Raw genomic sequence first — 57,671 nt, forward strand, 5'->3', positions numbered from 1 at the left:
CAACTTTTGTTCATAACCTGTGAGAGATCATGCGCTAGACACAGATTTTTTACTCTTACTCAAAGTAAAAACATCAGGACGCTTATATAAAAACTTTAAAATACTGACATTCTTTGTGATCTCATATGCGAGCAAGCACAGAGGAAAGGCAAGTAGTGTACCTATAAATGTTATTATTAAAGGATCGGTGAATCCAATCTTAGTGAGTAGAGGCCTGCAAGCTGCCGCAGGAACAAAGTGCATAACATAAACGTACAAGCTCCTTTGGCCAGTATAATTCAAAACAAAAAACACTGGTTTCATATACTTACTTATCAAAAAAACAGTTGACATAACAAGAAGTATCCCAATCGGCGCCATTGAGTAGTATACATACCAATCTGATGGTTGTAGACCCGTGTTAAATACGACGAGAGAACAGGACAAGTACAAGAAAGAGCAAGCAAGAAATAAAAAATTATATTTACTGCTCACTAAGAATCTAATTACAGAAGAAAAATGGAGGCCAACCAAGAAAAAGGGGAAAAGCTTTATAGCTCTGAACAGAACAACTTTCCCTTCAGCTGTATCACTAATATAAATAGCGAGCGCAAGAGCTAAGAATATTTGAAAATAAACATTTAAGTGTTTGATAAATCTAGAGGTGACAAATGCAAAAAAAAGTGCATAAAGAAACCAAGGTGAAAAAACAGGCTCCCAAAAAATATAAATCAAATCAAAGTAGTTAACTGCATTATTGGCATAATCGCTAAATGCAGCACGCGTAAAGACATTTACAGTACTCCAAACAACATAGAAATACAAAAAGTGGAGTACCTTAGAATCTACAAACTCAGTCAAACAGCTATCCAAAGATTTCTTAGCAAATAGTCCTGCGACCAAGAAGAATAGTGGCATTCTAATAGGAACCAGCAAGTTATAGACTGAGACTGTAAAATCATCAAATCCAATAGCACTATCCACTCCAGAAAAAACATGATGAAAAACGACCATTATAATCGTCAAACCTTTTACTGCATCTATCCATTTCTCGCGTTTATATCCTTGCATTAGATCACCTAATATTTACATTATGAAAATTAGTTGCAGATAAAGCATGTGTAAAAAATTCAATTAAAGCAGATTTTGGAATCTTATTAATGACGCTAACCGCACATCTTTGCTAGCAGGCAAGAAATTAAGGTTCGCATTTGCCGGAATAAAGGTAATTTCACCGAATAGCACTTTATTATCAACAAGGTAAAAATCTACCCGGCAAAATGGAAAGTCAGGTGCTAGTAGCTCAGCGTAATAAAGCATGTCAGATAATTTTTCAGGCTTACTCACAGCCTTTCCGGCCGGATACTCTTTTCTGGAAAGGTTTAAAAGATTCCAGTCTGTATCGTAATAGGTATGCTGCTGGTCGAACCCAGAGCGCTCCGATATAACCTGTATCATGTGAGGTTTTCCATGAAAGCAATAGACCTTGTAGTCTAACAATGCCTTTTCAGCGCCAAATTCAACGAACTCCTCAGCAATCACCTGGTTCTTTATTGGCTTGTACTGCTGCTCACGAGTAATCAGATAGAAGTCAATTTTCAGCCATTTAGCGATCATTTTTCGTAATTGCGCTTCTGAAAATTTTGTTTTATCAGTCACAACCAGGTTGTAACCGGAAGCATTATTTAGTTTAAGGACAAAGCGACTCGGTAAGCTGTTTAAAGAAAATTCTTCGGCACAATCATAAACGGCTAAGGTTGGAATCAAAATCGACTCAAGTTGCTTTGATCGAACATAGTCTTTAACCGCGACTTTATCGACATACTTTGAATAGTGTTCTAAACCACCAAAAAGCTTTAACCAATACAATTTCTCTGAAAAACTAACTGGATTGTCTAGATTGATAGCGCGTCTGTTTTTTATAAAGAAAAGAGCCTTGCAAAAGGTAACATCACCGACAAACCTGGTGAGCTTTGACACTACAACCTTTAATGATTGCACAACACTTGTTTTATCCATTATATACTCGACCAAATATTCCCTGTTATGGGCGAAAACCAAGCTTTGCTAAAAAATCAGAGAATTTTCGATATTGCTTCTGATTTAAAGACACCTGAAAGAAGTACATCACTGCTGTTTTTGGTGTAAAGCCCCCATTAAACAGAGATTTGAAATAACAGGATAGGCCTTTAAATTTCTTTCCTTGTTGTGCATAGCCTTTAGCAACCGAACGTCCCAAAACAGCATAATAGGCCCGCTTGGTAAGCAGTGGTTTTGTTCTATCTAACCAGGCAATTCGTTTAACGGGATCAATAACACTAGACAGTCTGCTATCCGACCAATGGTCTTGCCAGATAGCACCAGGCTTCTCCAGCATAGTTATTTTTGCACCAGCAGCCACCAGCCTGATGGCAAAATCCATATCATCACCATAGCCAATAAGCTCATCGTACATCACTGACTTGGCCAGTTCTGACGGAACAATCAATGTACTTGTTTGAACAAAGCCTTTATTGCAAAGTAGGTACTCACTAAAAACTTCGCTCTCTTTAGGGCCCCGACTAGGCTTTAGAAAGGAGACTTCATTTCCCCGATCTACCTGCACCTGGGTAAAGGTACAACGACTGTTACCACTTTCCAGCACAGGCAAAGCTTGTGCTAAATGCTCAGGTAAAAAAACATCGTCTGAATCTAAAAAGGCAATGTAGCTGCCTTTAGCTGCTTTAATACCAGTATTTCTAGCATTGGTAGCACCGCCATTCTGCTGCTTAATATAATGCAGCCGGGGCTCAACTTTCTTTACCTCATCCAGCACTGCATCGGTATTATCGGTTGAGCCATCATCAACAACAATAATTTCAAAGCGTTGTTCCGTTTGCTTTAAAACTGAATCTATTGCTTGCCGAATAGAATGGGCGCGGTTATACGCAGGTATTACTACGCTGAAAAGTGGAGTAACGGACATTTTTATTCCTTCTCTGTCCAAAGATGGGCGCAAGTTTCTTGGTAATTGGTTGCCAAATCAACCAGAGCTGGCACAACTGGTTTAGGCTGCATGTTTCTATCATACAATAAGGGATGATCTGTTCGTCCTTTCACCGGCCAGTCATTCCGCCAACTTCGTGCGTCTGTAACTCCCCAAAAAGTAACACGGCTAACAGCATCACGATGCTTTAAGAATATACAAAACAAATCGACATAACGGTCTGTAAGCTGCTGCATAGCCTCATCTGGTAACCCTTCAGAGTATGGGTTTAGCTCTTGAACTCTTGCAGGATTGATTTCTGCATCTTCGCCCCTTTCTTCTGGGCCGGGAAAAGGTAATACCGATACATCCAGCTCAGTAATCATGACTTTCAAGCCTAATTCAGAAAAACGTGCAATAGCATTATCTAAACGCTCAAGATCCGGATAAGTTAAACTGTAGTGTCCTTGTATCCCAACACCATGAATTGGAACTCCCTTTTCTTGCAAGCGTTGAATCATTTCGACTACAGCATCTTGTTTTGATTTATCCACAAGCCCATAATCGTTGTAGTATAATTCCACATCAGGATCTGCTTGATGTGCAAATTCGAATGCTTTCTCAATATAATCCTTACCAATCAAGTTTAACCATGGACTAGGCCGAAAATTTCCATCGTAATAAAATGCCTCATTAACAACATCCCATCCATGAACTTTGCCTCTATATCGAGCTACCATAGTAGCAATGTGCTTTCTCATAACTTCCAGATAGAAATCTCGAGCCATATCGTCGTTCATAACTCTATCTGTGAATAGCCAGCTCGGGTTAGCTTTATGCCAGACTAAAGTATGACCGATAAGCCGAAAATTATTCTTGTTAGCTATGCCAGCAAAATCGTCCATATAGGAAAAGTCGTATACTCCAGGACTAGTTTCAACTTGAGACCACTTCATGGCAAATTCATGTGTCATGCTATTAAAATTTTCTAAAACAGATTGCATTACAATGTCATCCGCTGTGTCTGTTTTAGACAAAGCCACTCCAACATAAAAATACTTTTCATATGTTGTATATAGATTACTGCTATCGCTACTTAACAGTGGAAAGCTGCAAAAATAAAAGGAGCTACTTAGAAATAAAAAAAATACAGCAGCGAAAATCCTCGACATTATTACCAACTCCTCTTTTGCTTTAACTCACTGCCTTTAAGATAAAGAGTAAAGTAGAAAATAAGTATAAGAAACCATCTTCCATCTGTTGCATTTAAAAAATCAGTTTCAAGCATGTTATGTAGCGTAAAGAATAAAAATGATGAAAAAAACAAAAACATAAACGGATGCACTGAGGAGTTACTCAAGCTAACCGCTTTAAAGAAAGGCATAATAACAAATGTCGCCAGACAGAGTGTTAGACCGATAATTCCGAGTGAAATAAGAACTTCTAAATAACCGTTGTGAGCATGTGTCAAAGTGAATACCCAATCAACCCAACCAAAAGCATATTCAGCCACCAACATATCTTCGCCTACACTCCAAACAGATCCATAGCCAATCCCAAACCAAAAATGATCTTGTATGGCCCTTAAGATTATATCCCAAATGGTAGCACGACCAGTAAACGCCTCTGGATTATCTAATATAGAAACAAAACTATCAATAATAGGCTCTCGTAGTATAAACAGAAGTGATAGAATGCAGATATATATTATGCCAACTATATTTGAAAATGACTTCAGGTGCAGAGTCTTGTATAGCAAATACCCAAACATTAATGATGGCATTAGAAGTGCTATGCTTGTTTTTGACTTAGTGAAAACCAAAAATATAAAGGCTAAAAAAACAAGAACCAACCACACATAAGATCTCTTATGATAGTACTGATATAAAAATAATGATATCGCCACCATTAGTGCTGGACCAGCATGATTTTTATGGATAAAGATACCTTTCCAGTTACCCTCCAGGCCTGTATCAAAAAGCTCTGCACCAGTATGAACAGCACCTGGAAGTACAGGCATCGCAATCAAGCTAATAATAACAAGAGTTGCTAGAACTCTTGTTATGCATATTATAGTTTGATCTAATGTCATGCAGCTAATCAGCATGAAAATGGTGCTAACAGTAATCAGTAAAAGTGCCACTCGCCGCACAGAAATAGCAGGATGGTCTGCCCAGAAAATGGATAAGAAACACCATCCCATAAAGAGTAGTAGCAAAGGAATCTTTTGAAGCTCAGAAACATTTTGTTTTTTTAGGAAAATAGCAAGCGCTCCCCCAAAGAAAAAAATAAAGATAATCTGTCTTGCGAAACTTCCTCCTCCCGTATCACTCAATTCAATATCGAGACCTGAACTGGTAGAAAATGGCGATAGTCCAGTAAAAGAAAAGGCCAGTAGTAACCCTAAAAGCAGGGATGCTGCGTTTTGATAATTGAATTTTGGAATACGTATAATCATAACAAAAGCTAACTACCATGCACTTTATTATAAACAACTTTCTGCTTACCTAGGAGAGCACTTAACTTACCTAGTTGCCGTGTAAACTTTAACCTAGCTTTCATACTTTTATGTGGTACAAGCCAGTAAATTAATACGAGACATAACGATAAAATCAAAGCAAAAAACAATTTCGAAAACTCTTTGACCCAAGTTAAGAAACCCGGTTGCTGTTTTTTGATAATTAGCATATCACCTGCACCAATACGATATGCCCTTTCAATTGCCCATTTCTTGTTGAGACGGCTTGCAGTGAAAAGCTCATGAGCTTGTGCCTGATGCGCAAACGCAAAACTTGCCCCAAGCCGCTTAATACGGGTAAAGAACTCTTTATCGCCACCACCTACCAGTGAATAAAAGGGATCAAACCGCTCTGTTGGAAAGTTTTCAATAATGGAACGAGACAGCAGCACATTGGTTGTTCCCTGAATCAGCTCAGTTTTGCCTGAAACCCCAGGATTACTTTCATAGTATATATGCAAGCCCTTGGCCCAATCCGGTCTTTCGGTCTCAAACTCAGGCGATACACTACCACCCACTACCTCTGCACCTGTTGCCAGTTGCACTTTGACTAATTCTGCTATCCATTGCGGCTCCACCCATTCATCATCATCAATCATGGCCAGATGGGTCGCGTTAAGCTGCTCAAAGCCATACTGCATCAAGGCATTACGAACCTGCGAAATACCACGCTCGTTCACTGGTATTGCATGCAACTCCCAAGGATAGCCCTCGGTCTTCATCTGCTCTGCAACCTGCAACCCTTGCCCGCCATCACCTTCGTTGTCTGCAACCAGGACAATGGGCGTAAAATCACAACTTTGCTTAGCAATGGAATCCAATAGGCGGTGAAGACCAACTGGCCTTTTGTAGGTTGGTATACCTATCACGACTTTCAGTGATTCCATACGATCATTTCACTCCACGATAAAGACGAGTCAACAGATAAAAAGCCATCAGTTCGCCAATTAATATACCTACTAACGAAAATGATGGTTCGAATAGTCGCATAGAAATAAACACCAACGGAATGGTTAGCAACGATGTTTTTAATGTTACAAAGCTAAGAGCCTTAAACTGATCTGCTGCTTGTAAAAAAACATTATAGGTGCTACTCAAAGAGCGACTTCCACGAATCAATGCATATAACATAGTTGCCCAGAGTAATGCATGAACACTTTGGCTATCTTTCCAATAAAAGTCGACAAAAAATATCAGAACAATCGCTGCACCAATGCAGTTCAAGGACCAAAATCCGACATTAACCAGTCTGTAGCGGAACAAAGAAAATTTAGCTTCTGTAACAAGACCATTAGACAACAACTGTCTTATTCGAGGACGCTCTATTTGGGACAGACTGGTTAGTACTACCATAACCGGGCGAAAAAGTAGTCCAGCTGCTGCAATTGGCGCAAAAGCTGCTGGCCCAAAAAAGAAGGTGACCATGTAAGAGTGAGAGTTGAGTGTACCTTCAGTAGTTAATACACCAACTAATGCATGCTTACCCTGCTTGTTCCAACCTTCCCTAAACCCTTTAAAACCGGCACGAAATGCCGAAGTGAACTGGGGCTTTAAATATCGACTGCCAAGCAATGGCGTAGCCAGTAAAGCAGCTGCAGCAGTTAAAATACCAAAGCTTTCTAAGCTAACGTTTTGAGTAAAGAATAGAGCGCAAGCGCCAACTAAACTGAGTGCAGAATAGCAAGCATCAGAGATAACTACTTTACTGTGTTGGTGGCTGTTGTTGCAGTAAGAGCGACCAAACCAGCGTAATGTGGTGATAAAAGCGCTAAAAGCATAGATACTGCTTAACCAAGGTGCTTTGGTAAAGCTATAGACTATAGATGCCTGAATGACAGCAAATACAAGGCAAAGCAAAACGTTTGCCAGCATAAAGCTATGCACCTTTGCTTTTGCATCGTCATTATCAGAACCTTCTAGCTCACTTAGTGCAATTAGCAATGGCGAACCAAGCATGGCATTAGAGAAACCGTTTGCCAGTGCTTGTGTAATTAATAGAAAAGCAAAAAGACCATAAGCCTCAACAGAAGCTTGCTGCATCAGACACAGCGCAAGTACCAAGCTTGTCAGTGCCATCCCTGCTGAGCCACCAATGGCAGCGATAGCACGTTTAAAAGGCAGTTTAGTTGACATCTGCTGCCACGTTCTTTTGTGCTCGGCCATGCTTCAGCACACAATAAATCGCATGCGGATTGGTCACCGCGTAGCGCCAAAACAGCTTTTTCGGATCATTTGCCATCCGAAACAGCCACTCCATCCCTGCTTTTTGCATCCACATCGGGGCTCTGGGGTATTCGCCGGTAATGTAGTTGTAACAGCCACCGCACGAAATAATCACCGGCACATTCAGGCGCTGCTTGTTGCGAATACAGAAAATTTGCTCTTTCGGTTTGCCAAGGCCCACCCAGAGTACATCGGGCTTTGCTGCATTGATGGCATCGCAAATGGCGGTTTCTTCCGCTTCATTGAAGTAGCCATGCTGCACCCCTACCACCTGAAAATTCGGGTAGCTCTGTGCTAAGACATCGGCTGCTTTGGTAACCGAGCTTTCCTTGCCACCCAGCAAAAAATGCTTGAGCGTTCCTTCGTAAAAGTTAGGAATATCGTGGATCATATCCGTAGTGGCAGTGCGCTCTGGAATGGCGTTGCCTTTGTTAAACCAGCGGGAAAAACTCACCACGCTCTGGCCATCGGCATGCACCAGATCCGCTTGATCCATCTGTGTTTTTGCCTCGGCATCGGAGTTGTAGATGGAAATAGCATGGCCATTGTTGCTGAAAATAACAAAGGGTTGCGCTTTGTTCTGCTCGCTGTAGTGGGCGCAGATATTACCGACCAGCCTGGCCAGGTCCTTGCGCCCAAGCCGGGCAGTCTCTATTCCGCCTACATTGACGGTATCGAAGATTGGTTCAAACATGCTTGTAATACCCTGTGGTATAGGCTTGGTACCAGGCCACAAAGTGGCCGATTCCTTCAGCTAGCGGGGTTTTCGGTGAAAAGCCGGTCGCACTGCTAAGTGCAGCCACATCGGCGTAGGTCTGATACACATCGCCCGGCTGCATGGGTAAATAGGTTTTATCTGCGGTGGTATTCAGCGCTTGCTCAATGGTTTGAATAAAGCTTTCCAGTTGCACCGGCTGATGGTTGCCAATATTGTACAAGCGGTAAGGCACCGGTTGCTCTGCACTGCTTGTAGGAACCGCATCGGCCGTGCGGACAACCCCTTCAACGATATCGTCGATGTAGGTGAAGTCGCGCATCAGATCACCATGATTAAACACCTTAATCGGCTTGCCCTGGCTGATGGCTTCGGTAAAAAGCCATGGCGCCATATCGGGCCGGCCCCAGGGGCCATACACTGTGAAAAAGCGCAGCCCTGTGGTTGGCAACTGATACAAATGGCTGTAGGTATGCGCCATCAGCTCATTGGCTTTTTTACTGGCAGCATACAATGAAATGGGCGTATCCACCGGGTCGGTTTCGCTAAAGGGCACTTTGTGCTGGTTGCCATACACCGAGCTGGAGCTGGCATACACCAAATGCTCGACCTTGTGATGGCGGCATCCTTCCAAAATAGTCATCATGCCAACCAGGTTGGAATCCACGTAGGCCATTGGGTTTTGCAGGCTGTAGCGCACCCCGGCTTGTGCAGCCAGATGCACCACACGCTGAAACTGCTCACAGGCAAACAGCGCCGCCATGCCGTCGCGGTCGGCTAAATCCAGCTGCACAAAGCGAAACTGATTGTATGGCTGCAATTGCGCCAACCGGGCCTGCTTTAAAGCCGGATCGTAGTAATCATTCAGGTTATCCAGCCCCACTACTTCATGGCCCTGCTCCAGCAAGGCTTTTGCCGTATGCATGCCGATAAAGCCTGCGGCACCGGTTACCAGAACCTTCATATCAGACACTCACCTTTTTGACCGTTTCACCACGCCCGATGGCGTAATAGATAAAGCCTTTTTTGCTAAGGCGTTGCGGTTCAAACATATTGCGGCCATCAAACAACACCGCTTGCTTTAATTGCTGCTTAATCACATCAAAATCCGGTGCCCGGAACTGTTTCCACTCCGTACAGATAATTAAAGCATCCGCGCCTTTTAAGGCGGCTTCTTTGGTACCTACCAGCTCCAGATCATCCCGCACGCCATAGATACGTTGGGTTTCTTCCATGGCTTCCGGATCGAAAGCTTTGATGGTAGCCCCTGCTGCAGTCAGCTCGTCAATCAGTACCCGGCTGCTGGCTTCACGCATATCATCGGTGTTTGGTTTAAAACTTAAGCCCCAAAGCGCAAAGGTTTTACCGGCCAGCTGCTCACCAAAATGACGCTTTACCAGGTTGGGCAATTTGTATTTTTGCTGGTTATTCACCGCTTCGACCGCCTGCAGAATTTTGGGCTGGTACTGCTCACCTTCCGAGGTGCGGATCAGCGCCTGCACATCTTTCGGGAAGCAGGAACCGCCATAACCGCAGCCAGGGTAAATAAAGTGGTAGCCGATACGCGGGTCGGAACCAATGCCTTTACGCACATGCTCAATATCGGCACCCAGCAACTCGGCCAGGTTGGCCATTTCATTCATAAAGCTGATTTTGGTTGCCAGCATGCAGTTCGCGGCGTACTTGGTCAGTTCGGCGGAACGCACATCCATAAACACCATTTTGTCGTGGTTGCGGTTAAAGGGCTCGTACAACTCACGCATCAAATCCACCGGGCGCTCATTAAAGGTACCCACCACAATGCGGTCCGGTCGCATGCAATCGTTTACTGCCGCGCCTTCTTTTAAGAACTCAGGATTAGAGACCACATCAAATGCCAGCGATTTGTTCAGGCTTTGCAAAGTCTGCTGCACTTTGGCCGTGACTTTATCGGCAGTGCCAACCGGAACGGTGGATTTGGTAATAATCACTTTTGGCTCTGACATGTAAGTAGCAATGGTTTCTGCCACCGCCAGCACGTATTTTAAATCGGCCGAGCCATCTTCATCCGGTGGCGTCCCTACGGCGATAAACTGGACATCGCCATGGGCTACAGCCTCTTTGGCATCGGTGGTAAATTGCAGGCGGCCAGAGGCATAGTGCTCTTCTACCAGCGGGGTCAGGCCCGGCTCGTAAATAGGAATAATGCCTTTTTTCAGGTTATCTACTTTCGTTTGATCAACGTCGACACAGACCACATCGTGCCCTACTTCTGCCATCACAGCAGCTTGCACCAGCCCGACATACCCAATACCAAAAACTGTTACTTTCATGCGCTAGTACCTTTGGAAGCTTTACTCTGGAAGTAAGCAAAAAATTGAAAACAATAACAAAAGCGCAGCCAGCGCTGGAAGCTTAGCTACGCCTGTTGGCAATCGTTAAGACGACTGGGCTGCCAACTGCACCACTTTTTTGTCTGTAGCGGATGCCTGCAGTAATTTTTCCATCTGCGCCCGCAAAGGTGCGCCCAGAGACGGATGCTGCAAAGCAAACTCGAGATTGGCGGTAATTAACCCCAGCTTGTTGCCGCAATCATGGCTTTTCCCCAGAATGCGATAGGCTTCTACCGCTTCCAGCAAGCGCAATTGATGCAAGGCATCGGTCAGCTGAATTTCATCGCCGGCACCTGGCGGGGTGAATTCCAGCAAATCCCAAATGGCGGCAGACAACACATAACGACCGGTAATGGCAAAGTTGCTGGGCGCTTCATCCACCGCAGGCTTTTCCACCATATCCAGCACCGGTGCGGTCTTGCCGGCAGCCAGGCTTTGCTCGCCAATATCGACTACGCCGTATTGATCGACCAGATTTTGTGGCACAGGTTCCACCATAATCTGGCTGGCCTGGCTTTGCTGATAACGCAGCAACATGGCCGCTAAATTATCCTGCTTCAGATTGCTTTGAAAAGGATCAATCAACACATCCGGCAACATCACGGCAAATGGCACGTCACCAATGACCGGACGGGCACACAAAATGGCATGGCCCAGGCCCAGCGCGACCGGCTGACGCACCGAAATAATAGTGACGTTTTTAGGAACTATGCTACGCACATCTTCCAGCAGCTGGCGTTTTACCCGCTTTTCCAGCGTGGCCTCCAGCTCGAAGCTTTTATCAAAGTGGTTTTCAATGCTGTTCTTGGACGAATGCGTCACCAACACGATTTCAGTGATACCGGCGGCTACAGCCTCTTGTACCACATGTTGGATCAGCGGTTTATCCACCACGGTCAACATTTCTTTTGGAATGGCTTTGGTCGCTGGCAGCATGCGGGTGCCAAGGCCTGCAACCGGAATAACAGCTTTGGTTACACGAGGAGCGCCTACTGAAGAATAAGAGGAAGAAGACATGGCGTTTTCCATAACAAATAATAAACAAAAAACGGTAAGGAGCAAGCCTGCGTTTTACTGGTTCGTCCTTGTACCGCGCGAAAATGATAGCTTTCCGCTTGTAGCTATCGGGCGGCAATTCTATCATCATGCCCCTCAGGTTAAAAGGAATTGATGAATAATTTATGACGAAAACGTACAGTATTGCAGCTGTACCAGAGTCAGGTATAGTAATGTACTTTATGTATCAACCTTTTGCGTTATGCTTTACTGGCGGAGAATCGGATACTATGAGTCATCATGCCGGCTAAAGTTGCGGTTCGGTGGTTATTCAGTACGGCAGCTCTGTTGCTGTTGTTGCTCTGTGCCAGCTCTGGCTGGAGTACACTGGAGCATTTTCGCATTACCGATAGCATGCTTCGGTCGGTGGAAGAGCGCTATGGCCGTGCCGGACGCTTTCGGGTAGAACGTTGGCAGCGCTTGCTGGATCAACACCGGCAAAGTGACATTCACACCATGCTGCAGGCAGTGAATCGCTTTGCCAATGATACCGTGGGCTACGCCTCTGATCTGGAGCATTGGGGGCAGAATGACTACTGGGCTACCCCACTGGAAACATTAGGCACCGGCAAAGGTGACTGTGAAGACTATGTGATTTTAAAATATGCCAGCTTACGGGCGCTGGGAGTGCCTGAAGAACGCCTTCGCTTAATGTATGTGCGGGCGCTGAGCATCGACGAACCTCATATGGTGCTGATTTACTTTGAAGAGCCGGATCAATTTCCCCTGGTGCTGGACAACCTGACCAACCGGATCCTGCCTGCCAATGAACGCACCGATTTACGGCCTGTGTACTCCTTTAATGGCCAGGGGCTATGGATGGCGCGCGCACAGGGCTTAGGACAAAAAGTACCCAACAGTCCCGGCGTACGGGACTGGACAGTGCTGCTGGAACGCATTGAGCGAGGCGAATAATGCAACGAGGACACAATGGCCGGATTATCCCTTAAAACACAGATTTATGCCCTGGTGGTTGCGCTGGCCCTGGTGGCCTATGCCGCTGCACTTTACACCAACATCAATGGCATGCGGCATTACCAGCAACAGCAACTGGCATCGCATGCGCAGGATGCGGCCCATCACCTGGGCTTGTCGATCGCGCCCTACCTCGATGAGCAGGGCCTGGTGCTGGCTGAAACCATGGCCAGTGCCTTGTTTGACTCTGGCTATTACCAACAGATCCAGTTTGAAACCTTAAGCGGTGAGGTGGTTTTCCAACGCCATTACCCGGCGGTGCCCCACTCGATACCGGCCTGGTTCAGTCGCTTATTTCCGTTGGCACCACCGTTGATGAGTACCGAGGTCTCCAATGGCTGGATCCCGGCCGGCCGCCTGCTGGTGCAATCGCACCCGGGCGCTGCTTACCAGGCCTTATGGCATCAGGCGCAGCAATTAAGCAGTCGCATGCTGATCGCCCTGCTGCTGTGCCTGGTAGCCGGCTATCTGATACTGCAACGGGTATTGCGACCGCTGCACAGCATTCACCGGCAAGCCGAAGCGGTAATGCGCAAAGATTTTACGCCAAACCCTGAACAGCCTTTTACGCTGGAACTGCGCAGCGTGGTGCACGCGCTTAACCGAATGGTTGCCACCATTGCACAAAGCTTTCAGGAGCAAACCTTGAATGCAGAGCGTCTGTCAACAGAAGTCTATAAAGACAGCCTGACTGGTCTGAGAAACCGCCGGGCCTTATTGCAACAATTCGAGCTATGGCGTGATGACGCCACTGCCGCCGGTGATCAATTGGCTTTACTGATGCTGGACTTACCCTCTCTGACAGCCATCAATACCCGCGATGGTTACAGCCATGGCGATGCTTACGTCTGCCAGGCAGCCGGGCACTTTGCCCGGTTGCTGCCGGAGCAGCATTCTGCTTTGTACCGTTTATCCGGTTCGGAGTTTGCGATCCTGGCCTGGTGCAGTGAGCAGGCAGCAAACCATCTGCTGCAAGCTCTGAATGATGAAGCAACCCGGCTGCAGTCGGATGCATTTCCGGCGGGCTTTGCCCGCTGCCGGATGACCAGGGTGTTAGCAAACGAATCCTTTACCGATTGCATGCAGCGATTGGATACCAGCAGCCATCCGCACCTTGCCGATCCAAAGCACCCCACCTTTAGCCGTGAAACCTGGCAGACACTGCTGGCACCTTATACCCGCCTTAGCAGTGACGAGCCTATTCGTGATAAAGCAAGCTTTTTGCAGCAGTGCGAGGCGATGAGCAGTTATTTTGACTGGATCCTGCAACCGGTCGTTAACACCGGTAAAGAGCCCCTGTATATCGAGAGCTTTGTGCGCTTTCGCTACCAACAACAACAACTCTCTACCGCAGAGACCTTTGCCATGGCAGAACGCTTGCAACTGGCTTTGCCGCTGGAAAAGGCGGTGTTGTGTTACACCCTGTGGCGCCTGCAAGGGGTAGAGCAGACCCCGGTTGCCATCAATCTGAGCAACGCCTTTATTAAAGATCCGGAACAACAAGACTGGTTGTTGCAACTGCTGGATGTGTTGCAAGCCGATTTGCCACCGCTGCTGTTCGAAATCAAAGAAAGTGCTTTTTTGCAAGCCCCGGATCATCTGACAGCCTTGGTGGATGCGTTCAAAGCCCGGCAAATCCGCGTGGTGATCGATCAATTTGGTGCCAGTTTATCGGCGTTTCACTACATGCTTAAACTGGATGTCGATTTTGTAAAGGTGGATGGCAGTCTGATCCGGCACTTAGAGGATGAAAAAACCCGTTTCTATGTACAAAGCATGGTGCAGATTTGTCATGGCATCGGCATTAAGGTACTGGCAGCCAGCATTGAACATGCCGCTGTGGAAGAGTTGTGCCAACAACTGCATCTGGACGGTTTACAAGGCCATGGTATCGCTGTCGAACAAAAATTCACGGTAGTGTCACAAGAAAAGCTGTGCAATGGCGGGAAAACTAGTTTAGAATCACTAATAGAAAATTCTTTAATCCGCCTACAATGAGGGAACGTTATGGTAAAGCATATGACAAAAGGCATCCTGGCCGCTGCGATGTTAACAGTCGGTTTTCAGGCTGCAGCTATCGGTGTTGCAGATATTGAGCGTGCTTACGCTGAGCGTGCCGACCAATCACTGAGCATGGCTCAGTACATCGATCAGTATGTGTTAAATGGCGAGCTGCCAACGGATGTAAACGAAGCGGAAGATGTTATCCGTTATGCGCTGGAGCAAGCGGCTGGTGATGAAGAACTGATTCTGTCTATTTTGCGTAAATCAGCAGCTGCTGGTGTTCCAGCCGACAACCTGCTGGCAGCCTCTTTGCTGGCTGGTGTAGACCCATCCCTGGTAACCAGTGCGCTTGATACCGCAACCGCTGCTGGCCCACTGGCTCCGGCCGGAGCTGCAGCAGCCCCTGCACCAGGCACTGTTGGCTTTGGTGGCGGTACTGGCGGTGGCAGTGGCACCATCTCTACCAACTGATTGCAGTAGCTTTTCCCAGCTGTACTGACATCATTCCGAAAACAGGGCCTTGCAAGGCCCTGTTTTGTATTCGGTATCCTTGTAGCTGAATTCACAGAGCCGGCCTCATGATTGCAAGCACTTCAGCCCTGCCCCGCTTTCAGCGCACCCTGCTGTGGTGCCTTATTGCTATTGTCTTTTTTGCTCCCTGGCCTTTGGGCAGTAACCGCATCTGGGCCTGGAGCCTGTTGCATACTTTGATTGCCCTGATGGCTATTGGCCATGTCCTGGTGAGCGCCTGGTTCCGTCAACCCTGGTGGCACCATAAGTACCAGGCATTGATTGTGGCTGGCCCTTTACTGGTGGCTGCGGTACTTTGCCTGCAATTACAGGCGGTAGCAGGCTTTAGCACGGCTGATCCCTTTCAAAGCACCATGATGCTGCAACGTAGCCTGTACCTGGCCTTGTTTTTATACCTGCTTAGCCAGTACTGCCGCAATCATGATGATTTGAAACTACTGCTGACTGGTATCATCCTTACCGGCACCCTGCAAGCCGCTTATGGCAGCAGCATCTATCTGGCCGGCATGCATGGCTCCTGGTTTTTTAACCTGCCAGAGCTGGACAGAGCCAGAGGCAGCTTTGTCTATCAGAACCATTTTGCCAACTACATCGCCCTCTGTCTGGCCTTGGCGATTGGCTGGATGCTAAGTGAGTTAAGCCGGCAACAGCGCACTCTGAGCTTCCGGCAGTGGCTACGCGAACTAAGTACAGCCTTATTAAGCCAGAAAGTCTTGCTACGCCTCGCGGTGGTGGTGATGATACTGGCATTGGTGATGAGCCGCTCCCGTATGGGCAATGCAGGTTTCTTTGCGGCACTGGCCATTGTATCCTTGCTGGCGCTGTGGCTGTATCGCAACCCACCCCGCTGGTTGAAGCCCGTGGTGCTTAGTATCTTTGTGCTGGACATGATCATCATTGGCTCGATGTTTGGGGTCGATAAGGTAAAAGAGCGTCTGCAAGAGACCAGTTTTGCCAGTGAAACCAGAGACGAAGTGGTGCTGCATAGTATACCGCTGTTGCAAGAGCATTGGTTAACCGGCACTGGCGGTGGCAGTTTTTACACCGTATTCCCAGGCTGGCAGCAATACTCTTTTGCCGGCTTTTACGACCACGCCCACAACGATTACCTGCAATTTGCCATTGAACTGGGCGTTCCGGTAACGATGCTATTAGGGCTGTGGTTACTGATAGCTTTGTGGCTGGCACTTCGCAGTATGCAGCAGCGCCAGACCAAGCTGTATCAGGGGGTAGGCTTTGGGGCAGCCATGGCCATGGTGCATATGTTGTTTCACAGCAGTGTGGATTTCAGCCTGCAGGCGCCGGCCAATACTTTATTGTTTTGCACCATCCTGGCGATGGCGGTGATGGCGCGCTACCTGCCAGCAAAACGGCGGCAAAGCTGACGCTCCAGTCGGGTGGCATGATCAGGGCTTAGTGGTTGATTTAGCAAATAACGGCAAATCAACCGCTGCTGTGCATGCCCTTCCACCTGTTGCTGCAATACCCGGTAAATACGCCAGTGCGATTGGCTCATCACTGCAAACACATCCAGCAGGTAGAATTTGTCATCCACACCTAGGTATTGCCAATGATCCAAACCGATGCTGGCATGCTTTTCCAGCACTTCGTCCGCATAAGGACCAAACTTTCTGGCCTGACGCAGTAACTGCATGCTACTGGCAAGATCCCCCTCAAGATAGGCTTTGCTCCAGGCGTAGTCAGCATAGGCATTTGGCCAGCCTGGCCGCAAGGCTATGGCATGTTCGTACAAAAAGGCTAATGATGGCTCTGGCGACGTCTCCAGCCCGGCAAACAGGCCCCACTCCAGGGTCTTAGCTAAACTGAGAACATAATGTGGATGCGCCGGGCTTTTCTGCATGGCAAGCTGAGCACTGCGCAAAGCGTCCTGATAACTTTCTGCCGAAACGTCCGATTGCTGCCACTGCTGCAGGTAGTAGCGGTTTTTAAAATGATGCGCGCTGGCCAAGCCTTGCTGGCTAAGTACCAGCAGTTGCCAACACAACAAAGGAAGCGCAATAATCGCCAACAGACTACTGCTGTGCATTAGCTGGCATCCCGGAACAGCGCATCGCTGATGTGCTGCGGTGTATCAAACACCAGCTGTTGGGCATGCGCCGAACCCAGCAGCTCAGCAGCCCGCTCACGGGCTTCAGCCAAACGTGGCGGACGTCGTTTTAACGAATGGGTATCGGTTGCGATAATATCGAAAATGCCATCTTGCAGGTAACGCTCGGCCAGCAACTGGCTGTCGCTGCCCATATCCCCCAGCAAGGATGACGCAGTCAACTGAAACAGACAACCAAACTGCTGCAATACCTTGATCCGGCCCGGATGCTCCAGCAGCTCCCGATTCCGCTCTGGGTGAGCTATCATCGGGAGAATACCTTGCTTCAGCAACCAACGGATCAACACCTCGTAGCCAGGCGTCAGATGGCTGTGTGGAAACTCCAGCAACAGCACGTTCTGGTCGCGGTACTGGCCCAGAAATAACAAACGCTGCTGTGGCAAAGCATCAAGCAGCGCATCGCTGATCCGAACTTCCTGAGCTGCCCGGATGGGTAGCTCAATGTTGTGCTCTTTCAATGCCTGTTGTAAGGCGGCTAACTCGGTCAGTACCTTGCTGGCATCGTTGTCGAAGCGACCAGGCATCCAGTGCGGGGTGGTGACAATACGGCGAATACCTTGCGCCTGTGCCTGCCGGATTAATTGCAGTGTCTCATCCAGATCCCGGGCACCATCGTCGATGCCCGGTAATAAATGACAATGCAGATCAATCATGCATTCTTGCCTGCCTGTTCGTAGGTTTGATAATAGCCATAGCCACCATGACCATAGTAGTTCTCAGCTTTACCGGTATCCAGTTGATTAAGTACCACACCATAGATACGGGCATGAGCATGTGCCAACCGGCCCAGCGCCAGATTCACCTGACCACGTCGTGTCGCATCGGCTTTGACCACCATGATGGTGGCATCGACCAGCGGCGACAGTACCAGCGCATCGCTGACTGCCAATACCGGCGGCGTATCAATAATAATGGTGTCGTACTGCTGTTTCAGCAGCTCCAACAGCTCTACCTTGCGCTCTGAGCTCAGCAGCTCCAGCGGGTTGAGCGGAATAGAGCCAGCCGGCATTAAGTCTACATTCGGCCGGATCCCACGCACAATGCACTCATCCAGGCTATTGCTGTCACTCAGGTAGTTGGCCAGACCAGGCTGATAGGCCGGTTGCTCCAGCCGTTTGCCCAAGGTTGGCTTGCGCATATCGGCGTCAATCAGCAGAACCCGCCCCGATGACGAGAAACTAAAAGCCAGGTTCAGGCTGACTGTCGATTTGCCTTCTGCCGGTAAGCTCGACGTCACCTCAATCAGCTGTAAGGGCTTGTCGATGGCCATCAGCTTGAGGCTGGTTCGAATGGAGCGTACCGCCTCGGCATGGAGTTTCATCGACTCGTCAAAGTAGGCAAAGGTCTGCTGTTGCAAACTGGTGCGCTTGGCTGATTTGGGAATGTAGCCCAGCGCCCGCTGCATCAGTTGATCTTCTGCATCTTTGGCCGTTTTAATGGTATCGTTCAGTGCATCAGACACCAATGCCATCACCATGCCCAAACCAAAGGTAGCAACAAACACCAACATCACGATCAGCTTTCGTTGCGGCTTCACCGGTTTAGTAGGCACTACGGCTCTGTCGGTGAAACGTGCTACTGGTGAGTGATAATCACTGGTTACTTCGGTCTCACGCTGGCGTGATAAGAAGGTTTCAAACAAGACCCGGTTGGTCTCCACCTCACGTTTGATACGACGATACTCTGCTTCAACCCCGGACATGCCGGAAAAAGCACCACGCGACTCGGCAATTTGCTGCTCCAGCGAAGCCAGATTACGGCTGGCAGTTTGGGCCTCTTCTTCAATACCATTGATCAGGTTGCGGATTTGACGATTGAGGTTATCCTGCACCGCCAGAACTTCAGCCTGCACCGCTATCATGCGCGGATGGCGCGGGCCATAAACTTTGGCCAGCTCCGACTGACGACGCTCTACCGCCACCTGCTCACGCTTGATGTTTTGAATGGATGGATGCGAAGTCACTTCCGGCAGGCTTTGCAAACGCTCCATATCGTTGCGATGCCGGTTTAACAGTGCAAGGAAGGTATCGGCTTGCGCTTTGCGAGAACGGGCACGGGTTAAATCTTCGGATAAACGTTCCAGCTCGCGGGCATCCAGGCTGGTAACACCAGCTACATCCACTAAGTTGTGGGTATCCCTAAAAGCATGCAAGCGCTGCTCCGATTCATCCAGCCGCAGCCGAAGTTCATCCAGCCGACCACCCAACCAGCTACTGGCTTGCTGGGTAATTCCCATCCGGGCTTCCAGTTGGCTGTCAATATAGGCTTCGCCAATGGCATTGGTAACCTGCTGCGCCAGGCGCGGATCCTCAGCTTCAAAATGAATCACCACCAGTTGAGTACGGCGAACCGGCGAGATGGTTAATCGCTTCATAAAGCTATCAACCTGACGCTTAAAACGCCGCTCAGCAACTTCCTCTGCCGGTAAAGCGGGCGCTTTCGGCAAAAAATCTATCGAAGATCGTAGCTTAGCCGTTAGCGACGGCTCGCTTTGGAACTCTGGGTGTTCTGCCAAATTCAGCTGCCGGAAGACCCGCTCGGCAATGGCTCGTGATTTCAGGATTTCAAACTGGGTCTGGTAGTATTCCTGCTGCATGGAGTTAAAGCCATACACTTCTTCAATCTTTACCGCCCGGGCCTGCTGAGCCTCGATCAATAAGGTAGAACTGGCGCGGTAAATTTGCGGTAAATTCAGTACCACCAGTACGGCCAGAATGCTACACAGCATGGACAATAAAAAAATACGCCACTTAGCACGCCAAAGTACCCGGAACATATGGGTTAAATCGATGACCTGCGTATTGGCCGATTCCGTTCGTTGTGTGGTTTCTGTGACCGTCATGGTTAGAAAAATCTCTGTGAAATAGTAATGGTATCACCGGCAAAGACCCGGCTGTTCACATTCGCCTGCTCTGGCTCATTTTTCTGGCCTTCGCGGCTGATTTGAATGCGATCACGTGAAGCTCGCTCGGTCAGACCACCTGCCAGGGCAATGGCCTGGTTCACTGTCATGCCCGGCTGATACGGGTAGCCGCCGGGGCGGCGTACCTCGCCATGAATGTAAAACGGGCGGTATTCGGTAATACCGACATACACACTGGGACTGACCAGGTAATCCCCTTGCAGTCCATTGTGCAGTAGTTGCTCAACCTCTTTCAGGGTAAGCCCTGCCAGCTGGATTGTCCCTAAGAAAGGATAATTGATGGTACCACTGTCGGTTAGCTGCACCGAAAGCGCCAAATCATCCTGACCATGTACCCGGATATCAATGTGATCACCCGGGCCCAGCCGATAACTTTGATCGGCCTGCAGTGGCAAGGCGAACAACGCCATTGCCAACACCATTCCTTTGAGCAAATACCACCCTTTCATGCTTAGATCCCTACCCGTAATCCCAGGCTGATAACCCGCTTATCGTAAATAAAGCGCTCGACCGTTGAATCCCTGTCGGCAATATCAAAGCCTGCAAACACTGTCAGCCAGTAAGACAGACGGTAGTTCACATCCGCACCGTAGTTCCAGAATTTATTGCGCTGGGTAACACCAACGAAGTCTGAGTTGACATAACGCACACGCACATTGGTTTTCAAGTCACTGTTCCAGTCGTGTTGCCAGTTACCACCATAGGTGGAGTCTTTGACGTAATCCGCTGCTGTCATTGGATCGGTCGCACGGCGGCCGGTCTCGAGCGTAAAGCGGCTGTACGACAGCGGCTCATAGGTTACCGATAGATTCCAAGACAGGCCTTTAAAATCTTCCCGCAATGGGTTATCGAAGGTTTTACGCTGCTGTCCAATACGCAGTTCACCGGAGGTCAGTGCGGTGATCTCCCAATCCAAACCAACACGGTAGCTGATGTCTTTGTTATCACGGCTGCCGCGGTCAATATCGACCACTTTGTAGTTGATGTCATTACGCATCACTTCAGCCACTAAATCGGTGGAGGCCAGGGTACTGAAGAAGAAGGTAGCACCCACAGTGCGGCGATCAAAATCACGGAACTGAGAGAATTCACGCAGATTGGTGTAGCCTTTATCCAGGTAACCAGCCGACAGACGCAAACGCGCCGGCGTTGAGCGGGCACCAAATTCGTAATGGCCTTTGATCTCATACTCTTCGAAGCGACCTGGTTCGTCCACCTCAAAACCTAATGAGTCAGACACTCCCTGACCACGTTGCTCATGACCAAAAATAGTATTGCCCTGCAGGCGGATGCGGTGACGGTCGGTAAACTCCATTTTCGCATCAGCCCGGAAGCCTGCATCAAAGAAGTTGTCCTGGCGGCTTTGGAAATAATCACCGAGGCGGAAAGCAGAAGCCAGGCTGTACTCGTTGACACCATCGGTTAATACCATGGCGACAGAAGGCGTTAGCTCACTGACAAAGCTGGAAACTTTGTCGGTACGGGTATTGGCGACGTTGTTATCGTGCTTCAACTCCCATGTTAACTCCGGCACAATATCAATGCCGCTGGCAGTAGGTATAGCGCCAGCGCGATCATCTGCAACCACAGTAAAAGCGGTGGATACCAACGCTGATACCATGCTTAAACGAAAAAAATTGGATTTCATAAGCGCTCCTTTAGTATGCATTTTTCCCTGAAAAACCTTTAAATAAGGTCAAAACAATAATCTTTATATCCAGCCATAAGGACCATTGCCGGATGTATTCCAGATCGTATTTGACACGCATGGCCATTTTATCCAGCGTATCGGTTTCACCACGCCAGCCGTTGATCTGAGCCCAGCCGGTAATACCTGGTCGTACCTTGTGTCTGAGCATGTAGTAATCTACCTGCTTGCGGTACTCTTCATTGTGCGCGGAAGCATGCGGTCTTGGCCCAACCACAGACATATCCCCCAGCAACACATTGATAAATTGTGGCAACTCATCCAGCGAAGTCCGACGCAAAAAAGCACCTATCGGCGTAATACGTGGGTCATCCTTGGTGGCCTGAGTGACCTTAGCGCCATTTTCCATCACCCGCATGGAGCGAAACTTCAACACATTAATCGGCTTGCCATCCAGACCATAACGTTGCTGGCGGAAAAACACCGGGCCAGCCGAGGTTGCTTTTATCGCGGCCGCTATCGTCAGCATCAGCGGCGAAATCAGCAATAACACAGCAGCGCTGAACAAAAAATCGAAGGCTCGCTTGTAAAATTCTTTAATGCCATAAACCGGTGATTCAAACACACTCAGGGTGTCCACTTCCCCCACACTGCCAATACGGGCGTGCATCAGATTTTTCAGCAAAAAGTCAGGAATCATCAATACATCGACGGTGCTATCGCCAAGCCGTTGAATAATATCGGCAATACGTTTTTCTGCCAGCATTGGTAAGCAGATATAGAGCTTTTGGATCCGACCTTGCTGCGCCATCATCACAGCGCTTTCGACACTGCCTTTAATCAGCGGAGCTGCGCCCTCACCAAGCCGGTTTAATGCCCTGTCGTCGAAAAAACCAACACAATCAAACCCAAGCTCAATGTGCTCCTGCATCTGCTGGTGCAAGCGCCGGCCAGTATCGGTGTAGCCAATAATGGCAACACGCTGCATGCTCAGGCCTTTTTTTCGCCGCAACGTTTTCACTTCTTTGGCCATAACCCGCCAACTGATCAGGCAGAGGATACTCAGCCCATACCAGCCGACCAGGACCACCCGGGAAAAACTGGCGCCTTGTTTTAAGAAGAAAAGAGTGGATAACAAGGCCAGAAAACAGAGGGTGTGAACCGCTATTAAGAGAAACAGCATCCGGCCAAAACGACCAACCCGCCAAGAGCGATACAATTGCACCGACTCAGCCACAAAGGCATAGCAGAGTAGATAAGCCAGTAATATCAGTAAGTAATCTTTGGTCAGGCTTTGCGAGTAGGCGATGAGGCAACTAAGCAGGGTGACCACAAGAATAAGAAGATCGACAAAGCGATAGAAAAAAGAACTCGAGTTGTCTTGTCGAAACATTGAATTGGTCATTTCCGCTCCCTGGATGGCTACAATCTGGTAACTTTGTCTGCCAGCGTGCTATTCTATCTCAAAAGCCCGGTAACACGCCAGCCCTGTCGTCCCAGTTATGGCAGCTTTCATAAAAACAACATCTAACGATGAGGTCGGCGGTTAGTTGTTAACGTTCCTGATACCGCCGGCGCATAATTGGCTGCCAACTGCCACTTGGGCCGAATGGGGGTAAGTGGTAATTCCCGTTTGCGGGCTACCAATAAATAACTGCTACCAAAACTTTTCGCCAGCCAACGACGCCAGCGACTGTCGGCGGGTACTTTACCAAGCAGGCTGGAGGCATAAAAGCGCTGCTCTGCTAACACCTCAAAACCCAGTAAGTACAGCCAGTCTTTTAAACGGGCCAGGGTAAAAAAACGCCCATTCCAGGGGGATTTCTGCCGCAACCAGGGGTTTAGCTTCATCAACCCTGCCAGGCTAAATGGGTTAAAGCCGGTCAGTACCAGGTAGCCATCGGCACGCAACACCCGGTGCACCTCACGCATCAGATGGTGAGGATCCGTACAAAATTCATTGGCATGACACAGCAAGAGCGCATCCATACTCAGATCCTGCACAGGCAGTGCATCCGATTCTGCTTTGATTTGGCAGTGGCTTGCCTTGATCCCCAACGAAATATGATGCTTAATAGGGCTGGCCGTGGTATCCAGCTGACAGCTCAGGTCGCCCACCTTTAGCAGATAGTAGCCAAAGATTTGTGGCCACCACGCTGCCAACTGCTGTTCAGTAGCCGCCCGCAACGCTTCCCCTTGCGGGATTTGCTGCCAGTTGGCTGGGCCTGGCCGGTTACGGGCGCTTAAAGCGGGTTTCATCAGTAGCTGTGCCCTTGTTATCCGATTCAACCCATTGAGTATACCAGATGCAGCCAGAGAAACTGACCATCACGCCATTAACCGCTTTTCAGGACAATTACATCTGGTGCCTGACCCAGCCGGATAGCGATGCGTTGCTGGTGGTCGACCCGGGCGATGCAGATGTGGTCAAGCAGTTTGCCCATAGCAACCGCAAGCAATTAACCAGCATCCTGGTAACCCACCATCATTGGGATCATACCGACGGCATTGCCGCACTGAAACAACAATGGCCAGATGTTCGGGTGTATGGGCCGGCCTATGAAGCCAACCAGATCAGCACCCTGACGCACAGCGTGCAAGATAACGATAGCCTTACACTCCCCGACTTTGGCCTCACTTTGAACGTGCTGCATCTGCCAGGCCATACGCTCGGACATATCGGCTATTACGCTGCCCTGCCTCATCATGCCCCTTGGTTATTTTGCGGCGACACTCTGTTCAGCGCCGGTTGTGGCCGCTTATTTGAAGGCAGCCCGGAGCAGATGCATCAGTCCTTGCAGCGATTGGTCAACTTACCGGATGAAACCCGGGTTTATTGCACCCACGAATACACCTTAGCCAACCTGGCTTTTGCCCGGGCAGTCGAGCCTGACAACCAGGCCGTCATTGCACACTTGGCGCATTGCCAACAACTGCGCCATAATCAACAGCCAACATTGCCCAGCACTTTGGCAACAGAAAAAGCAATCAACCCCTTTCTTCGTTGCCACTTACCTGATCTGCAAAGAAAATATGATTGCAGTTCGGCACAGGCTACCTTTACAGCATTACGCACGGATAAAGACCAGTTTAAATCCTGACTTGCAATCAGTCTGCAAGCAGGTAACATGCAAGCTGATGGAAAAATTGACAGGACTATTGCATGAAAGTACGCGTTTTAACTGTTGTTGCGACCGCTCTATTAGCAGGTTGTGCTAGCACCAATCAACCGCAAACAGCGACCGAACCCGTCAGTAAAACGTCCCATGCGTCTTTCGACCAGGCTGCCAGTGCAGAGCTGATTGCCGCCAACTTGCTTACAGCCGCCAATCAGCAAGCCCCCACCGTCACGCCACTGGATCCAACCAAAGTCGATGATGTGTGGCAACGTATCCAACTGCAATTAACCTTTGAAGTGCCTGAGTACCGGGCTATTGCCGAGCAACGCAACTTTTTTGCCCGTAATCAGGCGTATCTGGATCGGGTTTCCACCCGGGCAGAGCCCTACCTGCATTATATTGTCGAGCAACTGGAAGCCCGCAATATGCCACTGGAGCTGGCCCTACTGCCTATCGTCGAAAGCGCCTTTGATCCCTTTGCTTACTCCCATGCCCGTGCTTCTGGCCTCTGGCAGTTTATGCCTGCCACCGGCAAGCGTTTTGGTTTGCAGCAAAACTTCTGGTATGACGGCCGCCGTGATGTGATTGAATCGACCCGCGCCGCTCTGGATTACTTGCAATACCTGCACGATCGCCTGGAAGGCGACTGGCTCAATGCCATTGCCGCCTACAACTCTGGTGAAGGCCGTTTGCTCCGGGCTATTCGGCACAATAAAAACCGCAATCTGCCAACCGACTTCTGGTCGCTCAGCTTACCGCGGGAGACCACCGCGTACGTACCAAAACTATTGGCGCTGGTAGACCTGGTGCGCCAGCCGGAAACCTACAATATTGCATGGCAACCAATCCCGAATCAGCGCCAAATCGGCATTGTCGAGGTTGGCCGTCAAATCGATTTGGCGGTGGCTGCCGAAATGGCAGGCCTTAGCCTGAATGAACTGCATGCATTAAACCCGGCTTTTAATCAATGGGCCACGGATCCGGATGGCAGCCACCGGCTGGTATTGCCGCTGGATAACAAACCTCAATTCCGTGAACAACTGGCCAACACACCAACCGACCAGTGGTTAAGCTGGCAACGACACACCGTGGTCCGTGGTGACACCCTGGGCAAAATAGCACAGCAGTATCAGACTTCTGTGGCAGCTATTCAGCGGTTGAATGACATCAATGGCCATACCATTCGGATTGGCCAGCATTTGTTGGTACCGGTTTCTGCTAAAAATGCGGATGCCTACCAGCTAAGCCAGCCAGGACGCATTGCTCAGGCACAACAACGCACCAATCCGGAACAACGCATCCAGTACACGGTCAAACAGGGAGATACCCTGTGGGATATCAGTCGGGCACACCAGGTGAGTGTTAACGAACTGGCTCGTTGGAATGGCATGACCGCACGGGATACAATTCGGCCAGGCCAGCAATTGGTGATTGTGCAGGCACAAACCAGTTCGACTGCAGCAACGCAAGGCAGCCCCGGCGTAACCCGTACCATCAACTACCGGGTACGTCGTGGTGATTCATTGTCGCGCATTGCGCAACGCTACCGGGTTCAGGTAGCTGATATACTGAAGTGGAACCAACTAAGTATTGACCAACACCTGCAACCTGGGCAGCAACTTCGTTTGCTGGTTGATATTACTCAATCCTGATAGCAAGGAGATCGGATGAAAACTTTACTACTCAGCGCTCTGTTTGGGCTGGTACTGTGTTTCCCGGCTCAGGCTTATTTCGATGTACGTGGCAGCGGTGTAGTTCAGCTGCAAGACGGCAGCAGCCGGCTGATAGAGTTTGGCTTTACTTATACCCGGATTGATGGACGTCACACCTTTATTGCCGGCCCTCACAAGCTGGCAGTTCCTCAGGTACCACAAAAGTATTCCTTGTCCCTGGTGCTGCACAACAACGAGGCGGTTTGGGTCACTGATTTTGCCGACGCGCCGCTGCTGGGGTTTGAGTTTAAAATTGCCGGCCATCAACTCAAACTATACCAGGAAGACGGCTTGCGCATGCCCGGCAGTTTTGTGATTGAGATTGATGGGGTGCGGCATCATTTTAGCCGCAACATTGGGCAGATTGATTTTACTTTCGATGATACCGGTATTACCGGGGTCGAACCCAAAAGCTTGTTACGTCCCCGCCAGTAAGCACCACACGACAGTGGTCAATGCTTGGGCTCTGGCTGCAGCTGCAATCTTGGGATGGTGCCCCAGAGCACACACAGCAGGGGCGCCAGCCAGTGAAACCACCAATGAAAAGAGACACTGAACCCCTGCCACCAGGCGTACCCAACCGCCAGCCACTGCAAAGCAATGCCTGCAGCCCCAATCAAAAATAATGACCGGTTCAGCCAGCGTTTTGGAAAGCAGGGGATCCAGTTACTGCGCATCGGCTTGTGCTTCCGGTGCTGCCCCGGCGAAGGCTGCCAGGCTGTTGCAGTGCTGATAGATGGCCTGAATGGTCGGGTATGGCGTCATATCCAGCCCAAAGCGCAGCGCGTTGTAGACTTGCGGCACCAGGCAGATATCCGCCAGGCTGACGGCATCACCAAAGCAACAGCAGCCGGCACTTTGTTGCAAACGCTGCTCTAAGGCCTGAAAGCCGGTATTCAACCAATGATGGATCCAGGCGGTTTTTTGCTGTTCGGTAAGCTGCAACGGGCCGGTCAGATACTGCAGCACCCGCAAGTTATTCAGTGGGTGGATATCGCAGGCGATATCCAGCGCCATCGCCCGCACCAGGGCGGCCTGCTGAGGCTCTGCCGGCAATAGAGCAGGCTCTGGCTGCACGGCATCCAGGTACTCAACAATAGCCAGCGACTGATTCAGTGTCAGCTCGTTATCGACCAAAGTGGGCACCAGCTCAGCCGGGTTCAGTTCCTGATAGCTCGCTTGATGCTGCTGACCACCGTCCTTTACCAGATGCACCGGAATGGACTCGTATGCCATGCCTTTAAGCGCCAGAGCAATGCGCACCCGGTAAGCCGCCGAGGATCGCCAGTAACCATAAAGTTTCATCGATTCATTGTTCCTTTGATACAAAAAGAGCTGCCACAGCAGCTCTTTCCTTAATTAATGCACACTGCCAAAGGCATTAGCCCTGATAGCGATACTCTACCACTTGCTGGTCGATGGCACCAAAGATACTTTGGCCCTGCTGATCCAGCATTTCAATGCGAATACGATCGCCAAAGCGCATAAAGCTGGTACCCGGTTTGCCATCACGGATGGTTTCAATCATACGGATTTCAGCGATGCAGCTATAACCGACCCCGCCTTCGGCAATGGCAGTACCATACTCAGTGCCTTGCTTATTCGATACGGTACCGGAACCAATAATGGTACCAGCACAAAGCGGCCGGGTGCGGGCAGCATGCGCAATCAGTTGGCCAAAATCAAAGGTCATATCGACACCGGCATTAGGTTTACCAAAGGCTTCGCCATTGTAGGTGGACAATAGCGGCAGGTGCAACTTGGCATCCTGCCAGACGCCTTCCAGCTCATCCAGGGTAACCGCCACCGGGCTAAAGCTGGACGATGGCTTGGACTGATAAAAACCAAACCCTTTGCCCAGCTCATTCGGGATCAAGCCCCGCAAGGACACATCATTGACCAGCATCACCAGACGGATGCGATCGCGCGCCTGCTCTGCCGGCATGCCCATGGCGACATCGTCGGTAATCACGGCGATTTCACCTTCGAAATCAATGCCAAAATCTTCACTGGCCACTTCAATCGGTGCATAAGGCGCTAAAAACGCATCGGAGCCGCCCTGATACATCAGCGGATCGGTCCAGAAGCTGGGTGGCATCTCGGCATTACGGGCTTTACGCACCAGCTCGACATGATTGACATAAGCGCTGCCATCGGCCCAGTGATAGGCACGTGGCAATGGCGATGCGCACTGCGTTTGTTCAAACGGCTGGCTGCCCTGCACGGTGCCGGCATTCAGCGCCTGATAGACTTCCTCTGCCTGCGGTGCTTTTTCCGACCAGTTATCCAACAACTGTTGCAAGGTGGTCGCGATCTGTGGGATAGCGACACAACGGGTTAAATCACGGCTTACCAGCACCAGCTGACCATCACGGCCGCCGGTCTTTAATGTTGCAAATTTCATTATTAATCCTTGTACTGCAGCACTCTTTAATCAGTGCCCAAATCAGATGCCCAAATTATGTAACCTGCCAGCTGTTAACGTAGGCCGGGTTCTCGGTCGCAAGCGCTGCTTCGCCAATCTCCAGCGCATCACGGGTATCCAGCATCACCGCCACTTCATCGGTAAATTTCTTCCGGTACTCCTGGCCAGCCTGAAAGGCTTTCGGATGCGGGCCATGGGTAAAACCGGCCGGATGGAAGGTGACCATGCCCTTTTCGATATTATCGCGGCTGAAGAAATCACCGGCATGGTAAAACAGCACTTCATCGTAATCGTCGTTGTTGTGGTAAAAAGGTACCTTCAAAGCACCCGGATCGCTTTCAATCGGCCGGGGTACAAAGGTACAGACCACAAAACGCTGCGCCACAAAGGTGGTGTGCGCCGATGGCGGTAAATGATAACGATGACTCATCAGTGGCCGGATATCCCGCCAGTTGATCCGCATCACCGCCAAATCGCCGTGCCAGCCAATGGCATCCAGCGGGTTGTAGGGGTAGGTCACTACCGAGGTCTGACCGTGACGCTTGATCTGCACCTGCCAACTCTGCTCTGAGTACTGCGCTTTGAAGGCCTCATTGATTTTTGGCGTATCCAGCATGGCCGGGTCAAAAATCGCATGGTTCCCCACCAGGCCTTTTTCCGGCAGCTGGTAGGAGTCGTTGGTGGCTTCAATCATCAGCAGCAACATGGGGCTTTTGGGCTCCAGCCGCCACATGGTACTGCGTGGGATCACCACGTAATCGCCTTCGACAATTTCCAGATGGCCATAGTCGCAGTAGAGATCAGCACTGCCTTCGTGCACAAACAACAGCTCATCGCCGTCGGCATTGCGCACCAGATAGGGCATCTTCTCCTGAACACGCCAGGTGCGCATTTTGCAGTGAGCATTGTGCAGCAACAAAGGCACCTGCCAGGGCGACTCCACCTGATTTTCAGTGAGCTGGTTTAAATCGAACAAGCGGGGGCGCAAAGGCCCCTGCCAATCGCTCCAGCCGGTTGGGGCATGGCGGTGATGGAAATGTGTAGCCGGACCAAAAAAACCACTACGACCGGTTTCACGCTCATAAATCGCTTGTTCCGGGAAGTCGGCATGTGCCTGACGCGACACATCACCTTCCCGCAGTGGAAAAGAGGCCCATTTACGCATTCGCTAACACTCCACGCTGGATTTGATCTTCTTCAATGGACTCGAACAGGGCTTTAAAGTTGCCCTCACCGAAGCCTTCATTGCCTTTACGCTGAATGATTTCAAAGAAGACCGGACCAATCACGGTTTTGGTAAAGATCTGCAGCAAAATACCGTCTTTCATCGGTGCGCCATCGATCAGAATACGCAGCTCGCGCAGTTGATCCAAATCTTCCTCGTGCCCTTCGACCCGGCTGTTTACTTTGTCGTAGTAGGTATCTGGCGTCGGCATAAAGTCCATACCACGCTCACGCAGGGTACGTACTGTCTGATAAATATCTTCGGTCGTCAGGGCGATGTGCTGAATGCCTTCGCCATTGTACTCGCGCAAGAATTCTTCGATCTGTGATTTATCGTCCGATGACTCGTTGATTGGTATACGGATTTTGCCACAAGGCGCGGTCATGGCGCGGGATACCAGGCCGGTGAGCTTGCCTTCGATATCAAAGTAACGGATCTCGCGGAAGTTACCAATCTTCTCGTAAAAACCAGACCAGACATTCATGTTGCCGCGCATCACATTGTGCGTTAAATGATCCAGTACTTCCAGGCCAACACCATGCTTGGCCATCTCGGTTTGCCAGTTGTCGTAGTATTTAAAGTCGATGTCGTACACCGAAGAGGCGCCGTAACGATCAACAAAATACAGCAGGCTGCTGCCAATACCGTACACAGCCGGAATATTCAGCTCCATCGGGCCGATCTGGTTTTGGTAGGCTTTGGCACCATTGGCAATTGCATGCTGCAGCGCTTTGGCAGCATCCTGCACCCGGAATGCCATGGCGCACACACTTGGGCCATGCTTGCGGGCAAATTCTTCCGCCTGCGAGTTCGGCTGCGCATTGATGATAAAGTTGATATCCCCCTGCTTGTACAGCCAGGCCTCTTTCGAGCGATGTTTGGCGACCTCAGTAAACCCAAGACCATGAAACAAATCTTTCAGCTTTTGAATCCCCTGTGCATCAGCGGCGGTGTATTCAACAAACTCGAAACCATCGGTACCTAAAGGGTTATACACGTCTTGCATGCGACATCTCCACGATCTAATTATGCTAATTATGCCCAGCCTCTATAGCCTGGCTGCGGTTGGCGCTATCTTGCTTTAGTTTGACCAGAATGAACATCCACTGTCATTTTTGCTGGCATCAAAGCGGCCGCCAAAAATCGTAAAGAAATAAGTACAATGCAGGATTTTACGGGGTATTCAGCAGCTAACAGCCACCAGCCAGCCTGGGCTGGTGGCTCGGAGTATCGTTTTACGCACAAAGTGGCATTAAATTTTTACAGTCTTGCGATTTATGCCGTAATCACGCAGTTTATTCGCCACCGCGGTATGGCTAAGCCCCAGCTTTTTTGCCAGTTGCCGTGAGCTGGGGTACGCCGGGTACAACTTGCGCAGCAAGCTGGCTTCAAAGCGTTTGACCGCTTCATCCAGGGTGCCATCAAAGTCCTGCTCCAGGTAGCCAAAATCACTGGTAAAACTGGGCAACTGCAGGTGTTCTTTATCCAGTTGATACCCTTCCAGCAGTGTGACAGCGCGGTACAACGCATTCTCCAACTGGCGCACATTGCCTGGCCAGGGGTAGCTTTGCAAAAACTGCACACAACTATCGCTGAGCTTGGGTGCTTTACGCCCCAGCCTGGCGGCAAAACGGGCAACAAAATGTTCGGTCAGCGGCACGATATCCTGCTTGCGCTCGCGCAGCGCCGGCAAGGCCAGCGTGAACACATTGAGCCGGTAATACAGATCTTCGCGGAACTTGCCTTCCTGCACCATGGCTGGTAGGTCTTTTTGCGTGGTACAAATAACCCGCACATCGACTTTCACCTCGTTTTCATCGGCGACACGGCGAAAGGAGCCATCCTGCAAAAAACGCAGCAACTTGGTTTGCAGCTCACGCGACATCTCGCCGACTTCATCCAGGAACACGATGCCGCCATTGGCCTGTTCAAAAATGCCTTTTTTGCCCACAGTGGAACCGGCAAAGGCATTAGGGCCATAGCCAAACAGCTCAGACTCGGCCACATTATCCGGCATCGAGGCACAGTTCACCGCTAAAAAGGGTTTGCCTGCCCGGCTACCGGCAGCATGGCAAGCCCGCGCCAGCAGCTCTTTGCCGGTACCGGTTTCGCCGGTGATCAACAAAGGCCCATCCAGCAGCGCCATTTTCTTGGCTTCACGAATGACTTTCCGCATTTGCGGGCTGTTCGCTTGCAGTGTCTGAAAGCTTTCCTGATTGCCCTTGTTAAAGGCGAGCATATGTTGGCCCAACCGGCTTTCCGATTTCAGGTTGATGACCGCACCGGCCAGCACCTCATGGCCGCTTTCATCCGGTACCATCACCGGCAATAAGTCCGCAATAAAGTGCTTGCCCTGGATCTCCACCCGCCGGGTTTGCGCAAGCACATCATCGCTTTCCAGCCAGCGCAGAAAGTTAAAGCCCTTAACCAGATTTGGCAGTTGCTCTTCTTTGATAGCCTGGCGCTCCACTCCCAGCGCATCCAACGCGGCATCATTGATCACACTGACCTGCGCCTTGGTATCAATACCAATAATGCCATCCGGCAGTGTTTTTAACAGCGTAGTCAGTTCGTTTTGATGGCGCTCGGATGGCATAAAAGCCGTGGTTTTGACATCCGCCACACCTGGGATGCGCCGCATCTTGGCCATCAGCTCCTGAAACTGTTCAAAATGAATGCTGGGAAACGAGACAAACATGCGGCTGGAGGCAGCATCGACTTCGATGCCACGTAAGTCCAGCTGATAGCTAACCAGAATATTCAGAATTTCCTGTGCAATCCCTAACCGGTCCTGACAATGTATTTCAAGGCGCATAGCGATGATGTAACCTCATGCTTAATCAGTTGCAGCATCATACGACAAAGCCCTTCAATTAGACCAGATTTTTTGTAAAGAATTATGAACATCTTGTCTTAACAGACATGCTTTGTCATAGTAACGGCAACGAAGTGCTGCTAAGGTCATTATGGAAGCCAATATTTTTACCCAGGTTTTTCTGCCGCTGGCGCTGGCCGTGATCATGCTCGGTATGGGCTTGTCGCTCAAACCGGTGCATTTCAAACAGCTTTGGCAAACCCCCAAACCTGTGCTGACCGGTCTTTGCATGCAAATTATCGCCATACCGGCACTGGCGTTTCTACTGGCTTCTCTGCTGCAACTGCCGCCGGAGCTGGCAGTAGGTTTGGTGCTCATAGCAGCCTGCCCGGGAGGCCCCACCTCCAATCTGATTGCACATCTGGCCCATGCCGATACCGCGCTTTCCATCAGCCTGACCGCTATCAGCAGCCTGATTGTGATAATCAGCCTGCCGCTGTTGGTGAATCTGGCCTCCTTGCTGTTTTTGGGCGAAGGTCAGTACGTAGCCCTGTCGGTACCCCGCACCGTGTTGCAGCTGTTGGTGATTATTTTGCTGCCGGTTTCCTTGGGGATGTGGCTAAGAGCCCGTTGGCCCGATTTTTCCAGACGCTGCCAGCAACCGGTGAAATGGCTCTCTTCATTCTTTTTAATTGCGGTGGTAGCCGGCGCCCTGCTGCGTGAGATGGACAGGCTGCTGGGCTTTTTCCTCGCCATTGGCATCGCAGCTTTGTTGCTGAACCTGCTGAGCATGCTGGCTGGTTACCTGGCGGCTCGCAGTATTGGCTGTCATGGCCCGCAAACCCGCTCCATGACCATCGAAGTGGGGATTCAAAATGGTACTTTGGGCATCGCCATTGCGACTTCCCCACTGCTGCTAAACAACAGCACCATGGCCATCCCTTCAGCGATTTATAGCTTAATTATGTTTGCGTCAGGCGCGCTAATGATTGCTTGGGGAGTGCGGAAAAAGTCAGGCTAATCCCCGAATAGCCTGACCGGCCAGGAGCCAGGCTCTGGTTCATACTTAATCGGCAAAGCTGATTTTACCCATAGTAACGGCCGGGATCCCTTCGCGTGCATTACTAAACGGCTGCTTACCGCCTACCAAACATTCATTCGCTAATACCGCAAAGAGCACCGCTTCTTTCGCATCAGGATTAATGGCTAACTCTGCTGTGGTGGTGAGCCGATTGTGTGGCAGGGCAGCAGCTAACTGTTCCATTAATAAAGGGTTGTGAATCCCTCCCCCACTGGCATAAATGGTGCAATTTTGTCCCTGGCAGCTTTGCTGTATCGCACGGATAATCATCTCGGCACTAAAGCGGTTTAGCGTGGCCATCACATCAGCCGGAGCCAGGTCCTGGGTAGCACTGTCTTGTTGCGCCCGCGCCAGATAATCCAGGTTGAACACCTCTGGTCCGGACGTTTTCGGGAAATCCAGTGCAAAAAAAGGATCCTGCTGCAGAGCCATCAGCAGCTCGGCAGAGACCTTGCCACTGGCAGCAACCTTTGCGCCTTCATCATACAGCAGGCCAGGAAAATGCTGCTGTATGTAGGCATCCATGATGGTATTACCCGGGCCAATATCGCTGCTAAATACAGCGGTCGCATCCTGAGACTTTGGCAACCAAGTAAGGTTAGCAATACCACCAATATTCAGCATGATACGGTTTTCAGCAGAGGAGCTGAATAATAAAAAGTCACCGTAGACTGCTAAGGGTGCTCCTTCACCTCCGGCTGCAATATGCTTTTGCCGGAAATCACTGATGGTCGTTATACCCGTAGTGACCGCAAGGTGATCGCCATCACCAAGTTGTAAAGTTGCATTGCCCCAACGGTTGTCGTTGTGCTGCCGGCTGGGGCAATGGAAAATGGTTTGTCCATGGCTGGCAATCACATCAATTTCTGTATGAGGGATCTGCCACAAAGCCAGACACTCATTTACCATTCGACCATGTTCCTGGCCTATCCAGGGGTTTAATAAAGTGACGGTTTGTAAATCAACAGCACGCTTTGAAAATACTGAACGCACCCGGCTACGAAAATCATCGTGATAACTCAGGGTGGTGAAGCGTTCCAGTACCACCTCGGTATTCAGTCCTTCACCGGTCACGGTGCATAAAGCGATATCCAGACCATCCAGTGAGGTACCACTCATCAGACCAATGATCTTCCGCTGGCTTTTTGCGGCAGTTTGATAAAGCGTCTCGATGTGCTGGTGCATAGTATTCCTCTACTTACTGCGGTTGATCATAGCCAAAGAGCGCCAACCAGACAGCTTAAAATTACAAAAAATTGCAAACAGCTAGCTGCCAAAGCAGCTACTGCATCAGCGCTTGTTCTATACAAGCTCAGATGGTATATATATTTACTCGACACGATCAAAATAACGAATAATTGATTCATAATCAATCTTTGAGCGTAGCACTGATAAAAAGAAAGGAACCTTAGCATGAAGTTACTTCCCGCTCCCTGCGCCAGCGCCAAGAGCTGGCGCCGCTTATCTGCATTGTCCGTTGCCATGCAATTAGCCCTATGCAGCCAAATGGCCTTGGCCCAACAAATCGGTCAGGCCGAACAAGCCCAACACTCTAACGGTGCAACAACAGAAGTTATTCGTATTACCGGTTCACGAATAGCCCGGACAGAGTTGGTCAGCTCCAGCCCGGTAACCTCGGTTGACGAAACGCAAATCCAGCTGGACCGAGCGGTCAACGTCGAAGATATCTCGGCCAAATTACCCCAAGCTGCAGCAGGAGCCAATGCGACCGGAGCCACAGTGGGAGACTCACTTGGTTCCTCTACCATTGACTTACGTGGTTTGGGACAAAACCGAACTTTGGTCCTCATCAATGGTACCCGGGCAGTTCCCTTTAGTTTTCGGAATACAGTAGATGTTAACATTATTCCAGCAGGTTTAATTAAGCAGGTTGATGTTTTAACCGGTGGTGCGGCAGCGGTTTATGGCGCAGATGCTGTCGCAGGTGTTGTGAATTTCATTATGAATGACAACTTCGATGGTGTTGAGCTTTCCAGTAGCTACGAAACGGCCAAAGGTGGCGCTGAAAAATTTAACACCGAAGCAATTTTTGGTGGAGAAATTGCTGGTGGTCGCGGTCACCTTACCGGTTATATCGGCTACTCAGAACGCAAAGCTTTGCTGGCCAAAGAGCGAGACTGGGCTCTAAACAATGGCAGCGACATGATCAACACTGGTGGTTTCTATACCGACATCGCAAGTGGTCAGAGTTTTGGCATCGATGAAAGTGGCTCTATCACCGCTGCACGTCAAACCACCAACATCACAGGCGAACGCAATCTAACACAGCCGATGGACCGTTTATCGGCAGGCATGTTTTTTGATATTGAGCTGAGTGATCATGTTGATCTTTATGGGCGTGCCATGTACGCCAAAGTAAAGGTAACTGGTGCTGGAGCAACGGGCCAAACCCCGGTATTTGTAAATGAAGTCGTGACCCTAAGCGCCGATAGCCCCTTTATGACGACGGCCATTCGTGATCGACTCACCTTCGATGATAACGGCAATGCGCAGGTCATGGTTGAGCGCAACTTAGGGCTTGGTATGCAACATACCAAAGCTGTCCGTGAAGCAAGCCAGTTCCAGGTTGGCTTGCGTGGGTTTGTTACCGATACCTTGCGCTATGATGTGTATGCTCAGTACGGTGCCACCAATGAAACAGCGACAATTTACAACAATGCTTATCGCACCGATAGCAATGGTGGCAGCCGTTTTGCCGCAATCGCCAATACCGCCAATATTTTTGATCCGAGCCTGGATCTTAGGGATTTTAGTCAGCCGTTACTGTATTCCAACCGAGAACGTACTCAAAGTGTGGCCGCCGTCACACTTTCCGGTGACTCGTCCGCACTCTTTGAGTTACCCGCAGGTGCTATTGATTTTGCAGTAGGTTATGAATATCGCAAAGAAACAGGCTTGCAAACTCCTGGTGATGCCTTTCGCAATGGCACCAGCTTCGCAGCCGTCAGTGTATTTGATATGGACGCAGCCTTTGACAGCAAAGAAATTTATGCAGAAGTCTTAATTCCCCTGTTATTTGATCAACCCTTCTTTGACCAATTAGACGTTGAGGCAGCCTACCGTATTTCAGAGTATTCCAATACCACAGCCAAAAACACCTACAAACTGGGAGTAAACTGGGCCATTAATCAACATGCCCGAATCAGGACCAGCTACCAAACCGCATTCAGAGCACCAAACTTAGGCGAATTCGCCAGCCCTATTACTGCACTCTCACTGGCATTATTCGATCCAGACAATGATCAATTTGTGCCACGTTTCGCAGGCCGTTTCGATGGTGATCCATGCTTATTAGGCACCGGCAATGCTGAGCAGTGTGCACGGTATGGCGCAGCACCAGAAGGGACCCCTTTTGATGCTTCTACCGCAGCCTATACCTTTGGTGGCAACCCAAACATCAAACCAGAGCAAGCTAAATCAACCACCCTGGGTGTGGTGTTAACACCCGATATGGTCAGAGGCTTTGATGCCACCATCGACTACTACAGAATCAAAATCACCGACGCTGTTAGCCAAATCCAGCCTGCAGCCGCATTAAAAAACTGCTATATCGACAACCCAGTTGCAGGTAACCCACTCTGTGATGCTGTCTTGCGCGATCCGGTCACGGGTTTAATCAGCACAGCAATTGTCAATGACTTTAATCTGGCAGCCATTGAACAAGCCGGTGTGGATTTAGCAATCAATTATCGCTTCAGTGCTCCAGAGGTTATGGGGGGCACCTTAAGAGCAAGCTACCAAGGAACCTTCATCACCAAACAGACCAGACAAAATAATGCTACCGTGGCACCTATTGATTGCAAGGGGACATTTGGTGGTGCTTGCTCAGGAGATTTTGCTAGTTTACTGCAAGCAGACTACAAGCATCGGGCAACCTTAGATTGGAACCTGGATACGTTCGGGGTACAACTAGGCTGGCGTCGGATTGGTGCAGCAGAAAACGCTGCAGATCGTACTGTACGCATTGGTGCTCAGAACTATCTGGATCTGGCTGCATTTTGGCATTTCAACGATGAAATCACGTTCAATGCAGGTATTGATAACCTGTCAGATAAAGCGCCACCGCTACCTCTATCAGGAGCAAATCACTTTAATACCGTCAGCGATTATCCGATTCAAGGCCGTACTTTTGGCATCGCCATTCGTTACCAACCTGGTTTCAACCGCTAAGATAAAAGCAGCGACTGCCTCGGCAGTCGCTTTGACTTCTTTACTCAGCCAGCAAAGCGTCGGTTTTAGCGGCACAGATAAAGTCGTTTTTATGCAGGCCTTTGATGGAGTGCGACCACCAGGTTACCGTTAGTTTGCCCCACTCCAACAGCAAGGCCGGGTGGTGGCCTTCTTCTTCCGCCATCTCGGCCACTTTATGGTGAAAAGCCCAGGCCGTTTTGAAGTTTTTAAACTTGTACTGGCGCTCCAGTTGCAAAATACCGTCTCGCACGACAGGGGTCCAATCCGGGATTTGTCGCATCAATACCGGCAATTCGTCATCGGATACTCTGGGTGCATCGGCGCGGCATGCCTCGCACTTCATGGTGGTTAACTCTGACATCGATTCCTCTCTAACTTGCTTGTTTTTGTTTAGGCGGAAATTTAGGCGCATGCAAACCCAACTGCTTGGCCTGCTGCACCAGCGACATCATGTCCAGGTGCGCAATATCAAACAGATCATTGATTTGGCTGATGGTAAAGTATATTGGCTGCATGATATCAATGCGGTACGGAGTTCTTAACACATCGATGGCATCAAAGGGCTTACGCTCCGGTTTTTCCGACTCCAGCGCATAAATGGTTTCTCCCGGGGAGGATAAAATGCCGCCCCCGTAGATGCGCAGGCCGTCTTGGGTTTGCAGCAAACCAAACTCAATGGTAAACCAGTACAAACGCGCCAGGTAGACCCGGTCTTCTTTGCTGGCAGCCAGGCCAATTTTGCCATAAGCGTGAGTGAACTCGGCAAAAGCCGGATTGGTGAGCATGGCGCAATGACCAAAGATTTCGTGGAAAATATCCGGCTCTTGCAGATAATCGAACTCTTCGCGCGAGCGAATAAAGGTCGCGACCGGAAAACGCTTGTTGGCCAGCAGCTCAAAAAAGCGATCAAAGCTGATCAGTGCCGGCACTTCGGCACATTCCCAGCCGGTGGTTTCACGCAGTACTTTGCTCACTTCTTCCAGTTGCGGAATGCGATCCGTCGGCAGTTGCAGCCGCTCCAACCCGGCCATAAACTCATCGCAGGCTTTACCTTCAATGCAGCTGAGCTGACGTGTGATCAGTTCATGCCAGATTTGATTTTCTTCGTCCGACCAGGCAATAACACCATGCTCGTCGGACTGCCTCGACACATAGTTGCTTGACTTACTCATAGACACCCTGTTGCTTGTATTCTTTTGCGGGACCAGCCCTTGTAGCTGTGACCGATACTAGTCGAAATGGGTTCGGCTGTTAATCAGGCCAGCGCAACTTAGCCTGCGGCTGGTCGTAAAGATTAAATTACAACGGGGCTTACCGAGTGGTCGTCAATCAGGCTGAGCTAGCCTGCTGAGCCTGCATGGCGGCTAAAGCCTGGGCCAGATCAGCGACAATATCTTCCACCTGTTCCAGTCCTACCGAGACCCGGATCAAACCATCGCTGATGCCGGCCATGGCACGCTCTTCCGCGGTGTAAGGGCTGTGTGTCATTGAAGCCGGATGCTGGATCAGTGACTCGGCATCGCCCAGGCTCACTGCCAGGCTAAGCAACTGACATTGATTGATAAAGTAGCGGCCATCTTCCAGGCTGCCATCGAGCTCAAATGCCAGCACCCCACCCGCCGCTTTCATCTGTGTACCTAGAAAACGGTACCCGGGGTGATCTGGCAAACCGGGATAGTAAACCCTAGCTATTGCCGGGTGTTGCTGTAAAAACTCAGCCACCCGCTGTGCATTCTGACAATGGCGCTCCATCCGCACAGCCAGGGTTTTCATGCCACGGATGATCAGCCAGGCATCATGCGGACTAATGGTTCCGCCAATGTCTTTTAAGGTGGTCATTTTGATTTGATGGATCAAGCTGCTGTTGCCCACCACCAGACCAGCCACCACATCGCCATGGCCATTGAGATACTTGGTTGCGCTGTGAATGACTATATCAATGCCAAAGTCGACCGGGCGCTGCAGTAACGGCGTTAAAAAGGTATTATCAATCACTGAAAGCAAGCCATGTTGGCGGGCAAAGCTGCCCAAAAACGCTAAGTCCAGCACCACCAGATTGGGGTTAATCGGGGTCTCAGCAAACAGCAATTTGGTGTTGGGTCGAAGCGCAGCTTGCACCGCCGCATGATCAGTCATATCCACAAAGCTCACCTCGATGCCATAGCGGGCAAACTGATGACTAAACAGAGCAAAACTGCAGCCATAGACGGCTTTGCTGCATATCATGTGATCGCCCTGCTGCAAAAAAGTTAAAGTGGCCGCCGATACTGCCGCCATCCCGGTGGCTGTAGCCGCTGCATCTTCCATCCCTTCCAGTGCGGCAATTTTCAGTTCCAACTCGCGAGTCGTGGGATTACCAAGCCGGGTGTAGATGTAACCGGCTTCCTCGCCGGCAAAGCGGGCGGCACCTTGCTCGGCATTGTCGAAAATAAAGGTAGAACTTTGATACAAAGGGGTGGCTAAACTGCCATGTTCATTGCGTGTTTTACCAGCATGAATGCATAAAGTGGCTGGGGATTTTGACGTGCTGTGCATACGACCTATTCATTATTCAACGGATGGATGGATGCACTACAGATAGCAGAAATTAGTACGATTGGAAGCAAGCCAGACGGCTTGCTGTCCGGATGACTGAGCAAGCCTATGACCAGGTGTCAACGAAAGTTCACAAGTTATTGAACTCTCGGTTCAGTTGGAAAGTACTGGAAGTCACATGACGCTCTATATCCCGCAGCCGTAATTCCAGGCTGGTAAATTTATGGTTCAGATGCTGCAGTGCCTGCTTTGGCGGCTCACCTTTTTGCCACACCTGAGTTTTTACCTCGACACTGTCTTCATCCCTGCCCGGCGCAATACTGCCATGGTTGGCCTCGTACTTGGATTTCTTCTCCAGCACCACCCAGGCGGCAAAATAAAGCACCAGCACAAAGCTACCCATACCAAGGAACAAAGCGGCCAGGGTAATGATACGAACCAGCCAGTTTTCCATACCAAAGTAATCAGCAACACCGGCACAGACCCCGGCAAGTTTGCCATTGCGATCATCGCGTAATAGCGGTTTGCGTGACTTAGTCATGACGCTGCCTCCAGCGCGGGCTTTCGGCATCTAAAATCGCCTCCAGCGTTTTAATGCGTTCGGCCATTTTATCGGCTTTACGCGCCAGCTCATTGAGCTGGCCCAGTTCCTGATCGGTCAGTCCCTGACCAATCTTGTTTTTGCTACGGTAGTGCATAATCACCCATAGCGGTGCCACAAAGATCATAAATAAGATCATGGGCACGAAAATCATTTGCTGAATGTCCATAGCTGGCTCCTTGTCTGCCTGGTCCGCTTAGTCCGCTTTGCTGTCTTTTTTGCTGCCAACTTTTGCTTTTAATGCTGCCAGCTCATTATCAATCTTATCTTGCGCGGCCAACTCGGCAAATTCATCTTTCAGGGTTTTCTTACCCAGATCGTAGGATTCGACCTGCGCTTCCATCGAATCAATCTTTTGCTCATAGCGCTCAAACTTGTGCATGGCATCGTTTAGCTTATCGCTGTTCAGCGTCCGCTTCACATCCAGACGGCTGGCCACAGTTTTTTGCCGCATCAACATCGACTTCTGCCGGGCTTTGGCATCCGCCAGTTTTTCCTGCAATTGCGCCACTTCATGCTGCAATTTGTTGATGTGCTCGTCCAGTTGCGCAATATCCGCTTCCGCCGCTCTGACTTGATCGGCCGCTTTTTCACGCTCGACCAAAGCAGCACGGGCTAAATCTTCCCGCTCTTTCGATAATGCCAACTCGGCTTTGCTCTGCCAGTCAGTAACTTCATCGTTCAGGCGATTCAACGCCCGTTGCAAATCTTTTTTCTCGGCAATGGTCTTGGCAGAAGAAGAACGCACCTCTACCAGAGTGTCTTCCATCTCCTGAATGATCAGCCGCACCATTTTTTCCGGATCTTCGGCTTTATCCAGCAGCGAGTTTAAATTTGAGTTGATAATGTCTGTAAAGCGACTGAAAATACCCATCGTAGTTACCTCTTCTATTGGTTGGGATACACTAGAGACCATTCACATTTCTTGCCAACTTTTATCTATTGCTTAACTACTGATTTTATTAATGAAATAAATTATGCAGAAAGCACTAGGGCTTAGCTCTATAATGAAATACACTACTATTTGGTCATTTTCGCTAAAGTAATCCGATGCGCAGAACACAACAACAAGATAATCTGATCGGCCAGTCCAACAGTTTTCTGACCGTGCTGGAGCAGGTATCGCAAGCCGCCCCGCTAAGTAAACCGGTGCTTATTATCGGTGAACGCGGCACCGGTAAAGAATTGATAGCTGCCCGCTTGCACTTTTTGTCGCAACGCTGGGATCAGAATTACCTGACACTGAACTGCGCTGCCCTCAATGAAAACTTGTTGGAGAGTGAACTCTTTGGCCATGAAGCAGGTGCTTTTACCGGTGCCAGTAAGCGCCATGAAGGCCGCTTTGAACGCGCCAATGGCGGTACTTTATTTTTGGATGAACTGGCCAATACCCCAAGCCTGGTGCAGGAAAAATTATTGCGGGTGATTGAATACGGCGAATTTGAACGAGTCGGTGGCAGTCGCTCCGTTAAAGTCGATGTTCGACTGATATGCGCCACCAATGAAGACTTACCGGCGCTGGCCGAGCAAGGCGAGTTCCGGGCTGATCTGCTGGACAGGTTAGCTTTTGATGTCATCACCCTGCCGCCAATGCGCGAGCGACGGGAAGATATTCTGTTGCTGGCCGAACACTTTGCTATCAACATGGCACGTGAACTTGAGTTTGAATTGTTCAGTGGCTTTAGCGAGAAAGCAAAAAGAGTGCTGCTGGACTACCACTGGCCAGGCAATGTACGTGAGCTAAAAAATGTGGTGGAGCGCAGTGTCTACCGCACCAACAACCCTTATGTACCCGTGCATGAGATTTTGCTGGATCCCTTTGAGTCTCCTTTCCGTCCAAAGCAGCGGGTCAAAACCAGAGATCGCCAGACCACGGCAACCAAAACCAGCTCTTTGCAAAATGCTTCCAACGCCCCGGACCAAAGCAACCATCCAGTGCAGCCTCAAACACCAGCGCTGAACCCGGAACAACCGGTAGATTTTAAAACGCTCTCACAAGAGTTTGAAATCAATTTACTGAAGCAAGCCTTGGCGGCTTGCCAATACAATCAGAAAAAAACTGCCGAATGCCTGGGTTTAACCTATCATCAGTTACGTGGTTACATGAAAAAATACCAGTTATTGGACAGCCAGCAGGACTCTCATGCCGAAACCAGCGATTAATGCCATCGCCCCCGTCGCACTTGTTGGCTTACTGCTCACCGCATGTCAGCCTGAAATGCCAGCGGAAGTTCGCTCTGGCCTGGTGTACTGCAGTGAGGGCTCGCCAGAAAGCTTTAATCCGCAACTGATTACCTCGGGTACCACCATTGATGCCACCAGCCGTCAATTGTATGACCGTCTGCTGGATATTGATCCTGAGACCGGTGAGTTTGTCCCCGCCCTTGCCACTCATTGGGAGCGCCGCGAAGATGGTCTTAGTTACACCTTTTATCTGCGACCTGAGGTACAGTTTCACCAAACCGATTATTTTACCCCCAGCAGAGCGCTCAACTCCGCAGATGTGCGCTTTAGTTTTGAACGGGTGATGCAGCAGGACCACCCCTACCACGCCGTGAACGGTGGCGAATACCCGTATTTTCAAACCGTCGACTGGGGCAACCGCGTCACTCGTATTGCTACCCCAACAGCGGATCAGGTGGTCTTTTATCTACGCCAGCGCGATAGCTCTTTCTTATCCAATCTGGCAACCGATTTTGCCGTGATCCATTCGGCTGAATACGCGCAGCAACTGCTGGAGCAAAACCAACCTCAGCGGCTGGATACCCATCCGATAGGCACCGGTCCCTTTAAGTTTCGTGAATACCGTAAAGATGTGTTTATACGCTATTACCGTCATAATAACTATTGGGGGGTACCAAGCCAGTTGGAACAGCTGGTGATCGATATTGAACCCAATAATGCCAAACGTATGGCGCGTTTACTCACCCACGAATGCGACATCACGGCTTACCCGCGGATGGCTGAGCTGGAGCTGATCAGCAAACGGGAGGATATCCGGGTCCAACAGCAAACCAGCATGAATGTTGGCTTCTGGGCTTTTAATACCAGCAGAGCTCCTTTTGATGATGCACAAGTAAGGCGAGCACTGGCCATGGCCATTAACCGCGATGCTATTTTACAAGCGGTGTACTTTGGTCAGGCAGAGGCCGCCTCGACCCTGCTGCCCCCTACATCCTGGGGCCATAATCCTACCCTGGTAGCTGAGCGCTACGACCCCGATGCCGCCAGACAGCTGCTCAGTGAAGCGGGTTACCCCTATGGCTTTACTATGACCATCTGGGCCATGCCGATACAACGGTTGTACAATCCCAATGCCCCACGGATGGCTGAAATGATGCAAGCGGATCTGGCCCGTATTGGCGTCCGGGCCACTATTATCACTCTGGAGTGGAATGCATTTCGCCGCCAGTTACGCCTGGGTGAGCACGATTCGGTGTTGTTGGGCTGGAATGCCGACAACACCGATCCGGATAACTTCTTCCGGCCACTATTAAGCTGTAACGGCGTAAACAGCGGCACAAACAGAGCGCTCTGGTGCGATCCGGCCTTCGATGCCTTACTGGCACAGGCACTCCTGACGGATGATCAAGCAATACGCCGCAGTTACTACTGGGCCGCCCAGCAGTATCTGGCGGAACATCTGCCCTTGCTGCCGCTGGCGCATGCCAAACGTTTTCAAGCGGTGAATGCCAATATCGGCGGTATCACCATCAACCCTTATGGGGGTATTGACCTGTCCAAAGCATACAAACAGACGGCTGATGAGGATACGCCATGATCTGGCATTATCTGATACGTCGTTTATTTTTACTGTCTTTTGTATTCTTTGCTCTGACTTGCTTTGCCTTCAGCCTTGGCCATTTGTTTCCGGGCGATGCGCTGGTGAACTTCAGTGGTATTCAGCAGCCGGATGATGAACTGCTGCCGATACTGGTGCAACAATACCAGTTGGATAATGGCTATTTGCAGCAATACATCGCTTTTTTACAACGGATATTACAAGGGGATTGGGGCTTATCGCTGGCAAGCCAGCAGCCTGTGCTGCATGAGCTGATGCAGGTGTTTCCTGCAACCCTGGAACTAGTGGCTTATGCACTGCTGATCTCCTTTGTACTGGGTGTTCCTCTTGGCCTTCTGGCGGCTATCAAAGTCAACCATTGGTCTGGCCGGGCTATTTCAACCATCGCTTTGCTTGGCTATTCGCTGCCCATTTTCTGGTGGGCTTTGTTGATGATCATGCTATTTAGTATTGGCTTAGGTTGGTTCCCAACCTCTGGCCGCATTAGTGTGCTCTATGAGATCCCTGTCGTTACTGGCTTTATGCTGCCGGATATCCTGTTATCTGGCCAAACCTACTGGCAGGCTGCAATGCAGGATGCCATCCGTCACTTGTGGCTGCCCGCTTTTGTACTGGCGACCTATCCGACTACGGTAATGATTCGCTTTACCCGGGATGCGATGCTGAATGTCTGGCAACAGAGTTACATTAAGACTGCGCGAGCCAAAGGTCTGCGCCGCAGTCAGGTGCTGTATCGGCATGCCCTGCGCAATGCCATGCTGCCGGTACTGCGTCAACTTGGCCTGCAATTTAGCACTCTGGTCACCCTGGCGATGATTTCTGAACTGATTTTTTCCTGGCCCGGCATCGGTCTCTGGTTGCTCGACAGCATCAGCCAACGCAACTATCCGGCCATTCAGGGCGGTTTGCTGGTGATTTCCAGTCTGGTGATTCTGGTGAATATCCTGATGGATATACTCCATACCTTGTTAAACCCACTGGCAAGGAAGCAAGCCAATGGCTAAATTTCAGTGGTTGCAGCACAAAACAGAACATGGACCACTGAGTCAGCTCTGGGCCAGTTTCCGTCAACAGCATTCTGCGGTGATTGGCCTGATCTTGTTTGGCTTTTTTGGTTTAATCGCTTTGTTTGGTCCACTACTCACCCCTTATGATCCCTACCTGCAAAACCCGGATGTTCTGCTGTTGCCTCCATCCTGGGATGATATGGGGGATGTACGCTACTTACTTGGCACAGACGATCTGGGTCGGGACCAGTTCTCACGTCTGATCAAAGGGGCCAGTTATACCTTTGGCATTGCACTCATTACGGCATTAGGAGCTCTTTTGCTGGGCCTGTTGTTGGGAGTACTGGCAGGTATGAGTAAAGGTTTTCGTGCCAGTGTCTTTAATCATATCCTGGATCTGGCATTAACCATTCCGTCCTTACTGCTGGCTATCATTATTGTCGCGATCCTTGGCCCTGGTCTGATGAATACCATCTGGGCCATTATGCTGGCACTGCTACCCCAGTTTGTGCATGGGATACGCAACACTATTTTGCAGCAGTTGGAGCAGGATTATGTTGTTGCCTACCGGCTGGATGGTGCCAACAATTGGCAAATCTTACGTCATGTCATTTTCCCCAATACCTGGGAGCAACTCACCGTTCTGTTTAGTATGGCCTTATCCACCGCTATACTGGATATTGCTGCCTTGGGCTTTCTGGGCCTTGGTGCTCAGGCACCCGCAGCTGAATGGGGCCTGATGGTGGCAGATGCATTGGATCTGATTTACCTGTCACCCTGGAGTATTGCTTTGCCTGGCTTACTTATTTTTATTGCAGTGCTTAGCGTCAATCTGGTATCTGATGGCCTGAGAACTGCTGTGCGCAAACGACAGGAAAGCTGATGTTACTACTGGATATCCGAAATCTGACGCTGGAGCTGGAAACCAGCCAGGGCCTGATAAGAGCAGTTGATCGGGTGAGCCTAAGCCTGCGGGAAGGTGAAATACGTGGTTTGGTCGGTGAATCTGGCTCAGGTAAAAGTCTGATTGCCAAAGCCATTGTCGGGGTACTGAATCAACGCTGGCGCATCAAAGCCGATCGCTTCCACTGGTGCGGTGTCGATTTGCTGCAACTCCCGTACGATCAGCAACGAAAGATTATTGGTCGTGACATTGCGATGATCTACCAGGAACCGAGTAAATGTCTGGATCCTACCGCTCTGATAGCGGAGCAGTTGCATGAGTCGATCCCCAATAGCCAGCTGAAAGGAAGCTGGTGGAACAGAGCCCGGCAAAAGCGTAAAAAAGCCATCGCGTTGCTGCATAAAGTAGGTATCAAGGAACATCAATCGGTGTTGGAAAGCTACCCTTATCAGTTATCGGAAGGGGTCTGTCAAAAAGTGATGATCGCCATGGCCATTGCGAAAAATCCGAAGTTACTGATTGCCGATGAGCCCACCACGGCACTGGAGGCTTCGACTCAGGCCCAACTGTTTCGTTTAATCAGCAGCCTGAATCAACTAAAAAGCATGTCCGTACTGCTGATCAGCAACGAGCTGGATAGTATCGCCCGCTATACCCATCGTTTATCGGTCCTCTACTGTGGCCAGTTGGTTGAATCCGGCGAAACCGCTAAACTATTAGCACAACCCTATCACCCTTACACCGATGCACTGATTAAAAGTGTGCCTGAGTTTCAACCAGACTTGGCACCCAAAAGCCAATTGTACGCTCTGCCGGGAAGTATCCCCACCTTGCAACATCTGCCGGTGGGTTGCCGGCTGGGCCCACGTTGTCCCAATGCCCGCCGTGAATGTGTGCATACTCCCAGCCTGGAGCGCAAACAGCATCATTACTTTAGCTGCCATTTCCCACTGCAGTACAAGGAACCACGATGAGTCATTTGTTGGAAGTGGTCGATCTAAGCAAGAGTTACCGCAAACAGCAGGGGTTATTCCGGCAAACCACGGTTACAGCACTGGACCAAGTGAGTTTTTCCATGAATGCTGGTGAAACCCTGGCGGTGGTAGGAGAGACTGGCTCAGGAAAAAGTACGCTGGCTAAAGTGCTGGTTGGCATAGAACAACCTGATCAGGGGGAAATCCGCCTGGCTGGTCAGTCCGTTACCCTCAGTCATTATCGGAAATACAATCATGTAATCCGCTACATGTTCCAGGATGCCGAGCGGGCGCTGAACCCAAGTCAGAAAGTTGGAGCCATGCTGGACGATGTGCTGCGCTTTAGCACAGTACTGGATGAAAAACAGCGACAGCAGAAAGTCCTGCAGAGCCTGCAACAAGTTGGCTTGTTGGATGAGCACATTGGCTTTTATCCGCACATGTTTTCAGCCGGACAACAACAGCGGCTGGCTCTGGCCAGGGCTTTGATCCTGGACCCCAAGATCCTGATCCTGGATGAAGCCCTGACCGTGCTGGACCCGACATTGCGGGCCCAAATTGTCAACTTGCTGCTGGAGTTACAGCAACAAAGAAGCTTGTCGTATTTGCTGATCAGTAAGAACTTACGGCTGGTTCGCCATATCAGTGACTATTGCCTGGTGATGCAGCATGGCAAGGTTGTCGAGTCCGGTCCAACGGAGCAGCTGTTGCTGCAACCACAGCACCCGCATACGAAAAAACTGATGGGACTAAGTTAAGTACGCAGCTTCTCCAACAAAAACCCCGCGACAAAGCGCGGGGTTTTATTGCTACCCTACCGTGTGTTAGAAACGCTCATCCGTGACATCCAGGCGGGGCCGTTTAATTTTTGCATTGGCTTTCAATGCCGCCAGCATGGCTTCGTAAGTCTGTTGCGCATGCTGGTTAGCAAAGCGCTCCAGATCTTCGACACCTGGCTTTTCAGTTACTTCAACATCGCGAACTGCTGTGACCGCTACCAGAGCCATATCACCACTCATCAGCTCAACCAGTTCGGCACTCACTGCTTGCTCTTCATTCGGTCGAGGCAGAGCAAAAGCTTTGGCGCGGATCTCCGCATCCAGGCTGCCACCAAAACGTGAAGCGTTGTTGGCCGTTTGAGGCTCCAGCCCCACAGCTTTAACAGCCGCAGCAAAATCACCGTCTTGACGGAACTGCGCCAATACCGCATCCGCTTGCTGACGAGCCAGCTCTGAGCTCTGCTGACGGCGCAGTGATGCCACTACCTGATCCCGCACCTCGTCCAGCGACTGTGTGCGGGCAGGCTGATGCTCGGTCACACGGACCACCACTTGATGTTGGGCACCAATTTCAATCGGCTCACTGTTCAAAGCCTGGCCAATAAAGCGCAAATTAAACAAACGCTGCAGTACCTGCGGATGGTTTAATGGGGCTGGGGCCTGCTGACGTGAGAATAAAGCCTGACTGCGCAGGGGCAATTGAGTCACATCAGCTGCTTCCTGCAGATTGTCTGGCACATCGAAGCTGACATCCGCAAGCAATTGCTGGATCTCAAAGAAGCGATCATAAGCACGCTCTTGCTGCAGACTATGGATAATATCCGTTTTCACCTCAGCAAAATCTTGTGGTACTGACGGTTCAAAATTGTGCAGTTGAATAATATGGTAACCAAAGCTGCTTCGTACTACCGGGCTCAAAGCACCTTGCTCTGTTAATGCGTAAGCAGCATTCTCAAAAGAAGCTTCCATATCCCCGCGATTTAACCAAGGTAGCACTCCACCTTCTGCTGCGGAAAAAGTATCGTCAGACTCTCGGGCGGCAACTTCGGCAAAGTTGGCTCCAGCCTGTAACTCAGCCAGTACCTGTTCTGCTTTGGCTTTGATCTCATCATTGCGACCATTGCTCTCAAACAGGATGTGCGCCACCTGACGACGTTCTTCAGTACTGTATAAAGCCAGATTTGCGTCATAAAATGCCCGTGCTTCGGCTTCAGAGACTGAAATCTCCCGTGCGATCTGCTCTACCGACAACTCAATAAACTGCACCGCTACTTTTTCTTCCGTTTCATAACGCTGTAAGTTGTCGTAATAAAACTGCTCGATCATCGCATCTGTCAGTTCCACCTGATCAACAAATTTTCCAGCAGAAAATATCACATGCTGGATATCCCGGCTTTGCTGTTGCAAGGCAAGCAAACGCTGCAATTCTCGCGGAGTGGCAAACTCAGATAAAATCAGGCCACGGATCAGCTGTTGGCGGGTCATTTGCTCCCGCAGCATATCGCGGAATTCTCCGGTTTGCATGCCCGTCTGGCGTAACAATGCCAGATAACGTTCATTATTAAACTGACCACCGATCTGGAATTCAGGCAATGAACGTATCAAATCACGCACCACGTCATCGCTGACGCGAAGCCCCAGTTGTCTGGCGTATTGCTTTTGCAATGTCTCGTCAATCAACCGCTCCAGTACATCGGCACGAAAACCCGCCATATACGCCTGGTCGGATGCCAACATTTCGAACATCTCACCAAACTGCTGTTCCATCCGGGCCCGCTCACTTTGGTAAGCCTGCTCCAGAGCAACCCGTGATACGCTTTCGCCATTCACCTCTGCAGCCGGTGTTTCCTTGGTTGAACCAAGGTAGCCACCCACCCCGGCCAGGGCGAATGTCAGGATCACCAAACCAAGAATAATCTTGGCGGTTAGTCCCTGTGAACCTTCTCTGATTTTCTCTAACATCGTGCCTTTATCTCTGTTTGCAACGCATAAAATCACGTCATAAAAAAAGCGCATCTTAACAGATGCGCCTTTCTGATTGAAGTCCTGGCGAAGCAGTTGGCGATGAAACCTGAAGCCTTAAAATTAGTTGCTTTCGCTACCAATACACTACTTCGGATGCCTGACTGGTTTACCCGGCGCGCCGAGTAAAGCTCATTCTTAGTTGACTGCGTCTTTTAACGCTTTGCCTGGCTTGAATGAAGGAATCTTCGCTGAAGCGATCTGGATGGTCGCACCCGTTTGTGGGTTGCGGCCGGTACGGGCAGCACGCTCACGAACAGCATAAGTACCAAAACCAACCAGAGCAACAGAATCACCCTCTTTCAGAGCCTCAGTCACAGCACCGATAAAAGCGTCCAGCGCACGGCCAGCATCGGCTTTAGACAGTTCTGCACCAGCAGCAATTTTGTCGATAAGTTGAGACTTGTTCACAATATCATCCCCTTCAATTGTTATTGTTTTCAACAACTACACGTATTGATGTTGTAATCACGCTCCTTGTTATAACAAGCATTCAGAGCGCTTGCAAGCAGAAGAGAGCTTCATACAACAATTTTTCCACTTTGAGCCCAGCCCTTATCAGATAAGGGCTGGAGAACTTTCACTAAGTTAGCACAGCCATAGAGAATGAAAAGCCTTTAATGGGCATTTTTTTCTATTTTTGCGCTTTTTGCTGCTTTTTTTGTCAGGATCTCAGGCTGAAAGCGGCTTATCGGCTCTTGCAGAGCCAACTCCAACACTTCGTCAATCCATTTAACCGCTTTAATTTCCAGATCGGCTTTGACGTTGTCAGGAATTTCTTTTAAATCGCGCAGGTTATCATGTGGGATCAACACCCGCTTGATACCACCACGATGTGCTGCCAGCAGTTTTTCTTTCAAACCACCAATCGGCAGTACTTCACCGCGCAAGGTAATTTCACCCGTCATGGCGACATCTGCCCTTACCGGATTGCCGGTTAAACTGGAGACCAGGGCCGTCACCATGCCAATACCAGCGCTCGGACCATCTTTTGGTGTCGCACCTTCTGGTACATGCACATGGATATCACGGGTTTCGTAGAAGTCATCATTAATACGCAGCAATTCTGCCCGGCTACGCACAACGGTCATTGCCGCCTGAATCGATTCTTTCATCACATCACCGAGCGAGCCGGTAAAAGTGAGTTTGCCTTTACCAACTACGGCGGCAGCTTCAATGGTCAGTAAATCACCACCCACTTCGGTCCAGGCCAGGCCAGTAACCTGACCAATGCGGTTGTTGTCTTCTGCTTTGCCATAGTCATAACGCTGCACCCCCAGATAGCTTTCCAGGTTCGCTTGCTCTATTACCACGGTTTTGGTGTCTTTGTTCAGCAAAATTTCTTTGACTGCTTTGCGACACAGCTTGGAAATTTCCCGCTCCAGGCTACGTACCCCGGCTTCCCGGGTGTAATAACGGATAATACCGATAATGGCATCGTCTTTAATGTCGATTTCATGCGGTTTTAAGCCATTACGTCCTACCTGCTTGCTGATCAGATGCTGCTTGGCAATATTCAGCTTTTCGTCTTCGGTGTAACCGGACAGACGAATGACCTCCATCCGATCCAGCAAGGGTGCCGGAATGTTCAGACTGTTGGACGTAGCAACAAACATCACATCGGATAAGTCGTAATCAACTTCCAGGTAATGATCGCTGAAGCTGGTGTTTTGCTCTGGATCCAGCACCTCCAGTAACGCCGCGGCTGGATCGCCCCGGAAATCTGAGGCCATCTTGTCGATTTCATCCAACAGAAACAGCGGATTACGCACCCCTACTTTGGCCATTTTCTGGATAATCTTGCCTGGCATTGAGCCAATGTAGGTACGGCGATGACCACGGATCTCTGCTTCATCCCGCACGCCACCCAGCGCCATTCGCACGTACTTACGGCCGGTGGCTTTGGCAATCGACTGCCCTAACGAGGTTTTACCCACCCCAGGCGGGCCAACCAGGCACAAGATCGGGCCTTTTAATTTATTGACCCGCTGCTGCACCGCCAAATACTCGATGATGCGCTCTTTCACTTTCTCCAAACCGTAGTGATCCGAGTCGAGAATTTTCTCAGCACCGGCCAAATCCTTTTTCACCTTACTACGGGTTTTCCAGGGCACATTGCTCAACCAGTCGATGTAGCTACGTACCACCGTAGCTTCCGCCGACATCGGCGACATCATCTTCAGCTTTTGCAGTTCGGCTTTAGCCTTATCCGCCGCTTCGGCTGGCATTTTGGCTTGCTCTATCTTATTGCTCAGCGTTTCAAATTCGTCCGGCGCATCTTCCAACTCGCCCAGTTCTTTTTGAATGGCTTTCATTTGCTCATTCAAATAGTACTCGCGCTGGCTTTTCTCCATCTGTTTTTTAACACGACTGCGGATACGACGTTCGACCTGAAGGATGTCGATTTCGCTTTCCATCATCGCCATTAAGAATTCAAGCCGCTCGGTGACATTGCTGATTTCCAGCACCTTTTGCTTGTCTTCAACTTTAAGCGGCATATGAGCAGCCATGGTATCGGCCAAGCGGGCTGCATCCTCGATGCCACTTAAGGCTGTCAGGACTTCCGGCGGGATCTTTTTATTCAGTTTGATGTAACCTTCAAACTGATTGATAGCAGAGCGTAGGAATACCTCTTGCTCTTTGCTGTCGACATCCGAGGTAGCGACCATTTCGATATCAGCAGCAAAACTGTGTTCGGTTTCGGTAAATTCAAGCAAACGGGCCCGCTGGCTGCCTTCTACCAACACTTTTACAGTGCCATCCGGTAATTTAAGCAGTTGCAAAATGGTGGCCACAGTACCAATCTGGTACAGGTCTTCAGCTTTAGGATCATCCTGGCTGGCGTCTTTTTGTGCCACCAGAAAAATTTGCTTGTCATTGTCCATGGCGGCGTCCAGGCATTTGATGGATTTCGCCCGACCGACAAACAAAGGGATCACCATATGCGGGTATACCACCACATCGCGCAGAGCCAACACCGGCATATGACGACGTTCAATCTGTTGTTCAGTCATTTTTCACTCTCGAATAAGTTGCATGCAGCTGCAAACGGATATGGTAACTATATGAGGCCGGTTTTCAGAACTTCAATTGCTTGCTGCTGATTTCCTGCATCTGCATGTGCCAAGCCTGAAATAGCCCGGGCAGCAGCTCGCTGCCCGGTGAAGGTTTAATGCGATTCAGCGACCGCAGGATCTTTACGTTGGTAAATCAAAATAGGATCGGACTCACCGCGAATCACGGTATCATCAATCACTACCTTGCTGACATCTTCCATCGATGGCAGCTCGTACATGGTATCCAGCAACACACCTTCGACGATGGATCGCAAACCACGGGCACCGGTTTTCCGCTCCATGGCTTTTTGCGCAATGGCCTTTAACGCATCTTCACGGAACTCCAGCTCGACCCCTTCCATATCAAACAAAGAGGCAAACTGTTTGACCAGTGCATTCTTTGGCTGACTAAGGATTTGCACCAGCGCATCCGCATCCAGCTCGGTTAAGGTAGCCACCACTGGCAAACGACCAATGAACTCCGGGATCAGACCGTACTTCACCAAATCTTCCGGTTCAACATCTTTGAAGGTTTCAGTCAGACTGCGGCTGCTTTCTCTGCTTTTCACTTCAGCGCCAAAACCAATACCGGCGCCTTTGGCAGAGCGTTGCTCGATCACCTTATCCAGCCCGGCAAAAGCACCACCACAGATAAAGAGGATCTTGGAAGTATCAACCTGCAAGAACTCCTGCTGCGGATGCTTACGGCCACCTTGCGGAGGTACCGAAGCAATGGTGCCTTCAATCAGTTTTAACAAGGCCTGCTGCACGCCTTCACCCGACACATCTCTGGTGATAGAAGGGTTATCGGACTTGCGGGAAATTTTATCAATTTCATCGATGTAGACGATGCCACGCTGGGCTTTTTCTACGTCGTAGTCGCATTTTTGCAGCAGCTTCTGAATGATGTTTTCCACATCTTCACCGACATAACCTGCTTCGGTTAAAGTGGTGGCGTCGGCCATGGTAAAAGGCACATCCAGCAAACGGGCCAGGGTTTCTGCCAGCAAGGTTTTACCGCTGCCAGTTGGACCAATCAGCAGGATATTGCTTTTGCCCAGCTCAACATCCGGCTTGTTGCCTGCATTACGCAACCGCTTATAGTGATTGTACACAGCGACAGCCAGGACTTTTTTGGCATGCTCCTGACCAATCACATAGTCATCGAGGTGATGACGGATTTCATGCGGAGTAGGCAGTTTATCTGCTTCACGCTTGGGCGAGATATCCTTGATTTCTTCACGGATAATATCGTTGCATAAATCGACGCACTCATCACAGATATAAACCTGCGGGCCTGCGATCAGCTTGCGCACCTCGTGCTGTGACTTGCCACAAAAGGAGCAGTACAACAATTTACCGCCTTTGTCACCGTCAGTGCGGTTATCAGCCATGTAACTTCCTCTTTCACTTCCCCCGCAGTAACGTACTGGGGGCATTGCTACTTCATACCATAGCAAAAAAATGCCGTTATTTCGCGTCCCGTTGTGTCAAAATTGCATCAACCAGGCCATATTCTTTTGCCATCTCGGCGGTTAAGAAGTTATCGCGCTCAGTGTCATGGCAAATTTTCTCGTAGCTCTGGCCGGTATGCTCTGCCAGTAAACGATTCAATCGTTCCTTTATACTTAAGATCTCACGGGCGTGGATCTCAATATCGGTAGCTTGCCCCTGAAAACCGCCGAGCGGCTGGTGGATCATCACCCGGGCATTCGGCAGACAGAAACGTTTGCCCTTGGCACCACCGGATAACAGAAAAGCACCCATGCTGGCAGCCTGGCCCATACAGACAGTAGCTACATCCGGCTTGATAAACTGCATGGTATCGTAAATCGACATGCCGGCTGTGACGACACCACCTGGAGAGTTGATGTAAATGTAGATGTCTTTTTCCGGGTTCTCAGACTCTAAGAACAACAGCTGTGCGCAAATCAGATTGGCCATGTGATCTTCCACCGGACCGGTAAGGAAAATAACACGCTCTTTCAGCAAGCGGGAGTAGATATCAAAAGAGCGCTCACCTTTGGCGGTTTGTTCAATCACAATGGGAACTAAAGCGTTGATAAGATCCTGATGTGGCGTGTTTTGAAACGACATAGATAGCTTCCTGATGAGTGGCGGTTTACCGCCGGAAAATGAAATGGCCCGAACAAAATGTCCGAGCCATTAAAACTGCGTTACCAACAGAAGTCAATCCTAGTTGACTTAGCCAGCTTAGTTGGCAGCCTGTTGTGGATTCATGATCTCATCAAACTTGGCAGGGGCATCGGTCACAGTGGCTTTGCTCAGTACCAGCTCGATGGCTTGATCTTCCAACGCAACGTTACGCATGCTTTGCAGCAGCTCTTGATTGCTGTTGTAGTACTGGACGACTTCCTGCGGGTCTTCGTAAGCAGACGCCACATCGGCAATCAGCTCCTGCACACGGCTGTCGTCTACTTTCAGCTCATTGGTCTTGATGATTTCGCCCAACAACAAACCAACTTTCACGCGATCTTTGGCTTGCTCTTCAAACAAGGACGCTGGCAGCTCTGGCAATTGCTTCGGATCCAGGTTCTGACCAAAGCGTTGCATGGCTTGCTTACGCAGCACATCAACTTCACCGGCAATCAACGACTTAGGAACTTCTACTTCGTTGTTGGCTAACAGGCCTTTGATCACTTGATCTTTGACTTTGCCACGTACCGTTTGCTTTAACTCACGCTCCATGTTTTTACGCACTTCCGTTTTCAGTGCATCCACCGTAGCTTCGGTTAAACCAAACAAAGCAGCAAACTCGTCGTTCAATTCAGGCAGAACCTGCTTTTCCACTTTCTTCACAGTCACTGCGAAGCTGGCAGCTTTGCCTTTTAAGTTTTCAGCATGGTAATCTTCCGGGAAAGTGACTTCCAGCGTGGTTTCCTCACCGGCTTTCTTGCCAATCAGGCCTTCTTCAAAGCCTGGGATCATGCGGCCCTGGCCAAGTTCCAGCGTAAAGTCAGAGGCTTTGCCGCCTTCAAACTCTTCACCATCAATGCTGCCAACAAAGTCCATAATGATACGGTCATTTTTAGCTGCTTTGCCTTTTTTCTCGGCCCAGCTGGCGTGTTGCTTGCGCAGGGTTTCCAGCATTTTGTCCAGATCGGCGTCATTGATTTCGACAACCGGCTTGCTGACTTCAATTTTGTCCAGTGCCTGCACTTCAACTTCAGGATAGACTTCAAAAGTGGCAGCGAACTGCAAATCTTTACCTGCTTCCAGTGCCTGTGGTGCGAAGGTTGGAGAACCAGCAGGGGTAATTTTCTGCTCAATAATGGCTTCGTAGAAGCTGCGCTGCATTTGCTCGGAAGCAACTTCCTGCAATACCGCTTGACCATAACGCTTTT

At 49.9% G+C, this 57,671-nt stretch carries 52 protein-coding genes (1 of these 52 running past the window's edge); 15 read left to right on the plus strand and 37 right to left on the minus strand.

Going from position 1 to position 57,671, the window contains the following annotated elements:
- Positions 1-27: 27 nt before the first annotated feature.
- The 11 genes from QWF21_RS09455 to galU all read right to left on the minus strand — a co-directional run bounded on the left by QWF21_RS09455 (position 28) and on the right by galU (position 11,789).
- The gene (locus QWF21_RS09455) at positions 28-1,050 is read right to left on the minus strand and encodes an acyltransferase family protein (protein ID WP_330087805.1); all 1,023 of its coding nucleotides are present in this window, start codon (positions 1,048-1,050) and stop codon (positions 28-30) included.
- 63 nt (positions 1,051-1,113) lie between these two features.
- The gene (locus QWF21_RS09460; RefSeq protein ID WP_330087806.1) at positions 1,114-1,998 is read right to left on the minus strand and encodes an ATP-grasp fold amidoligase family protein; all 885 of its coding nucleotides are present in this window, start codon (positions 1,996-1,998) and stop codon (positions 1,114-1,116) included.
- A gap of 25 nt (positions 1,999-2,023) precedes the next feature.
- Positions 2,024-2,944 (minus strand): glycosyltransferase family 2 protein, encoded by a 921-nt coding sequence (locus QWF21_RS09465; protein ID WP_330087807.1) that lies wholly within the window; start codon positions 2,942-2,944, stop codon positions 2,024-2,026.
- Between the two features lie 2 nt (positions 2,945-2,946).
- Positions 2,947-4,116, minus strand: coding sequence for an endo-1,4-beta-xylanase (locus QWF21_RS09470; protein WP_330087808.1), 1,170 nt, complete (start codon positions 4,114-4,116; stop codon positions 2,947-2,949).
- 2 nt (positions 4,117-4,118) lie between these two features.
- Positions 4,119-5,402 carry an O-antigen ligase family protein gene (locus QWF21_RS09475; RefSeq protein ID WP_330087809.1) on the minus strand — a complete coding sequence of 428 codons (1,284 nt, stop codon included), beginning with the start codon at positions 5,400-5,402 and terminating at the stop codon, positions 4,119-4,121.
- Positions 5,403-5,410: 8 nt separating this feature from the next.
- Positions 5,411-6,349, minus strand: coding sequence for a glycosyltransferase family 2 protein (locus tag QWF21_RS09480; protein ID WP_330087810.1), 939 nt, complete (start codon positions 6,347-6,349; stop codon positions 5,411-5,413).
- Positions 6,350-6,353: 4 nt separating this feature from the next.
- Positions 6,354-7,595 carry a polysaccharide biosynthesis protein gene (locus tag QWF21_RS09485; protein ID WP_330087811.1) on the minus strand — a complete coding sequence of 414 codons (1,242 nt, stop codon included), beginning with the start codon at positions 7,593-7,595 and terminating at the stop codon, positions 6,354-6,356.
- Positions 7,585-8,379 (minus strand): WecB/TagA/CpsF family glycosyltransferase, encoded by a 795-nt coding sequence (locus QWF21_RS09490; protein ID WP_330087812.1) that lies wholly within the window; start codon positions 8,377-8,379, stop codon positions 7,585-7,587. Before QWF21_RS09490 ends, QWF21_RS09485 begins: the two co-directional genes overlap by 11 nt.
- Positions 8,372-9,364, minus strand: a complete 993-nt coding sequence (locus QWF21_RS09495; protein ID WP_330087813.1) for an NAD-dependent epimerase — start codon at positions 9,362-9,364, stop codon at positions 8,372-8,374. The genes QWF21_RS09490 and QWF21_RS09495 overlap by 8 nt, the downstream gene beginning before the upstream one ends.
- 1 nt (position 9,365) lies before the next feature.
- Positions 9,366-10,712, minus strand: a complete 1,347-nt coding sequence (locus tag QWF21_RS09500) for a UDP-glucose dehydrogenase family protein (RefSeq protein ID WP_330087814.1) — start codon at positions 10,710-10,712, stop codon at positions 9,366-9,368.
- Between the two features lie 105 nt (positions 10,713-10,817).
- The gene (gene galU / locus QWF21_RS09505) at positions 10,818-11,789 is read right to left on the minus strand and encodes a UTP--glucose-1-phosphate uridylyltransferase GalU (protein WP_330087815.1); all 972 of its coding nucleotides are present in this window, start codon (positions 11,787-11,789) and stop codon (positions 10,818-10,820) included.
- A gap of 279 nt (positions 11,790-12,068) precedes the next feature.
- Between galU and QWF21_RS09510 the strand changes: the two genes are divergently transcribed.
- The 4 genes from QWF21_RS09510 (at position 12,069) to QWF21_RS09525 (ending at position 16,723) form a co-directional block, all read left to right on the plus strand.
- The gene (locus tag QWF21_RS09510) at positions 12,069-12,743 is read left to right on the plus strand and encodes a transglutaminase-like cysteine peptidase (protein ID WP_330087816.1); all 675 of its coding nucleotides are present in this window, start codon (positions 12,069-12,071) and stop codon (positions 12,741-12,743) included.
- Between the two features lie 15 nt (positions 12,744-12,758).
- A complete protein-coding gene (locus QWF21_RS09515; protein ID WP_330087817.1) occupies positions 12,759-14,801 on the plus strand; it encodes a bifunctional diguanylate cyclase/phosphodiesterase in 2,043 nt (680 codons plus the stop codon).
- Between the two features lie 21 nt (positions 14,802-14,822).
- Positions 14,823-15,278 (plus strand): hypothetical protein, encoded by a 456-nt coding sequence (locus QWF21_RS09520; protein WP_330087818.1) that lies wholly within the window; start codon positions 14,823-14,825, stop codon positions 15,276-15,278.
- 107 nt (positions 15,279-15,385) lie between these two features.
- Entirely contained in the window at positions 15,386-16,723 is a 1,338-nt protein-coding gene (locus QWF21_RS09525) for an O-antigen ligase family protein (RefSeq protein WP_330087819.1), read from the plus strand.
- Here the strand turns inward: QWF21_RS09525 and QWF21_RS09530 are convergent.
- The 7 genes from QWF21_RS09530 to QWF21_RS09560 all read right to left on the minus strand — a co-directional run bounded on the left by QWF21_RS09530 (position 16,693) and on the right by QWF21_RS09560 (position 24,296).
- Positions 16,693-17,385 (minus strand): hypothetical protein, encoded by a 693-nt coding sequence (locus QWF21_RS09530; RefSeq protein ID WP_330087820.1) that lies wholly within the window; start codon positions 17,383-17,385, stop codon positions 16,693-16,695. The genes QWF21_RS09525 and QWF21_RS09530 overlap by 31 nt on opposite strands.
- Positions 17,385-18,119, minus strand: coding sequence for a tyrosine-protein phosphatase (locus QWF21_RS09535; RefSeq protein ID WP_330087821.1), 735 nt, complete (start codon positions 18,117-18,119; stop codon positions 17,385-17,387). The genes QWF21_RS09530 and QWF21_RS09535 overlap by 1 nt, the downstream gene beginning before the upstream one ends.
- Positions 18,116-20,308 carry a GumC family protein gene (locus QWF21_RS09540; RefSeq protein WP_330087822.1) on the minus strand — a complete coding sequence of 731 codons (2,193 nt, stop codon included), beginning with the start codon at positions 20,306-20,308 and terminating at the stop codon, positions 18,116-18,118. Before QWF21_RS09540 ends, QWF21_RS09535 begins: the two co-directional genes overlap by 4 nt.
- Before the next feature lie 2 nt (positions 20,309-20,310).
- Positions 20,311-20,838 carry a polysaccharide biosynthesis/export family protein gene (locus QWF21_RS09545; protein WP_330087823.1) on the minus strand — a complete coding sequence of 176 codons (528 nt, stop codon included), beginning with the start codon at positions 20,836-20,838 and terminating at the stop codon, positions 20,311-20,313.
- 2 nt (positions 20,839-20,840) lie between these two features.
- Positions 20,841-22,037, minus strand: coding sequence for an outer membrane beta-barrel protein (locus QWF21_RS09550; protein WP_330087824.1), 1,197 nt, complete (start codon positions 22,035-22,037; stop codon positions 20,841-20,843).
- A 10-nt stretch (positions 22,038-22,047) separates the two neighbouring features.
- The gene (locus QWF21_RS09555; protein WP_330087825.1) at positions 22,048-23,442 is read right to left on the minus strand and encodes an undecaprenyl-phosphate glucose phosphotransferase; all 1,395 of its coding nucleotides are present in this window, start codon (positions 23,440-23,442) and stop codon (positions 22,048-22,050) included.
- 122 nt (positions 23,443-23,564) lie between these two features.
- Positions 23,565-24,296 (minus strand): class I SAM-dependent methyltransferase, encoded by a 732-nt coding sequence (locus QWF21_RS09560; protein ID WP_330087826.1) that lies wholly within the window; start codon positions 24,294-24,296, stop codon positions 23,565-23,567.
- Positions 24,297-24,343: 47 nt separating this feature from the next.
- Between QWF21_RS09560 and gloB the strand changes: the two genes are divergently transcribed.
- The 3 genes from gloB (at position 24,344) to QWF21_RS09575 (ending at position 27,303) form a co-directional block, all read left to right on the plus strand.
- Positions 24,344-25,138, plus strand: coding sequence for a hydroxyacylglutathione hydrolase (gene gloB / locus QWF21_RS09565; protein ID WP_330087827.1), 795 nt, complete (start codon positions 24,344-24,346; stop codon positions 25,136-25,138).
- A gap of 62 nt (positions 25,139-25,200) precedes the next feature.
- Positions 25,201-26,808: a LysM peptidoglycan-binding domain-containing protein gene (locus QWF21_RS09570; protein WP_330087828.1), complete on the plus strand. Its 1,608-nt coding sequence runs from the start codon at positions 25,201-25,203 to the stop codon at positions 26,806-26,808.
- 15 nt (positions 26,809-26,823) lie between these two features.
- Positions 26,824-27,303 (plus strand): hypothetical protein, encoded by a 480-nt coding sequence (locus tag QWF21_RS09575; protein ID WP_330087829.1) that lies wholly within the window; start codon positions 26,824-26,826, stop codon positions 27,301-27,303.
- Between the two features lie 17 nt (positions 27,304-27,320).
- Here the strand turns inward: QWF21_RS09575 and QWF21_RS09580 are convergent, their stop codons facing one another.
- The 6 genes from QWF21_RS09580 to tyrR all read right to left on the minus strand — a co-directional run bounded on the left by QWF21_RS09580 (position 27,321) and on the right by tyrR (position 33,333).
- On the minus strand, positions 27,321-27,545 hold the full coding sequence (locus QWF21_RS09580) for a hypothetical protein (RefSeq protein WP_330087830.1): 225 nt from the start codon (positions 27,543-27,545) through the stop codon (positions 27,321-27,323).
- Complete coding sequence (gene maiA / locus QWF21_RS09585; RefSeq protein ID WP_330087831.1) at positions 27,535-28,173, minus strand: maleylacetoacetate isomerase; 639 nt, start codon at positions 28,171-28,173, stop codon at positions 27,535-27,537. Before maiA ends, QWF21_RS09580 begins: the two co-directional genes overlap by 11 nt.
- 76 nt (positions 28,174-28,249) lie before the next feature.
- Positions 28,250-29,272, minus strand: coding sequence for a fumarylacetoacetate hydrolase family protein (locus QWF21_RS09590; protein ID WP_330087832.1), 1,023 nt, complete (start codon positions 29,270-29,272; stop codon positions 28,250-28,252).
- Between the two features lie 55 nt (positions 29,273-29,327).
- Positions 29,328-30,458, minus strand: a complete 1,131-nt coding sequence (locus tag QWF21_RS09595; RefSeq protein WP_330087833.1) for a homogentisate 1,2-dioxygenase — start codon at positions 30,456-30,458, stop codon at positions 29,328-29,330.
- A complete protein-coding gene (gene hppD, locus QWF21_RS09600; protein WP_330087834.1) occupies positions 30,451-31,524 on the minus strand; it encodes a 4-hydroxyphenylpyruvate dioxygenase in 1,074 nt (357 codons plus the stop codon). Before hppD ends, QWF21_RS09595 begins: the two co-directional genes overlap by 8 nt.
- Before the next feature lie 246 nt (positions 31,525-31,770).
- On the minus strand, positions 31,771-33,333 hold the full coding sequence (gene tyrR, locus QWF21_RS09605; protein ID WP_330087835.1) for a transcriptional regulator TyrR: 1,563 nt from the start codon (positions 33,331-33,333) through the stop codon (positions 31,771-31,773).
- Between the two features lie 151 nt (positions 33,334-33,484).
- On the opposite strand from tyrR, the gene QWF21_RS09610 reads away from it, so the two are divergent.
- Positions 33,485-34,354 carry a bile acid:sodium symporter family protein gene (locus tag QWF21_RS09610; protein ID WP_330087836.1) on the plus strand — a complete coding sequence of 290 codons (870 nt, stop codon included), beginning with the start codon at positions 33,485-33,487 and terminating at the stop codon, positions 34,352-34,354.
- A gap of 45 nt (positions 34,355-34,399) precedes the next feature.
- On the opposite strand, the gene QWF21_RS09615 is transcribed toward QWF21_RS09610, so the two are convergent.
- Positions 34,400-35,599 carry an anhydro-N-acetylmuramic acid kinase gene (locus tag QWF21_RS09615; protein WP_330087837.1) on the minus strand — a complete coding sequence of 400 codons (1,200 nt, stop codon included), beginning with the start codon at positions 35,597-35,599 and terminating at the stop codon, positions 34,400-34,402.
- A gap of 228 nt (positions 35,600-35,827) precedes the next feature.
- On the opposite strand from QWF21_RS09615, the gene QWF21_RS09620 reads away from it, so the two are divergent.
- Entirely contained in the window at positions 35,828-38,605 is a 2,778-nt protein-coding gene (locus QWF21_RS09620) for a TonB-dependent receptor domain-containing protein (protein WP_330087838.1), read from the plus strand.
- A gap of 40 nt (positions 38,606-38,645) precedes the next feature.
- On the opposite strand, the gene QWF21_RS09625 is transcribed toward QWF21_RS09620, so the two are convergent.
- The 6 genes from QWF21_RS09625 to pspA form a co-directional block, all read right to left on the minus strand.
- The gene (locus tag QWF21_RS09625) at positions 38,646-38,987 is read right to left on the minus strand and encodes a 4a-hydroxytetrahydrobiopterin dehydratase (RefSeq protein ID WP_330087839.1); all 342 of its coding nucleotides are present in this window, start codon (positions 38,985-38,987) and stop codon (positions 38,646-38,648) included.
- A gap of 10 nt (positions 38,988-38,997) precedes the next feature.
- The gene (phhA, locus tag QWF21_RS09630; protein ID WP_330087840.1) at positions 38,998-39,798 is read right to left on the minus strand and encodes a phenylalanine 4-monooxygenase; all 801 of its coding nucleotides are present in this window, start codon (positions 39,796-39,798) and stop codon (positions 38,998-39,000) included.
- A 157-nt stretch (positions 39,799-39,955) separates the two neighbouring features.
- Positions 39,956-41,161 carry a methionine gamma-lyase gene (gene megL / locus QWF21_RS09635; protein ID WP_330087841.1) on the minus strand — a complete coding sequence of 402 codons (1,206 nt, stop codon included), beginning with the start codon at positions 41,159-41,161 and terminating at the stop codon, positions 39,956-39,958.
- Between the two features lie 130 nt (positions 41,162-41,291).
- Entirely contained in the window at positions 41,292-41,702 is a 411-nt protein-coding gene (gene pspC / locus QWF21_RS09640) for an envelope stress response membrane protein PspC (protein WP_330087842.1), read from the minus strand.
- Entirely contained in the window at positions 41,695-41,931 is a 237-nt protein-coding gene (gene pspB / locus QWF21_RS09645) for an envelope stress response membrane protein PspB (RefSeq protein WP_330087843.1), read from the minus strand. Before pspB ends, pspC begins: the two co-directional genes overlap by 8 nt.
- A gap of 27 nt (positions 41,932-41,958) precedes the next feature.
- Positions 41,959-42,636 carry a phage shock protein PspA gene (pspA, locus tag QWF21_RS09650; protein ID WP_330087844.1) on the minus strand — a complete coding sequence of 226 codons (678 nt, stop codon included), beginning with the start codon at positions 42,634-42,636 and terminating at the stop codon, positions 41,959-41,961.
- Between the two features lie 176 nt (positions 42,637-42,812).
- Between pspA and pspF the strand changes: the two genes are divergently transcribed.
- From pspF to QWF21_RS09680, 6 genes are read left to right on the plus strand one after another with little or no spacing between them, the layout of a single operon-like run.
- Positions 42,813-43,925 (plus strand): phage shock protein operon transcriptional activator, encoded by a 1,113-nt coding sequence (gene pspF / locus QWF21_RS09655; protein ID WP_330087845.1) that lies wholly within the window; start codon positions 42,813-42,815, stop codon positions 43,923-43,925.
- The gene (locus QWF21_RS09660; RefSeq protein WP_330087846.1) at positions 43,906-45,543 is read left to right on the plus strand and encodes an ABC transporter substrate-binding protein; all 1,638 of its coding nucleotides are present in this window, start codon (positions 43,906-43,908) and stop codon (positions 45,541-45,543) included. Before pspF ends, QWF21_RS09660 begins: the two co-directional genes overlap by 20 nt.
- Complete coding sequence (locus QWF21_RS09665; protein WP_330087847.1) at positions 45,540-46,568, plus strand: ABC transporter permease; 1,029 nt, start codon at positions 45,540-45,542, stop codon at positions 46,566-46,568. Before QWF21_RS09660 ends, QWF21_RS09665 begins: the two co-directional genes overlap by 4 nt.
- Positions 46,561-47,454 carry an ABC transporter permease subunit gene (locus tag QWF21_RS09670; protein ID WP_330087848.1) on the plus strand — a complete coding sequence of 298 codons (894 nt, stop codon included), beginning with the start codon at positions 46,561-46,563 and terminating at the stop codon, positions 47,452-47,454. Before QWF21_RS09665 ends, QWF21_RS09670 begins: the two co-directional genes overlap by 8 nt.
- Entirely contained in the window at positions 47,454-48,449 is a 996-nt protein-coding gene (locus QWF21_RS09675) for a peptide ABC transporter ATP-binding protein (RefSeq protein ID WP_330087849.1), read from the plus strand. The genes QWF21_RS09670 and QWF21_RS09675 overlap by 1 nt, the downstream gene beginning before the upstream one ends.
- Complete coding sequence (locus tag QWF21_RS09680; RefSeq protein WP_330087850.1) at positions 48,446-49,207, plus strand: ATP-binding cassette domain-containing protein; 762 nt, start codon at positions 48,446-48,448, stop codon at positions 49,205-49,207. Before QWF21_RS09675 ends, QWF21_RS09680 begins: the two co-directional genes overlap by 4 nt.
- 66 nt (positions 49,208-49,273) lie before the next feature.
- Here QWF21_RS09680 and QWF21_RS09685 read toward each other — a convergent pair whose 3' ends face one another.
- The 6 genes from QWF21_RS09685 to tig all read right to left on the minus strand — a co-directional run.
- Positions 49,274-51,190 (minus strand): SurA N-terminal domain-containing protein, encoded by a 1,917-nt coding sequence (locus QWF21_RS09685; protein ID WP_330087851.1) that lies wholly within the window; start codon positions 51,188-51,190, stop codon positions 49,274-49,276.
- A gap of 198 nt (positions 51,191-51,388) precedes the next feature.
- Positions 51,389-51,661: a nucleoid-associated protein HU-beta gene (gene hupB, locus QWF21_RS09690; RefSeq protein WP_330087852.1), complete on the minus strand. Its 273-nt coding sequence runs from the start codon at positions 51,659-51,661 to the stop codon at positions 51,389-51,391.
- A gap of 206 nt (positions 51,662-51,867) precedes the next feature.
- Positions 51,868-54,264 carry an endopeptidase La gene (lon, locus tag QWF21_RS09695; RefSeq protein ID WP_330087853.1) on the minus strand — a complete coding sequence of 799 codons (2,397 nt, stop codon included), beginning with the start codon at positions 54,262-54,264 and terminating at the stop codon, positions 51,868-51,870.
- 155 nt (positions 54,265-54,419) lie between these two features.
- Entirely contained in the window at positions 54,420-55,700 is a 1,281-nt protein-coding gene (gene clpX, locus QWF21_RS09700) for an ATP-dependent protease ATP-binding subunit ClpX (protein WP_330087854.1), read from the minus strand.
- A gap of 76 nt (positions 55,701-55,776) precedes the next feature.
- A complete protein-coding gene (gene clpP, locus QWF21_RS09705) occupies positions 55,777-56,403 on the minus strand; it encodes an ATP-dependent Clp endopeptidase proteolytic subunit ClpP (RefSeq protein ID WP_330087855.1) in 627 nt (208 codons plus the stop codon).
- A 117-nt stretch (positions 56,404-56,520) separates the two neighbouring features.
- Positions 56,521-57,671, minus strand: the 3' portion of a protein-coding gene (gene tig, locus QWF21_RS09710; protein WP_330087856.1) for a trigger factor. Its footprint extends 163 nt past the window's final position; 1,151 of the gene's 1,314 nt are visible here — the last part of the coding sequence; its start codon lies off the right edge, out of view; it ends in the stop codon at positions 56,521-56,523.

Origin of the sequence: Alkalimonas mucilaginosa (genome assembly GCF_036327005.1) — a bacterium.
GTDB lineage: Bacteria > Pseudomonadota > Gammaproteobacteria > Enterobacterales > Alteromonadaceae > Alkalimonas > Alkalimonas mucilaginosa.

Bases quoted from the DNA above. Each gene is read 5' to 3' on its own strand.
- QWF21_RS09660 (WP_330087846.1), top strand. From the start codon at position 43,906: ATGCCGAAACCAGCGATTAATGCCATCGCCCCCGTCGCACTTGTTGGC.
- QWF21_RS09675 (WP_330087849.1), top strand. From the start codon at position 47,454: ATGTTACTACTGGATATCCGAAATCTGACGCTGGAGCTGGAAACCAGC.
- QWF21_RS09470 (WP_330087808.1), bottom strand. From the start codon at position 4,116: ATGTCGAGGATTTTCGCTGCTGTATTTTTTTTATTTCTAAGTAGCTCC.
- QWF21_RS09610 (WP_330087836.1), top strand. From the start codon at position 33,485: ATGGAAGCCAATATTTTTACCCAGGTTTTTCTGCCGCTGGCGCTGGCC.
- clpX (WP_330087854.1), bottom strand. From the start codon at position 55,700: ATGGCTGATAACCGCACTGACGGTGACAAAGGCGGTAAATTGTTGTAC.
- QWF21_RS09570 (WP_330087828.1), top strand. From the start codon at position 25,201: ATGAAAGTACGCGTTTTAACTGTTGTTGCGACCGCTCTATTAGCAGGT.
- QWF21_RS09475 (WP_330087809.1), bottom strand. From the start codon at position 5,402: ATGATTATACGTATTCCAAAATTCAATTATCAAAACGCAGCATCCCTG.
- gloB (WP_330087827.1), top strand. From the start codon at position 24,344: ATGCAGCCAGAGAAACTGACCATCACGCCATTAACCGCTTTTCAGGAC.
- QWF21_RS09540 (WP_330087822.1), bottom strand. From the start codon at position 20,308: ATGACGGTCACAGAAACCACACAACGAACGGAATCGGCCAATACGCAG.
- phhA (WP_330087840.1), bottom strand. From the start codon at position 39,798: ATGAGTAAGTCAAGCAACTATGTGTCGAGGCAGTCCGACGAGCATGGT.
- QWF21_RS09500 (WP_330087814.1), bottom strand. From the start codon at position 10,712: ATGAAAGTAACAGTTTTTGGTATTGGGTATGTCGGGCTGGTGCAAGCT.
- maiA (WP_330087831.1), bottom strand. From the start codon at position 28,173: ATGAAACTTTATGGTTACTGGCGATCCTCGGCGGCTTACCGGGTGCGC.
- pspC (WP_330087842.1), bottom strand. From the start codon at position 41,702: ATGACTAAGTCACGCAAACCGCTATTACGCGATGATCGCAATGGCAAA.
- QWF21_RS09525 (WP_330087819.1), top strand. From the start codon at position 15,386: ATGATTGCAAGCACTTCAGCCCTGCCCCGCTTTCAGCGCACCCTGCTG.
- QWF21_RS09590 (WP_330087832.1), bottom strand. From the start codon at position 29,272: ATGAAATTTGCAACATTAAAGACCGGCGGCCGTGATGGTCAGCTGGTG.
- QWF21_RS09455 (WP_330087805.1), bottom strand. From the start codon at position 1,050: ATGCAAGGATATAAACGCGAGAAATGGATAGATGCAGTAAAAGGTTTG.
- QWF21_RS09620 (WP_330087838.1), top strand. From the start codon at position 35,828: ATGAAGTTACTTCCCGCTCCCTGCGCCAGCGCCAAGAGCTGGCGCCGC.
- pspF (WP_330087845.1), top strand. From the start codon at position 42,813: ATGCGCAGAACACAACAACAAGATAATCTGATCGGCCAGTCCAACAGT.
- QWF21_RS09670 (WP_330087848.1), top strand. From the start codon at position 46,561: ATGGCTAAATTTCAGTGGTTGCAGCACAAAACAGAACATGGACCACTG.
- QWF21_RS09555 (WP_330087825.1), bottom strand. From the start codon at position 23,442: ATGACCAATTCAATGTTTCGACAAGACAACTCGAGTTCTTTTTTCTAT.
- QWF21_RS09490 (WP_330087812.1), bottom strand. From the start codon at position 8,379: ATGTTTGAACCAATCTTCGATACCGTCAATGTAGGCGGAATAGAGACT.
- QWF21_RS09480 (WP_330087810.1), bottom strand. From the start codon at position 6,349: ATGGAATCACTGAAAGTCGTGATAGGTATACCAACCTACAAAAGGCCA.
- QWF21_RS09545 (WP_330087823.1), bottom strand. From the start codon at position 20,838: ATGAAAGGGTGGTATTTGCTCAAAGGAATGGTGTTGGCAATGGCGTTG.
- pspA (WP_330087844.1), bottom strand. From the start codon at position 42,636: ATGGGTATTTTCAGTCGCTTTACAGACATTATCAACTCAAATTTAAAC.
- QWF21_RS09560 (WP_330087826.1), bottom strand. From the start codon at position 24,296: ATGAAACCCGCTTTAAGCGCCCGTAACCGGCCAGGCCCAGCCAACTGG.
- clpP (WP_330087855.1), bottom strand. From the start codon at position 56,403: ATGTCGTTTCAAAACACGCCACATCAGGATCTTATCAACGCTTTAGTT.
- lon (WP_330087853.1), bottom strand. From the start codon at position 54,264: ATGACTGAACAACAGATTGAACGTCGTCATATGCCGGTGTTGGCTCTG.
- QWF21_RS09535 (WP_330087821.1), bottom strand. From the start codon at position 18,119: ATGATTGATCTGCATTGTCATTTATTACCGGGCATCGACGATGGTGCC.
- QWF21_RS09595 (WP_330087833.1), bottom strand. From the start codon at position 30,458: ATGCGTAAATGGGCCTCTTTTCCACTGCGGGAAGGTGATGTGTCGCGT.
- QWF21_RS09575 (WP_330087829.1), top strand. From the start codon at position 26,824: ATGAAAACTTTACTACTCAGCGCTCTGTTTGGGCTGGTACTGTGTTTC.
- QWF21_RS09550 (WP_330087824.1), bottom strand. From the start codon at position 22,037: ATGAAATCCAATTTTTTTCGTTTAAGCATGGTATCAGCGTTGGTATCC.
- QWF21_RS09665 (WP_330087847.1), top strand. From the start codon at position 45,540: ATGATCTGGCATTATCTGATACGTCGTTTATTTTTACTGTCTTTTGTA.
- QWF21_RS09625 (WP_330087839.1), bottom strand. From the start codon at position 38,987: ATGTCAGAGTTAACCACCATGAAGTGCGAGGCATGCCGCGCCGATGCA.
- QWF21_RS09460 (WP_330087806.1), bottom strand. From the start codon at position 1,998: ATGGATAAAACAAGTGTTGTGCAATCATTAAAGGTTGTAGTGTCAAAG.
- hppD (WP_330087834.1), bottom strand. From the start codon at position 31,524: ATGCAAGACGTGTATAACCCTTTAGGTACCGATGGTTTCGAGTTTGTT.
- QWF21_RS09465 (WP_330087807.1), bottom strand. From the start codon at position 2,944: ATGTCCGTTACTCCACTTTTCAGCGTAGTAATACCTGCGTATAACCGC.
- QWF21_RS09520 (WP_330087818.1), top strand. From the start codon at position 14,823: ATGACAAAAGGCATCCTGGCCGCTGCGATGTTAACAGTCGGTTTTCAG.
- galU (WP_330087815.1), bottom strand. From the start codon at position 11,789: ATGTCTTCTTCCTCTTATTCTTCAGTAGGCGCTCCTCGTGTAACCAAA.
- QWF21_RS09510 (WP_330087816.1), top strand. From the start codon at position 12,069: ATGCCGGCTAAAGTTGCGGTTCGGTGGTTATTCAGTACGGCAGCTCTG.
- QWF21_RS09685 (WP_330087851.1), bottom strand. From the start codon at position 51,190: ATGTTAGAGAAAATCAGAGAAGGTTCACAGGGACTAACCGCCAAGATT.
- megL (WP_330087841.1), bottom strand. From the start codon at position 41,161: ATGCACAGCACGTCAAAATCCCCAGCCACTTTATGCATTCATGCTGGT.
- pspB (WP_330087843.1), bottom strand. From the start codon at position 41,931: ATGGACATTCAGCAAATGATTTTCGTGCCCATGATCTTATTTATGATC.
- QWF21_RS09680 (WP_330087850.1), top strand. From the start codon at position 48,446: ATGAGTCATTTGTTGGAAGTGGTCGATCTAAGCAAGAGTTACCGCAAA.
- QWF21_RS09495 (WP_330087813.1), bottom strand. From the start codon at position 9,364: ATGAAGGTTCTGGTAACCGGTGCCGCAGGCTTTATCGGCATGCATACG.
- QWF21_RS09580 (WP_330087830.1), bottom strand. From the start codon at position 27,545: ATGCGCAGTAACTGGATCCCCTGCTTTCCAAAACGCTGGCTGAACCGG.
- QWF21_RS09530 (WP_330087820.1), bottom strand. From the start codon at position 17,385: ATGCACAGCAGTAGTCTGTTGGCGATTATTGCGCTTCCTTTGTTGTGT.
- tyrR (WP_330087835.1), bottom strand. From the start codon at position 33,333: ATGCGCCTTGAAATACATTGTCAGGACCGGTTAGGGATTGCACAGGAA.
- QWF21_RS09615 (WP_330087837.1), bottom strand. From the start codon at position 35,599: ATGCACCAGCACATCGAGACGCTTTATCAAACTGCCGCAAAAAGCCAG.
- QWF21_RS09515 (WP_330087817.1), top strand. From the start codon at position 12,759: ATGGCCGGATTATCCCTTAAAACACAGATTTATGCCCTGGTGGTTGCG.
- QWF21_RS09485 (WP_330087811.1), bottom strand. From the start codon at position 7,595: ATGTCAACTAAACTGCCTTTTAAACGTGCTATCGCTGCCATTGGTGGC.